Source organism: Lacrimispora sphenoides JCM 1415, from assembly GCF_900105615.1.
GTDB lineage: Bacteria > Bacillota > Clostridia > Lachnospirales > Lachnospiraceae > Lacrimispora > Lacrimispora sphenoides.
In genome coordinates, this window is the sequence record NZ_LT630003.1 from 2,133,614 (window position 1) to 2,191,284 (window position 57,671).

At 45.8% G+C, this 57,671-nt stretch carries 49 protein-coding genes and 1 other annotated feature (2 of these 50 running past the window's edge); of the genes, 10 read left to right on the forward strand and 39 right to left on the reverse strand.

Annotation, left to right across the window (positions count from 1 at the left end; translation table 11 throughout):
• Positions 1-285: the 5' end (the start) of an L-ascorbate 6-phosphate lactonase gene (ulaG, locus tag BMX69_RS09585; protein ID WP_100042219.1), read on the reverse strand. The gene continues 819 nt to the left of window position 1, outside the view; the window shows 285 of its 1,104 coding nt (coding positions 1-285); it begins with the start codon at positions 283-285; the stop codon falls past the left edge of the window.
• A gap of 513 nt (positions 286-798) precedes the next feature.
• Between ulaG and BMX69_RS09590 the strand changes: the two genes are divergently transcribed.
• From BMX69_RS09590 to sufU, 6 genes are read left to right on the forward strand one after another with little or no spacing between them, the layout of a single operon-like run.
• Entirely contained in the window at positions 799-1,293 is a 495-nt protein-coding gene (locus tag BMX69_RS09590; RefSeq protein ID WP_100042220.1) for a MarR family winged helix-turn-helix transcriptional regulator, read from the forward strand.
• 3 nt (positions 1,294-1,296) lie between these two features.
• The gene (gene sufC, locus BMX69_RS09595) at positions 1,297-2,049 is read left to right on the forward strand and encodes a Fe-S cluster assembly ATPase SufC (protein WP_054789979.1); all 753 of its coding nucleotides are present in this window, start codon (positions 1,297-1,299) and stop codon (positions 2,047-2,049) included.
• Positions 2,049-3,455 (forward strand): Fe-S cluster assembly protein SufB, encoded by a 1,407-nt coding sequence (gene sufB, locus BMX69_RS09600; RefSeq protein ID WP_174715237.1) that lies wholly within the window; start codon positions 2,049-2,051, stop codon positions 3,453-3,455. Before sufC ends, sufB begins: the two co-directional genes overlap by 1 nt.
• A 12-nt stretch (positions 3,456-3,467) precedes the next feature.
• Positions 3,468-4,553, forward strand: coding sequence for a SufD family Fe-S cluster assembly protein (locus tag BMX69_RS09605; protein WP_100042222.1), 1,086 nt, complete (start codon positions 3,468-3,470; stop codon positions 4,551-4,553).
• Positions 4,543-5,775: a cysteine desulfurase gene (locus tag BMX69_RS09610; RefSeq protein WP_100042223.1), complete on the forward strand. Its 1,233-nt coding sequence runs from the start codon at positions 4,543-4,545 to the stop codon at positions 5,773-5,775. The genes BMX69_RS09605 and BMX69_RS09610 overlap by 11 nt, the downstream gene beginning before the upstream one ends.
• Entirely contained in the window at positions 5,762-6,196 is a 435-nt protein-coding gene (gene sufU, locus BMX69_RS09615; protein WP_054789976.1) for a Fe-S cluster assembly sulfur transfer protein SufU, read from the forward strand. Before BMX69_RS09610 ends, sufU begins: the two co-directional genes overlap by 14 nt.
• 113 nt (positions 6,197-6,309) lie before the next feature.
• On the opposite strand, the gene rsiV is transcribed toward sufU, so the two are convergent.
• The 9 genes from rsiV to BMX69_RS09655 form a co-directional block, all read right to left on the reverse strand.
• Entirely contained in the window at positions 6,310-7,179 is an 870-nt protein-coding gene (gene rsiV / locus BMX69_RS09620) for an anti-sigma-V factor RsiV (protein ID WP_100042224.1), read from the reverse strand.
• 20 nt (positions 7,180-7,199) lie between these two features.
• Positions 7,200-7,679, reverse strand: a complete 480-nt coding sequence (locus BMX69_RS09625) for an RNA polymerase sigma factor (RefSeq protein ID WP_054789975.1) — start codon at positions 7,677-7,679, stop codon at positions 7,200-7,202.
• Between the two features lie 149 nt (positions 7,680-7,828).
• Positions 7,829-8,569, reverse strand: a complete 741-nt coding sequence (gene sigE, locus BMX69_RS09630) for an RNA polymerase sporulation sigma factor SigE (RefSeq protein ID WP_025233516.1) — start codon at positions 8,567-8,569, stop codon at positions 7,829-7,831.
• 27 nt (positions 8,570-8,596) lie between these two features.
• Positions 8,597-9,490, reverse strand: coding sequence for a sigma-E processing peptidase SpoIIGA (locus tag BMX69_RS09635; RefSeq protein ID WP_025233517.1), 894 nt, complete (start codon positions 9,488-9,490; stop codon positions 8,597-8,599).
• Positions 9,471-9,602, reverse strand: coding sequence for a hypothetical protein (locus BMX69_RS24910; RefSeq protein WP_278280721.1), 132 nt, complete (start codon positions 9,600-9,602; stop codon positions 9,471-9,473). Before BMX69_RS24910 ends, BMX69_RS09635 begins: the two co-directional genes overlap by 20 nt.
• A gap of 131 nt (positions 9,603-9,733) precedes the next feature.
• Positions 9,734-12,373, reverse strand: a complete 2,640-nt coding sequence (locus tag BMX69_RS09640; protein WP_100042225.1) for a valine--tRNA ligase — start codon at positions 12,371-12,373, stop codon at positions 9,734-9,736.
• Between the two features lie 151 nt (positions 12,374-12,524).
• Positions 12,525-12,749: a binding site (T-box leader), on the reverse strand.
• Positions 12,750-12,975: 226 nt separating this feature from the next.
• Entirely contained in the window at positions 12,976-13,791 is an 816-nt protein-coding gene (locus BMX69_RS09645) for a hypothetical protein (RefSeq protein WP_054789974.1), read from the reverse strand.
• The gene (locus BMX69_RS09650) at positions 13,788-15,011 is read right to left on the reverse strand and encodes a DUF5716 family protein (RefSeq protein ID WP_025233522.1); all 1,224 of its coding nucleotides are present in this window, start codon (positions 15,009-15,011) and stop codon (positions 13,788-13,790) included. The genes BMX69_RS09645 and BMX69_RS09650 overlap by 4 nt, the downstream gene beginning before the upstream one ends.
• Before the next feature lie 16 nt (positions 15,012-15,027).
• Positions 15,028-18,600: a DUF5717 family protein gene (locus tag BMX69_RS09655; RefSeq protein WP_100042226.1), complete on the reverse strand. Its 3,573-nt coding sequence runs from the start codon at positions 18,598-18,600 to the stop codon at positions 15,028-15,030.
• A 141-nt stretch (positions 18,601-18,741) separates the two neighbouring features.
• Between BMX69_RS09655 and BMX69_RS09660 the strand changes: the two genes are divergently transcribed.
• Both BMX69_RS09660 and BMX69_RS09665 read left to right on the forward strand, forming a co-directional pair.
• Entirely contained in the window at positions 18,742-19,896 is a 1,155-nt protein-coding gene (locus BMX69_RS09660; RefSeq protein WP_100042227.1) for an NAD(P)-dependent malic enzyme, read from the forward strand.
• Between the two features lie 132 nt (positions 19,897-20,028).
• A complete protein-coding gene (locus tag BMX69_RS09665; RefSeq protein ID WP_025233525.1) occupies positions 20,029-20,553 on the forward strand; it encodes a DUF4364 family protein in 525 nt (174 codons plus the stop codon).
• Positions 20,554-20,699: 146 nt separating this feature from the next.
• On the opposite strand, the gene BMX69_RS24425 is transcribed toward BMX69_RS09665, so the two are convergent.
• Positions 20,700-20,921 carry a hypothetical protein gene (locus BMX69_RS24425; RefSeq protein WP_166433186.1) on the reverse strand — a complete coding sequence of 74 codons (222 nt, stop codon included), beginning with the start codon at positions 20,919-20,921 and terminating at the stop codon, positions 20,700-20,702.
• Positions 20,922-20,946: 25 nt separating this feature from the next.
• Between BMX69_RS24425 and BMX69_RS09675 the strand changes: the two genes are divergently transcribed.
• Positions 20,947-21,909, forward strand: coding sequence for a GNAT family N-acetyltransferase (locus BMX69_RS09675; RefSeq protein ID WP_100042228.1), 963 nt, complete (start codon positions 20,947-20,949; stop codon positions 21,907-21,909).
• A gap of 43 nt (positions 21,910-21,952) precedes the next feature.
• On the opposite strand, the gene BMX69_RS09680 is transcribed toward BMX69_RS09675, so the two are convergent.
• From BMX69_RS09680 to BMX69_RS09745, 14 genes are all read right to left on the reverse strand, one after another.
• Positions 21,953-22,696: an amino acid ABC transporter ATP-binding protein gene (locus BMX69_RS09680; protein WP_100042229.1), complete on the reverse strand. Its 744-nt coding sequence runs from the start codon at positions 22,694-22,696 to the stop codon at positions 21,953-21,955.
• Positions 22,697-23,491 carry an amino acid ABC transporter permease gene (locus tag BMX69_RS09685; RefSeq protein ID WP_174715238.1) on the reverse strand — a complete coding sequence of 265 codons (795 nt, stop codon included), beginning with the start codon at positions 23,489-23,491 and terminating at the stop codon, positions 22,697-22,699.
• A 182-nt stretch (positions 23,492-23,673) separates the two neighbouring features.
• Entirely contained in the window at positions 23,674-24,555 is an 882-nt protein-coding gene (locus BMX69_RS09690) for a transporter substrate-binding domain-containing protein (RefSeq protein WP_054789971.1), read from the reverse strand.
• Positions 24,556-24,688: 133 nt separating this feature from the next.
• Positions 24,689-26,326: a transglutaminase domain-containing protein gene (locus tag BMX69_RS09695; RefSeq protein ID WP_054789970.1), complete on the reverse strand. Its 1,638-nt coding sequence runs from the start codon at positions 26,324-26,326 to the stop codon at positions 24,689-24,691.
• A gap of 18 nt (positions 26,327-26,344) precedes the next feature.
• Positions 26,345-27,211 carry a hypothetical protein gene (locus tag BMX69_RS09700; protein ID WP_100042230.1) on the reverse strand — a complete coding sequence of 289 codons (867 nt, stop codon included), beginning with the start codon at positions 27,209-27,211 and terminating at the stop codon, positions 26,345-26,347.
• 63 nt (positions 27,212-27,274) lie between these two features.
• Entirely contained in the window at positions 27,275-27,883 is a 609-nt protein-coding gene (yihA, locus tag BMX69_RS09705) for a ribosome biogenesis GTP-binding protein YihA/YsxC (protein WP_054790023.1), read from the reverse strand.
• A gap of 98 nt (positions 27,884-27,981) precedes the next feature.
• Positions 27,982-30,300, reverse strand: a complete 2,319-nt coding sequence (gene lon, locus BMX69_RS09710) for an endopeptidase La (protein WP_100042231.1) — start codon at positions 30,298-30,300, stop codon at positions 27,982-27,984.
• 78 nt (positions 30,301-30,378) lie between these two features.
• Positions 30,379-31,680, reverse strand: coding sequence for an ATP-dependent Clp protease ATP-binding subunit ClpX (gene clpX / locus BMX69_RS09715; RefSeq protein WP_100042232.1), 1,302 nt, complete (start codon positions 31,678-31,680; stop codon positions 30,379-30,381).
• Positions 31,681-31,862: 182 nt separating this feature from the next.
• Positions 31,863-32,450, reverse strand: coding sequence for an ATP-dependent Clp endopeptidase proteolytic subunit ClpP (gene clpP, locus BMX69_RS09720; RefSeq protein WP_013273024.1), 588 nt, complete (start codon positions 32,448-32,450; stop codon positions 31,863-31,865).
• A 187-nt stretch (positions 32,451-32,637) separates the two neighbouring features.
• Positions 32,638-33,924 (reverse strand): trigger factor, encoded by a 1,287-nt coding sequence (gene tig, locus BMX69_RS09725; RefSeq protein WP_100042233.1) that lies wholly within the window; start codon positions 33,922-33,924, stop codon positions 32,638-32,640.
• 113 nt (positions 33,925-34,037) lie between these two features.
• Complete coding sequence (locus BMX69_RS09730; RefSeq protein ID WP_100042234.1) at positions 34,038-37,016, reverse strand: GGDEF and EAL domain-containing protein; 2,979 nt, start codon at positions 37,014-37,016, stop codon at positions 34,038-34,040.
• A gap of 3 nt (positions 37,017-37,019) precedes the next feature.
• Positions 37,020-38,465, reverse strand: coding sequence for an extracellular solute-binding protein (locus BMX69_RS09735; RefSeq protein WP_166433187.1), 1,446 nt, complete (start codon positions 38,463-38,465; stop codon positions 37,020-37,022).
• Between the two features lie 16 nt (positions 38,466-38,481).
• A complete protein-coding gene (locus BMX69_RS09740; RefSeq protein ID WP_054789968.1) occupies positions 38,482-39,042 on the reverse strand; it encodes a DJ-1 family glyoxalase III in 561 nt (186 codons plus the stop codon).
• Between the two features lies 1 nt (position 39,043).
• On the reverse strand, positions 39,044-40,108 hold the full coding sequence (locus BMX69_RS09745) for a galactose ABC transporter substrate-binding protein (protein ID WP_100042235.1): 1,065 nt from the start codon (positions 40,106-40,108) through the stop codon (positions 39,044-39,046).
• A gap of 265 nt (positions 40,109-40,373) precedes the next feature.
• On the opposite strand from BMX69_RS09745, the gene BMX69_RS09750 reads away from it, so the two are divergent.
• The gene (locus tag BMX69_RS09750; RefSeq protein WP_054789967.1) at positions 40,374-40,826 is read left to right on the forward strand and encodes a CYTH domain-containing protein; all 453 of its coding nucleotides are present in this window, start codon (positions 40,374-40,376) and stop codon (positions 40,824-40,826) included.
• A 197-nt stretch (positions 40,827-41,023) separates the two neighbouring features.
• On the opposite strand, the gene BMX69_RS09755 is transcribed toward BMX69_RS09750, so the two are convergent.
• The 14 genes from BMX69_RS09755 to BMX69_RS09820 all read right to left on the reverse strand — a co-directional run.
• Positions 41,024-42,022, reverse strand: coding sequence for a galactose/methyl galactoside ABC transporter permease MglC (locus tag BMX69_RS09755; RefSeq protein ID WP_100043811.1), 999 nt, complete (start codon positions 42,020-42,022; stop codon positions 41,024-41,026).
• Positions 42,023-42,054: 32 nt separating this feature from the next.
• Positions 42,055-43,611: a sugar ABC transporter ATP-binding protein gene (locus BMX69_RS09760; RefSeq protein ID WP_100042236.1), complete on the reverse strand. Its 1,557-nt coding sequence runs from the start codon at positions 43,609-43,611 to the stop codon at positions 42,055-42,057.
• Between the two features lie 128 nt (positions 43,612-43,739).
• The gene (locus BMX69_RS09765; protein ID WP_100042237.1) at positions 43,740-44,858 is read right to left on the reverse strand and encodes a galactose ABC transporter substrate-binding protein; all 1,119 of its coding nucleotides are present in this window, start codon (positions 44,856-44,858) and stop codon (positions 43,740-43,742) included.
• A gap of 189 nt (positions 44,859-45,047) precedes the next feature.
• Positions 45,048-46,070, reverse strand: coding sequence for a galactose ABC transporter substrate-binding protein (locus BMX69_RS09770; RefSeq protein WP_242941390.1), 1,023 nt, complete (start codon positions 46,068-46,070; stop codon positions 45,048-45,050).
• Positions 46,071-46,085: 15 nt separating this feature from the next.
• Positions 46,086-47,057 (reverse strand): substrate-binding domain-containing protein, encoded by a 972-nt coding sequence (locus tag BMX69_RS09775; RefSeq protein WP_174715210.1) that lies wholly within the window; start codon positions 47,055-47,057, stop codon positions 46,086-46,088.
• A gap of 67 nt (positions 47,058-47,124) precedes the next feature.
• Positions 47,125-48,900 carry a sensor histidine kinase gene (locus BMX69_RS09780; protein WP_100042239.1) on the reverse strand — a complete coding sequence of 592 codons (1,776 nt, stop codon included), beginning with the start codon at positions 48,898-48,900 and terminating at the stop codon, positions 47,125-47,127.
• A gap of 93 nt (positions 48,901-48,993) precedes the next feature.
• Positions 48,994-50,610, reverse strand: coding sequence for a response regulator transcription factor (locus BMX69_RS09785; protein ID WP_100042240.1), 1,617 nt, complete (start codon positions 50,608-50,610; stop codon positions 48,994-48,996).
• 68 nt (positions 50,611-50,678) lie between these two features.
• The gene (locus tag BMX69_RS09790) at positions 50,679-51,320 is read right to left on the reverse strand and encodes a precorrin-8X methylmutase (RefSeq protein WP_054789965.1); all 642 of its coding nucleotides are present in this window, start codon (positions 51,318-51,320) and stop codon (positions 50,679-50,681) included.
• Positions 51,321-51,462: 142 nt separating this feature from the next.
• Positions 51,463-53,001, reverse strand: coding sequence for a cobyric acid synthase (locus BMX69_RS09795; protein ID WP_100042241.1), 1,539 nt, complete (start codon positions 52,999-53,001; stop codon positions 51,463-51,465).
• A 4-nt stretch (positions 53,002-53,005) separates the two neighbouring features.
• The gene (locus BMX69_RS09800; RefSeq protein WP_100042242.1) at positions 53,006-54,094 is read right to left on the reverse strand and encodes a pyridoxal phosphate-dependent aminotransferase; all 1,089 of its coding nucleotides are present in this window, start codon (positions 54,092-54,094) and stop codon (positions 53,006-53,008) included.
• Positions 54,095-54,127: 33 nt separating this feature from the next.
• A complete protein-coding gene (gene cbiB / locus BMX69_RS09805; RefSeq protein ID WP_100043813.1) occupies positions 54,128-55,123 on the reverse strand; it encodes an adenosylcobinamide-phosphate synthase CbiB in 996 nt (331 codons plus the stop codon).
• A gap of 24 nt (positions 55,124-55,147) precedes the next feature.
• Positions 55,148-55,738, reverse strand: coding sequence for a bifunctional adenosylcobinamide kinase/adenosylcobinamide-phosphate guanylyltransferase (locus BMX69_RS09810; protein WP_242941391.1), 591 nt, complete (start codon positions 55,736-55,738; stop codon positions 55,148-55,150).
• Between the two features lie 58 nt (positions 55,739-55,796).
• A complete protein-coding gene (locus tag BMX69_RS09815; protein ID WP_100042243.1) occupies positions 55,797-56,564 on the reverse strand; it encodes an adenosylcobinamide-GDP ribazoletransferase in 768 nt (255 codons plus the stop codon).
• Between the two features lie 271 nt (positions 56,565-56,835).
• A protein-coding gene (locus tag BMX69_RS09820; RefSeq protein ID WP_100042244.1) for an MATE family efflux transporter crosses the window boundary here: on the reverse strand, positions 56,836-57,671 show its 3' portion. Its footprint extends 484 nt past the window's final position; 836 of the gene's 1,320 nt are visible here — the last part of the coding sequence; the start codon falls outside the window, past its right edge; its stop codon occupies positions 56,836-56,838.

A 57,671-nucleotide genomic window follows, 5' to 3' on the forward strand; every position in this document is an offset into this window, starting at 1 on the left:
TAAATTAGGCTGCATCTTTCTTGCACCGCACATATTTGCCATCTGATGACCCTCAGCCATCTTACCGTTTCCATGAGAACGCTTTCCGTTACCGCACCACAAATCCACGGTAATGTTGCAGCCGCCCGGTGTTTTAAACCACATGCCCGTACAGCCCAGCCACCACATAGCCACTGTTCCGGGTTCCACTGTCTCATGTTCAATTTCTTCATTCAGCCAGGTTCCCCATTCAGGAAACGTGCTCATGATCCAGCTTTCCCTTGTGATTTCTTCCACTTTGCTCATCTAAACATCCTCCCTTGCTTTTTACGATCGTTTTATGATCGATTATGTTCGTATTTATCTTTACATGTAGATAATAACATTAGGATACGAGTTTTTCAAGAGCGTTAAATGACCGTTTATATATTTTATGTTCGTTTTAAATATTTTGTGTATTTTATACATTTTTATCGCACTCATTTATGCATATTTTTCATATAAATAAAACTAATTATTTTTTCAAATACACTTTTCACAATATTGCATGTTTTATAATCCACATATAATCATTTCCGTGTAACTTCACCGTTTTATATTATGATTATATAATCGTAGCTGCATTCAAGGCATTGTAATATTTGGCTTAACAATAAATAATAAAAAGATGCACATTCTCTCACCCATCAAGTAAGAAATCGTCTATATTCTTTAGTAGCTAAAGTATATTGACAGCAGATTCTTTAGGTGCTATACTAAATTCGAAATTAAAATCAACATCAGCCATTGTTTCGTAAAAATATTGGAGGGAAAAAGAACATGGAATGTAAATTAATTGGGAATTTATTTGAAGTTATAGCTATGATCACGGATGAGCAGAGAATCCCTCAAATATATAGCGACTCAAATTTGCTTTATCACGCAGAACTGAGCCTGATAGATGCGATTTATGACCATCCCGATGCAAATGCACGTATGCTATCGGAAATTATGGGCGTTACGCAAGGCGCGATTACTCAGATGACGGTAAAGCTGACAGAAAAGAAACTGATTGAAGGATATAAAATGCCCGGGAATAAGAAAGAAAAATATTACAGACTTACAGCGGAGGGGGAGCAGGTAAGGGTTAAGCATCAGGAATACCATAGCGAAGCTAACCAAAAGCTGTGTCAATATTTCTGTTCTCTCAGCGATGCCAACGCAAGGGTTATTCTGGATTTTTTCGAAAAAGTAAAGGAATGTATGCCTATCAGTGAGTTTGCCTGTCAATCAGGCGGTATCTGCGGAAACGGGATAGAAAGGAAGGAGGAATAAGACATGCTTACTATTTCTAAATTAAGAGCTTATGCAGGTGATAACGAAATCCTCAAGGGGGTAGATTTAACAATAAATCCAGGAGAGACCCATGTGATCATGGGACCGAACGGTGCGGGGAAATCTACGCTGGCGAGTGTCATCATGGGACATCCGAACTATACGGTGACGGAAGGCCGCATCGTATTTGAAGGAAAAGACATCACCTGTACCAAAACAGATGAAAGGGCAAGAAGCGGCATCTTTATGACATTTCAAAATCCTGAGGAAGTAGACGGGATCACGGTGGAAAGCTTTCTGCGCACGGCGCGGTATGCGGTTACCGGTAACAACGAGCGGGCCTGGGACTTCCACAAGGAATTAAAAGAGCTTATGGCGCGTCTGGATTTTGACGAGAGTTACGCCACAAGGTACTTAAACGTCGGGTTTTCGGGCGGGGAAAAGAAGAAGCATGAAATATTGCAGATGCTGGCGCTTCACCCAAAGCTGGCTATTTTGGATGAAACAGATTCCGGCCTGGATGTTGACGCTGTCAAAACGGTATCAGAGGGTGTACGAAGCTATAAAAATGAAGAAAACGCACTGCTGATCATCACCCATAGCACGAAAATTTTAGAAAGTATCAATGTTGATATGGTACATATATTGATTGACGGGCAGATTATCAAAACCGGAGATGCCTCGCTGATTGTTGAGGTGAACCGCAGCGGCTTCACTTCTCTCTCACCTTCCAAAGCGGCTGAGGAGGTGACATGATGGAACGTAAAAAAACACAGGTTGAGGAAATCAACCGTGACGCCTATGACATTGCAAACCCGGAAAACGCCGCGTATAAAGTAGATAAAGGACTGACTGCGGAAATCGTTACCGATATATCCACAGGAAAAAACGAACCGGGCTGGATGTTGGAACACAGGTTACAATCCCTCGCCGTTTATGAACGGCTTCCTCTGCCAAATTGGGGACCAAGCCTTCACGAATTGGATATGAACCATATAGTTACCTATGTACGCCCAAATATGGCGATGACGGATGACTGGAACCAGGTTCCCGATGAAATTAAGCAGACATTTGACCGGCTGGGCATCCCCGAAGCGGAAAAACTGGCGCTCTCAGGCGTGGGTGCACAGTATGATTCTGAGGTTGTTTATCACAGCATTAAAGAAGAGATGCGCCAGCAGGGTGTGATTTACACCGATATGGATACCGCACTCCATGAGTACGAGGATATCGTAAAAAAACATTTTATGAAACTGCTACCCGCCACGGCACATAAATTTGCTGCATTGCATGGTGCGGTCTGGTCGGGCGGGTCCTTTGTCTATGTGCCAAAGGGGGTCGAGGTTCATATGCCGCTGCAATCCTATTTCCGGCTCAACGCGCCGGGAGCCGGTCAGTTCGAGCATACACTGATTATTCTGGAGGAAGGTGCACGGCTACATTTCATTGAGGGTTGTTCCGCTCCCCGGTATAACGCGCTGAATCTGCACGCCGGCTGTGTGGAGCTTTATGTGGGGGAAGACGCAACGCTGCGGTATTCTACCATCGAAAACTGGTCGAGGAATATGATGAACCTCAATTCAAAGTGCGCGGCAGTGGAAAAAAACGGCGCAATTGAGTGGGTTTCCGGTACATTTGGCTCCCATATCACCATGCTGTATCCCAGCAGTATTTTGCGGGGAGAAGGGGCCAGAAGCGAGTTTACGGGTATCACCTTTGCCGCCGCGGGACAAGAACTGGATACTGGCACTAAGGTGATTCACGCCGCACCGAATACTTCATCCACGGTATCGTCAAAATCCATCTCCAAAAGCGGCGGGAAAGCCATCTACCGCAGCGCTGTTACTGTTTTGCCCGAGGCGAAAAACAGCAAATCCAGCGTAAGCTGTGAATCCCTCATGCTGGATAGCGAGAGCCGCTCAGACACAATCCCTGTGATGGATATACGAAATGACGAAGTGGATATCGGACACGAAGCAAAAATCGGTTGCATCAGTGAGGAAACGGTTTTTTACCTGATGACGAGGGGAATTGACGAAAATGAAGCCAAGGCGCTGATTGTCCGCGGTTTCGTGGAACCTATTACAAAGGAGCTTCCTTTGGAATACGCCGTGGAAATGAACAGGCTGGTGGCCCTTGAATTTGAGGGCGGCATCGGTTAAGAGGAGGTTGGCATGAATCATACATTAGAAAGGCTCAATAAGCTGCAGGTTTCAACATGGAACATGCTCAAAATAAACGATACGTCCGTAGCGATCGATCTTGACGGTATGCCCGCCTATACCGGGAATCCACTGCAAAAGAATTATTCCGGGTTACGGATCAGCCGTGAACCTGCATTGGAAGTAACAGAAAATCCTCCGGCCAGCCTTCGTGATATCAAAGGATACGCAGCGGCGTTCTGCAATTACCGCCTGTATATCACGATCCCGGCAGGGTTCGTGGCAAAGGAACCGATCATGCTGGACTTTCATCTCGACGGCAGCAACGCTTTCCTGTCGGATGAGTTGATTATCTGCGCGGAAGCCGGAAGCAGCGCTACCCTAGTGATCAGGTATGCGTCTGACGGCGGTGCAAACTGTTTCCACTGCGGATACACATCGCTTCATGTAAATGCAGACGCAAATATCACGCTGATAAAGGCGCAAAGATTGGCGGAGAATCATACAGGCGTTGACGCAACAGAGGTAAACGTAGATGCAGGTGCAGCCGCCCATGTAGTTCTGATTGAAGGAGGGGCAGAAAAATCCGTTTCCGGCTGCAGCGTCCAGTTAGCAGGAAATGGCGCATCCGCTGATTTAGACGGCGCTTATGCCGTAAACCGCGAAAGGGCGCTAGATTTCAATTACCGTATTGAATACAAGGCCAAAAATACGCAGGGTAATATCAACATCCGGGGCGCGCTGTTTGACAAGGCACACAAAACGGCAAAAAGCACGCTTGATTTTCTTCCTGGTGCGGCAGGAGCAAAAGGCCGGGAAGAAGAAAGCGTAATGGTACTCGGTTCTGATACGATCAATCTTTCCGCACCGTTACTCTTGTGCGGCGAAGATGACGTGGAAGGGCAGCACGCCACCACCACCGGAAAAATTGACGAGAACAAGCTATTTTACCTGATGAGCCGCGGTATAGAAAAAAGAGAGGCACGTAAGCTGATTGCAATGGCGTCATTCAATTCTGTTTTGGAAAACATAGTGCCAGACAGCTTGCGGGAAGATATTTCCTTATTCATTCAGGAGGTGCTGGACAATGCGAACTAACTACTCAGAGGATTTTCCTCTGCTTAAAAACAGCACGGTAAACGGAAAAAGACTGGTCTATCTTGACAACGCTGCTACCACTCAAAAGCCCACACAGGTGATTGAATCCTTGAGAAAATATTATGAACAGTATAACGCCAACCCCCATCGCGGGGCATATCCCTTAAGCGAGAAGGCAACGGAGCTTTACGAAACCGCACGGGATAAGGTAGCGGGCTTCATAGGCGCGGGTAGTACAGAGGAAGTCGTGTTTACGAAAGGAACCACCGAATCCCTCAATCTCGTGGCTGGCATTTATGGTATGGATGTCCTCCAGGAAAACGATGAGATTTTGATCTCCATCGCGGAACATCACAGTAATTTAATCCCGTGGCAGACTGTGGCAAAAGCAAAAGGCGCACGGCTTAGATATCTTTACACCGATGAAAACGGAAAGCTGAAACCGGAAGAAATTGCCGCGAACATCACCTCCCGGACCAGGATCGTCGCTGTCGCACAGGTTTCTAACGTATTAGGAATCGTCAATCCGATTGGGGAACTCATCAAAAGGGCCCATGAGGCCGGCGCAGTTGTCGTTTTGGACGCGGCGCAGAGCATACCCCACATGCCGGTCAACGCGCAGGCATTGGATGTAGATTTTCTGGCTTTTTCGGGTCATAAGCTGTACGCTCCCATGGGGATCGGTGTCTTATACGCAAAAAAAGAGCATTGGAGCAAAATGCAGCCGCTGCTCTTTGGCGGCGGGATGGTGGACGTTGTGAGCGAGCAGACTGCCACCTTCATGGACGGCCCCGCGAAATTTGAGGGCGGTACACAAAACGTGGAGGGTGCAGTTGGCCTGCACTCTGCAATTGATTACTTGGAAACTATCGGTTATAAGCAGATTGAAGAGGTTGAACATGAGCTGACTGGGTATGCGCTTGCACAGCTTAATACTATGCCCCATGTTACCGTTTACGGCAGGGAAAGCGGCTCTAACCGCACGGGCGTCATTTCCTTTAATATTGACGGGGCGCATCCCCATGATGTATCGACAATACTCAGTGCGGATGGCGTGGCAATACGTTCAGGGCATCATTGCGCTCATCCGCTGATGAGGCATATGGGCGTAAACGCCACTTGCCGTGCCAGCCTGTGCTTTTACAATACCAAAGAGGATATCGATGTTTTGATAGAATCCTTAAGCAAGGTCAGGGAGGTGTTGAAACTTGGAACTAAATGAGATTTATACGGAAATAATCACCGAACATAGCACATCCACAAGAAACCGCCGCCATCTGGAACAGGCCAGCGTTAGCCTGGCAGGGAAAAATCCAAGCTGCGGGGATGAAATAGAACTTGAGCTGCTGATCGACCATGGCCGGATCACGGACGCCTCCTATACCGGCACAGGCTGCGCGATTTCCCAGGCATCAGCTTCCATGATGGTTGACTTGATAAAAGGAAAGTCTCTCTCTGAGGCAAAATACCTCGCGGAATTGTTTACCGCGATGATACAGCGTAAAACTACAAATGACAAGGACTTAGAACCGCTTGAAGAAGCAGCCGCATTGAAAAGCATTTCTAATCTGCCCGCGCGGGTAAAGTGTGCAGCCATGCCATGGCACACTCTTGAAACAGCCGTAGAGGTTTCTGATACTTAATAGCTTCCCAGATGTGCAGTGCCTGAAGTACGAAATGCCGCAAACCCTAAGGGTTTGCGGCATTTCTTTCTGCATACTTGCTGTCATCAGGAACTAGGTTCCAGATCTATCATTTAAAATCCTGTCACATCTTTTGGTATGGTAAACTCAACTGCGCCCATGTATCCCGGCGCCACTTCATATTCGTCAAATACGATTACGATTTCACCATTCTCATTAAAATAAAAGCTTTCATCCCCGGTGATCAGGTTAAATTCATCCACGTAATCCTCTCCCGTATTATAAAAGTACATCTTGGAATCATCCGCAGCCATCTGCTCTTCCATCTGTTTTTTGATGTTATCGCTGATGGCAGTAATGTAGTCGGCCTTATCCTTCATCAGATCCTTTAAAGACACCACATTTCCTGTTTCTTTATCAATGGTAAAGATCTTTACATACTCCGCTCCGCTGGCCATGATAACGGTTGTATTGATCCGCAGGGAGAGGTACTTTTCGTTGTCTGTCACAACATCATAGCTGGAGGTCACGGAATAGTGGCCATCTCCAACCTGATCACCTGCCACCTGTTTTTCATATTCCGCAATCAGCTGATTGGCATAGTCTTCGATGGAACGGTTAACCTTTACATTATCCTTTTCATTGATGGAAACCTTTGGGATATCTATTTTAGCCTCATAATTATTATTGGTATCCTCAAAGGTACGGAATGTAACAACCTTTGCGATTGCGCCTAAAACCGGGATTTCTTCCATGGCATTGGCAGTAACCGGGCTGGCATTTGCCATAATTACAATAGCTGCCATCGCTGCTGCCGCTGATATACCTGTTCTTTTTGTCAATTTCATCATCTTCGTTATCCTCTTTTCTTTTTTTGCTCTCTCAATTCCTGCCGCCACGCCTGCTCGGGCAGCCTCCGGCACAGGAATATTATGGTAACTATCTTTCATTCTTAACAGTCTTTCCTCATCACTGCGTTCCATAATAACTGCTCCTTTCTATCCTAAGTAACCTCTGGTTCCAATATGATCTTCAGTTTCTTCAGCGCCCGGTAAAGCCTGGCTTTTACGGTGCTCACGTTCATCTCCAGAATTTGAGCGATTTCTTCCAGTTTCCATTCCTCCATATATTTCAAAATCACGATTATACGATCCTTTTCCTCTAAAGAACTTAAAAGCTCCAAGGGGTCATCTTCCTTATAGCTGTCTTCATGTGGAATCTCAACCTCATCAAAGCTTACGCTTTCCTTTTTCTGCTTCCTTAAAAAGTCAATGGATGCATTTATAACGATCCGGTGAATCCAGGTCGACAGATATATTTCTTCTTTCAGTTTCCTGCATTCCTTAATTACCCGGTATGCACTCTCCTGAACGATATCCAAGGCATCCTGTTCATTTTTTACATAGCTGTACGCAAGCCGGTAATAAGATTCATAATTTTTCAAAAGGATTCGTTCTGCCTCTTCTTCAATCTTTTGTTTCATTTCTTCCTCCTCTCTGGGGTTCTATCTATTAGACGTATTATAACTCAAAAAAGTTTCATTATTTACAAAAAAAGGAAAGACTTTATTTTTAATATAAACAGAGCAGGGTATATAATTTCTATATACTCTGCTCTGTTAAGTTTGCCTTCTTACTCAAACCGCACTATTTCTTTTTTTAACCTCTTCATAATTTTCTTTTCCAGCCTGGATATATAGGACTGGGAGATCCCCAGTAAATCCGCAACCTCTTTCTGGGTCATTTCCTCTCCTTCCTCATCTGTGAGTCCAAACCGCAGCTCTACGATCTTTCTCTCCCTTGGGCTTAACCGGCTGATGGCTGTATTTAAAAGGTTCCGTTCCACCTCGGTTTCTAAATCCTTATAGATGACGTCTTCCTCGGTTCCGAGAATATCTGATAAAAGGAGCTCGTTCCCATCCCAATCCACGTTCAAAGGCTCGTCAATGGAAACCTCCATCTTGGTCTTGTTATTCCGGCGCAGGTACATGAGTATTTCATTTTCAATGCAGCGGGAGGCATAGGTGGCCAATTTAATGTTTTTATTTGGATTAAACGTATTGATAGCCTTAATGAGTCCAATGGTACCTATGGAAATTAAATCCTCCACCCCAACACTGGTATTATCAAACTTCTTCGCTATGTATACCACAAGACGGAGATTATGTTCAATCAACTCTGATTTTGCTCTCTGATCATCATCACTGCCAAGGAGCGCAATAATCTGTGCTTCTTTTTCATTGTCCAGAGGCGGAGGAAGAATATCAGCTCCTCCTATGTAATGAACCTCCCCCTGTGACGGCATCATCAATGTTTTAAATGTTGGAATTGCCTTAAACTGGAAACGGTTTGGTACGGATACTTTTATAATCATTGATACTCTCTCCTTTACTTCGTTCACTCACTCTTCATGCAGCAGCATCTGATATTCTCCATTTACGGATAATGTCTTTTTGCTTACGGCCACCAGAGGCCTTTCAATCACCTTCACTTCATCCCCTTGACGTACCTCCATCTCATCCAAAAAGATTCCGGGCAGCATACCGTCACTTTTCCCAACGCTACCGTAGGGAATGTAGACAACCTCCGACACACTTTCGCAAAGCTCCCGGACAGCCTCATAAGTCACAACATGGACGGCCCGACGGCTTACCGGTTCATACAGTCTGTTTCCTGTATCAAGCAGAGCCGTTACTACCTTTTTCTTTCCTCTGTAATGCATGGTAACTTCATAAAAATTGTTCTTTCCCTTTAGCATGGCGGTAATCTGCCGCAGAAAGCAGCGGATTCCGAAGTAAGTACCCGCCGCAATAAAAATCAACCGGTAAAAGGGTATGGCTTTCTGACCATTTCCTCTAAGAATCTGTTCTATATAATAGCCGGCCTTCGTATGCTGATATAGGGCATCCATTATGCCTGCCGTTGTTACTGCAGCCAGATAAAGAGCACATACTGCTTTCCCTATTTCCTTTGGTCTTTTTACGTCGAAAGCCGTCATCACCATCAGGGTGCTCACCGCCAGATAGGTTATTACCATCTCAAGCCACAGGGGTAAAAATGGAAAAGCGGCAGCAAACACAGCCCAAGCTGCCCCCAAAATAGCCCCGAGAATCATTCTCCACCATATGAGACGATACTTCATCCCCCGTCTGACAATGGATAATACCAGGAAATCCATGGCAAAATTAGTTAAGAACAATACATCAATATACAGGTTTATTTCCGTCGCCGCTTTCACCTCCCGCCCTGTACGAACATTATAGCCAGTAAGCCATTCAGAATTTGTCAAAACCATGGGGATGATTCCAATTTTTTATCGCCTTTTTCCATCCTGCCACGGCATTTGCCGACAGATTCTTACAGACCACACGTTCCCCTTTTGTCCATTCCTCTTCTCTTCCTGACAAATGGACAAAAATCAAAAAGGACGCTTTCTCCCATGGCTGCGCAACAAAAAACAGCCGGCCACAGCATTTTCTGCCATGTTCGACTGTTTTTCACATTCTATTTAAGATTGTCGATTTTCCAAGATGGGGATTTAAGAGAGCTGAGAAAGTCTCTCCTTTACCTGATCCATCATCTGAGCATATTTCTGAAGCTTAGCCTTTTCCTCTTCAATCTTGGCTGCCGGGGCCTTGCTTACGAACTTTTCGTTGTTAAGCATGCCCTCAACACGGGCCAGCTCCTTGCTTAAGCGCTCTTCTTCCTTCTTTAAACGTTCTACTTCTTTTTCAATATCCACCAGTTCCGCAAAAGGCATGTAGATGACTGCCTGATGAATGACCGCTGATACGGCATCGTCTGATATTCCACTTTTATCCTTTTGTAAATAAACCTCACCGGCATAACCCAGAGTAGCGAAAAATACCTTGCTGTGTTCAAAGATATCAAGAATCTCCTGATTCTCAGAAACAACATAAACCTTTGCTTTTCTGCTAGGCGGAACATTCATGGAGGTACGTACATTCCGGATTCCTCTTACAGCTTCCTTAATGGTTTCAACCGCATGCTCCTCGGTTTCAAAGCTCCATGCCTCTTTGTACTCAGGCCAGCTGGAAATCATAATGGACTCCTCTTCGTCCTGAAGATTGCAGAAGATTTCCTCGGTAAGGAACGGCATATAAGGATGAAGAAGCTTTAAGGAGTTAATAAGCACGGTTTTCAGCGTCCAGATGGCCGCCGCTTTTGTCTGATCATTATCGTCCCACAGCCTTGGCTTCACCATCTCGATATACCAGTCACAGAATTCTTCCCAGATAAAGTCATAGACCTTTTGAAGGGCGATTCCTAACTCATACTTATCCAGGTTTTCCGTTACATCCTTTGCAAGGGTGTTCGCCTTGGACAGGATCCATCTGTCCGCAATGGTAAGTTCTGAAAGCTCTGCCTTTGCTTCCGGTGCTTTTTCAATATTCATCATAATGAAACGGGAAGCATTCCAAACTTTATTGGCAAAGTTTCTGCTTGCCTCTACGCGCTCCCAGTAGAAACGCATGTCATTGCCAGGTGCATTGCCGGTGATCAGGGTCATTCGCAGGGCATCGGCTCCGTACTTTTCAATAACCTCCAGAGGATCGATACCGTTTCCTAAGGATTTACTCATCTTGCGGCCTTCGGAATCCCTCACCAGGCCGTGCATCAGCACCGTATGGAATGGAAGCTTTCCGGTCTGCTCGATTCCGGAAAATACCATGCGGATTACCCAGAAGAAAATAATGTCGTAGCCTGTAACCAGTACATCAGTTGGGTAGAAGTATTCTAAGTCCTCTGTTTTTTCCGGCCAGCCTAAGGTGGAGAAAGGCCAGAGAGCAGAAGAAAACCAGGTGTCAAGGGTATCCTCATCCTGAGTCAGATGGGTTCCTCCGCATTTGGGACATACGGTTGGAACTTCTTTCGATACAATGATCTCTCCGCACTGATCACAATAATATGCCGGGATGCGATGTCCCCACCAAAGCTGTCTGGAAATACACCAGTCACGGATATTTTCAAGCCAATGAAGATATGACTTATCAAATCTATCCGGAACGAATTTCAGTTCTCCTGTTTTTAAAGCCTCAATTGCAGGCTTTGCCATCTCTTCCATCTTAACAAACCACTGCTGCTTTACCATCGGCTCTACGGTGGTCTTACAGCGGTCATGGGTTCCTACCGCATGGGAATGGGGAGCCACCTTAACCAAAAGACCCAGCTCCTCAAGATCCTTCACAATGGCTTTTCTGGCCTCATAACGCTCCATGCCATGATATTTGCTTCCCGGAAGGTTGATGGTGGCATCGTCATTCATAACGTTGATTTCGGGCAGGCTGTGTCTCTTACCTACCTCAAAGTCATTGGGGTCGTGGGCCGGGGTGATCTTCACACAGCCGGTACCGAATTCCTTATCTACATAGGAATCTGCTACCACCGGTATCTCCCTGCCTGTAAGCGGAAGCTCTAACATCTTACCGATAAGGTCCTGATAGCGCTCATCTTCCGGATTAACTGCCACCGCAGTATCTCCAAGAAGGGTTTCCGGCCTGGTGGTTGCAATCTCCACAAACCTGCCTTCTTCTCCTGCAATGGGATAATTGATATGCCAGAAGAAGCCATTCTGGTCATCATGCATCACTTCCGCATCCGAAATGGAAGTCTGGCAAACCGGGCACCAGTTTACGATACGGGAACCTTTATAAATATAACCTTTTTCATAGAGCTTGATAAAAACTTCCTGAACAGCTGCTGAACAGCCTTCATCCATGGTAAAACGCTCTCTGTCCCAGTCAGCAGAGGATCCCAGCTTATGAAGCTGGTTGATGATCCTGCTGCCATAATCTTTTTTCCAGTCCCAGCATTTTTCCAGGAAGCCATCCCTGCCCAGTTCCTCTTTGTCAATCCCCTGAATCTTTAAGCTTTCAATGACCTTTACTTCCGTTGCAATGGCCGCATGGTCTGTACCTGGCTGCCACAGGGCCTCGTAGCCTTGCATCCTCTTAAAGCGGATCAAAATATCCTGCATGGTGTTGTCAAGTGCATGCCCCATGTGAAGCTGTCCAGTAATATTAGGAGGCGGCATTACAATGGTAAAGGGCTTTTTATCCTTGTTTGGTTCTGCATGGAAATACTTCTTATCCAGCCATTTCTCATAAAGCTTGCCTTCAATCCCTGCCGGATTATAGGTCTTCTCCAATTCTTTCATCATGTTCTCCTTCCTGCTGACCGCCATATATTCCGGGCTTAATCGTATGCCCTTGGGCGGAATTGCGCTTCCAAAGCGGAGCGCTTTGTATAACAGGAAATTCCAAATAGATTTCCCAGTATACAAAAAAAGCCCTCTGCATCGTTGGGATGCAAAGGGCGAATCAACGCGGTACCACCTTTGTTCATATGACAGAGCCTGCCATATCTCATATAGCCTATAACGCAGCCACACGTGAAAGCCTACTGAATTACAAAATTTCAGCCTTCCGGTTCAGAAGCTACCTTCCGCATACACTACCTTAACCGTCTTTCAGCCGGTGAACGGTTTTCTCTTTCAGGGTTATAAGCGTACTCCTCTTCTTCTCTACCTTTTCCTTGTTCTTGCCCATGTTTTTTGAGCATATAGGTATACCCGCAGGGTATTTCCTTATACCATGTAATGATAGTGTCTTTTTATAGTTTTGTCAAGTACAATACTCTTATGAATTTCAGAAAGCTTTTTTTACCGGAGTTCTGCTAACCCCCAGTTCTGCGGAAACCTCCATATTGTTCAGACTACTCCCCGTGAGCACCGTTTAGCAATCTGAAACAGAATCCATTTTATGACATAATATTCCGGTATTCCTGTTTCCACTTCTGGATAAGCTCACCGGCTCCCTGAAGCCGCTTGATCGGGTCTTTTTGAAACAGCTGTTCAAGTTCTTTCAGGCTGTCCGCCCCGGCCGCCAGCGCCTCCGCCTTTTCTTTTTCTATTTCGCATTCCTGCCTCATTTCATCTGTAATGAGAGCCTGAAACCGTTCATTTAACACCAGGCCCTGATTCCATTGGGCCAGATGGCATATTCTTTTTAAAATCTCGGCATTTTTCACCAGATCAAAGGATTTCTGGTAGGCATGGCAGGCTTTGTCCGTCATAAACAGCCTGGCATAAGCCGCTCCCAGATTATTATATATTTTAGCCCGGAAGGCATCATCTCCCCGGTTACCCTTTGGAAGATCCAGGATCTTCCGGTATTCTGACTCCGCCTTTCCATATTGCTTTCTGGAAAATAGGTAATCCGCCTTTGCCTTTAAAAACTCATGGACAGGCATCCGTCGGTAAGTGGACAGATTCTGCCGGAACCGTCCGACCTCAGAAGCAGTATAATAATCGCATTCGTGAAGGATCATGGCAAGAAGCTCATCCGTTTCCTCGCCGCTTTGCTGCCATTTTTCCAGCTTAGCAGCCAGAAACCCCATATCCAGATCCTCTCTGATAAACTGGATCAGGTTATTATCCACAAATTGATCCATGACCAAAAGAGGATTATTATAAATCACATAGCAAAGCTCCTGGGATGAAAACAGGCGGATTCCCAGGCCTTCAAAATAAAAAGGATGTTTAACCGGCTCCTGCCGGCAAAGAATCAAACTCATAGCATAACCTCTTGCCTTATCACGGCCTCTGTGGCCGGAAATATTTCACCAAAGCCCTTGTCTTTTAGTACTACTGCCATGGTTTTCTCATCCAAGAACCCAAAGCTGATCCCTATCCGGAGGGTTTTTTCCATACGTTTTGGAAATCCTTCCAGCGGAATCTTCACCAGCCGTTTCTGCTTTGGATCCATGGGCGTTACCATGAATTCCACGTAATCCTGATGATCCACGATTAAATCCACGCTGCTCTTTGCTTCATACCAGTTGTCCCCGGCTGCAGCTACTACCAGCTGGCTTTCCCGTTCCTTATGGAGCACCTTCATGGAAATGGTGGAATGAAGACGCCCCTCACAAATGCAGGTAAAGGGATAAGAGGTCTTATCCTGAAGATAATCCATTCCCTTAAAAGCCGCACCTCTGGCAAACAGCTCCGGTTCCATATACACCTTCCGGCGGGAGCACAGTATCTTCATGGAATCTCCCGCCCAGTCATGGCGCTCAAAGCCCTTTCCCGTCAGAAAGACAGATGAAAATAATTTCTTCTGGAGAAGCCTGTCCGCGCAGGAGCTTAAGATTTTATCCGCCAGCTTTCCTCCGGAAGGCGTATCTAAAATATCCAGATTAAAACTTTCTTCCAAAGCCTCATCCTCTGCAATCACCACCATCTTCCGAAGGCCTCTCTGTACCTTAAGCTCATGATAGTGAAAAGAATCTTCCGATAAGTCAAACACACCTACCTGATTGCTCCAAACCTCTTTTTTCTGGCTGAGGGTATAGTATACAAAGCTTTCCGTATGGCTTATGATGTGCACACGATCTCTTGGTATCTCTAAGTAGTCCGCGCAGTACATAAGGGCATCCATCAGCTTTACATCCACCTTCTGCATGGTGATCACCAGCTGTTTCACCTCATCGCAGAAAAACTCTTCCATGGGAAGCTTTAATATCTTTTTTAAAAACATCTTTAAAAGGTCAAGACCTTCGTATTTGGTTCCGCCCAGAGTGGCGGTTCCTTCTTTCCTAACCATTTTTATCAGCTTGTCTATGATAATGCCCTCGCCTACAAGAGTATAGGCATAAGCCTCTTCTCCTACAAACCAGGCATCTTCATCCTTTTTCCTGCAGATCACTGTAGGAAAGCACCATGATTTTTCCCTGTCATGGCAGCATATGCGGGTATAGGCATCGCAAAGGTCAAGCCCTATTATCAGTCCGTCCATTGACAGCCCCCTTATCTTACATCAGTGGAAATAATTCTTCTGCAGCAGCATTCTTTTTTAAATACTCCTGCATCCGATTTTTGAGCCCGTTTTCATCCTTTAAGCTTAAGGACAGACTCATATCATTTAAACAGGCAAACTTGCTGTCCGAAGCCTTTCGGGAGACTCCGGTATCACAGCTTACACTGCCTTCTTTTTTTAGAACCCACGCTTCCTCAATCAGCTCTCTCACCCGGTATTCCATGATCTCGCCTTCAAACAATATTTTCTGCTTGACGAAAACTCCCTGGTACATCCGGGAAATATCCTCACTGTGAAACTCTTCTTCATCCGGAAGAATTCTGACCTGCAATTCCACCTTGGAATCCCGGTCCCCACAGTACTGGATCATGGCTTTATCCATAATATCTTCCGGCATGGGAATATAGTTTGACAGATCCTTAAAATACGGGAACACAAGACCTTCTTCTAACAGGAAGGAAACCGTAGTCTGGCACAGCTTCTGCTGCTCTTCATCAAGCGCAGAAAGTTTCGAATAATACTTAGTTATGGCCAGCAAATAAATGGTGGGAAGACGGCCTTTTACAGATGCTGCCTTAACCGTTCCTTCCAGATAAGCGAAAACCTTTTCCTCCGGCTCCTTATCCTCCATAAAGTACTCTGAACATTTTATGATAAAATAAGCCTTCACGATCATATCACCGGTTTCCTTGCGGCTCCTGTAAAGGCCAAACACCTTGTCAAGTTTAGAGCTGCATCCGGAAAACATCATCTGAGCCGTCAGGCGTTCTTCCAGATCATATGTTTCCACATGCTCGGAAACGCCCTTCATAAGCACCTGATACATATGGCTCGTCAACCCGTTAAAATGCTCGCACAGGTAGTCAAGGATCACTCCGTCACTTTTTCCTTCCTTAAAAACATCATATGCCAGATGTAAAAGCAAAGGATCCTCGTCAAATAAGTTCTTAAGTATCATTTTCGTACACAATTCGTAAAGCCGCTCCGTCCTGGTTCCTTCGCTACCGAATTCCCGGATCATTAAGAACGCCTCTTCCATGTGATTGTTATGGATGAGCGTATCACAGACGTTTATCCGCTCTTCCTTGGAAAGGACCTTTTTATCCAGCTTAACCAGATATCCGGCTCCTTCATCTCCTTCCAGACCGTCAGAGGCCTGTCTGCCGTAAAACTCGATGACTTTGGAAAGGAGAAGCTTCTGATAAAGAGGCCGCAGGTTTTTATCCTCCAGCGTGCCTTCCAGAATCTTCACCTCTTCTATATCTGAGGCCCCGTCCGCAAGAATCCGTTCACATGCCCGGAGCCGGAGCATGGAATGCTCCGGATAAAGTTCAAAGCAGCGTTCTTCCAGTTCCGGGCGGTCCATAACAGGTTCTTTCTCATAGGGAATGTTGGCATACCGGTTGCCAAAGGCATCCTGGAAAAGCAATATGCTGTGCTCTGAAAACAAGGGTACATAGGAGACACCATCATCGAGAAGGAATGCATCCTCCTCTGTCATTTCCTCATAGCACACAATGACATACTTCATCTTTTTATTGCTGCATTCCACCCGGTAGGACCGGAGTATGGAGGGCAGCACCTTTGCCATAGGAAGATCGATCACATCCTTTAATATCATCCGCTCATAAATTCCGGCCAGCTGCTTGTCAATCCGTGATTCAAACAGCTGCTCCGTAGCAAATTTCTCGATCGTCCGCTCATAGGCCTGATACAGAGGGTCAGTTGGTTCCAGATAAACCAGAACATTTTTATAAAGGATCGCCCTGCTATGGAGATCCAGTTCATTTCCTCCGTAGGAAAAATAAAGAAGCACTTCCTTTGGGAGGAGATAGCAGTAATTCCCCGGCAGAGCATACAAATAATATTCATACAGCCGCGTCAGGCTGATCCCTGCCTTTACCCCTTTTTCGTACCAGGAAAAGGCTTCCGCCATGCGGCATTCCCCTTTGATTAACAAGGCACAGATCGCCTCAAGCACCTCTTTTATAGGGTGCTCCTCATAAAGCTTAACTAACATCCGGTACTGCAGCCGGTTAAAATGCTTTGCCGTTAAGGTAAGCCTGGATACGGCTACAGCCAGCTTTTGATCTACGATTCCTTTTCCGGCGCAATGATAAAGGATCTGGAGTTCCATGGAACCCATGGCCCTTATGATCTCCGGTGAACTGTTCAGCACTTTGCAGCCCCATACGTAGAAAAACGGGCTTCTGACCCCCATTTGAAACTGCTTCTTCATCATGGCTAACAATGCAGGCAGATTCTCAAACAGCTTGTCATCCAGCTTCATAAGCAGCAAAAAAAGCCAGAAGAGCCTTCTGTCTTCTTCCAGATATTTTTTCATGAGACGGATCAGGGATTCCTTCTGGTATTCGTCCGGCTGCACCTTTAAACGCAGGTACTGGTAATAGCAGTATAGCTCCCTTTTTTCCTGACGCACCTTAAGGACATCATCCCGGCATTCGTCAAGAAGCAACGCCGCTTTGGAAGGATTTCCCTGGCCAAGGAATATCTCAGCCCGAAGCAGCTTAAGGAGGCTGGTTTCACCTTTCATCAGTTCAATCTCATCAAGAGCCTTTTCCATCTCATCATATAGATTATTTATATCCTTCTGCCCGTACTCTTCTTCCAGGCGGAGCCGTAAAAACCGGCTCAAAGCTTCTTTTGCAAATGCATTTTCTGCGGATACCCCTCCTCCAGGGTTATTGACCGCCGTAACGGGGATGGCAAAACGGTCTTCAACTCCAGTTATGAGAATCCTTCCGGAATTCTCTCCCTGGTGCATGCGTTCCGGATGGACCAAAAAGGGGACTCTGCATTCCTCTTCCTCAAAGTCCTGCTCCCCAACGCTTTTCTTTGGCAGCTCTATAAAATCACAGTCCGTTGTAACTTCCAGGTTCACATAGCCCCAGTCGCTGCGCTTTATAATCACCCAGTCCGTTACAACTTCTTCCAGTTCTCCAAATCTCCGCTCCTCGGTTTCCGTCCATAACCGGACCGGCTCTTTTACCTTTAAAGCGGTCAGAAACTCTTCCAGTTCCTTTCTTCTGTCAGGTCTCCCCTTCAAGCCATCGTAGATTGCCCTTACATGAAGGTCCTGCATAAAGGGAGCCGTGACAAAATCCCGGTACTCAAACAAACGAAGAGCCGTATCCATATCTTTTTTAGCCGTATCTGCAAAATCCTCTGCTGTCTTTAAATCACTCAGCGCTTTTCCTGACGTGCTCAGTTCCACGCAAAAAGAATAAGGGACTTCTCTCTCGCCGCCATTGGTAACCAGATAAAAAGAGCCCTTAATCACATCTCCATCTTCCAGGTAACTACTGTTTATCTCATAGACCAGATGGTTATATGTTCCGCCAAACGCTCCGCTTATGAGTCTGACACGGAAATTTGACGAATATGCAAGTCCTTTTATATGTAAATTATTCTCACTGGTAACGACAAGTTCCCGCCTGGTAGCTCCGCCGGAACGAACCACATCATCAATTTCCCACGGTGTCACCTTAATCTTTGGAATCTCTGAATCAATGATGCCCTTTGCCAGCCTGTTGATCCGTTCTCTCATAGTACCACCTGTATCTTTAATTTCCTTATCTTATTTAGCTATTTGATTTTAATTACTCTATATTCTAACATATTTTCTATTGATTTAAAACCCTAAAATTGGTATGATAAAATAAAACTGTGAAAAAAAGGACGAACGATCATGACAACCAACGAAAAAGCTTTATTACTGCATGAAGAATGGAAAGGAAAGCTGGAAATTATTTCCAAAGCAAAGGTAAAAAGCCGGGAGGATCTGGCCCTTGCTTATACTCCAGGCGTAGCAGAACCCTGCAAAGTTATTGCCGGGGATCCGGAAGCTGCCTACCTATACACAATCAAATCCAACACCATTGCTGTCGTTTCAGATGGAAGCGCTGTTCTTGGACTTGGTAACATCGGACCTCTGGCCGCCATGCCCGTTATGGAAGGAAAAGCGGTGCTCTTTAAGGAGTTTGGGGGAATCAATGCCATCCCGATCTGTCTGGATACCCAGGACACCGAAGAGATCATTAAGACCGTGGTGAATATTGCGCCCGCTTTCGGCGGAATCAATCTGGAGGATATCTCCGCCCCCCGTTGTTTTGAAATCGAAGAACGGTTAAAAGAGCTTCTTGACATCCCCGTATTCCATGATGACCAGCACGGAACAGCAATCGTCGTTCTTGCCGGCATTATAAACGCCTTAAAAGTGACAGGAAAGAAAAAAGAGGAATGCAAAATTGTTGTAAACGGTGCAGGCTCCGCCGGTATCGCCATTACAAAACTCCTTCTGTCCTACGGATTTCTTCATATCACCATGTGTGACCGTGCAGGAATCCTGGCAAAGGGCATGGAAGGCTTAAACTGGATGCAGGAAAAGATGATGGATGTGACAAATCTGGAAGGAATCCATGGTTCTTTGGCAGATGCCATGAAAGGCAGTGATATTTTCGTAGGAGTTTCTGCTCCCGGAATCGTAACGGAAGAAATGGTCGCTTCCATGAATCCTGACGCCATTCTGTTTGCCATGGCAAACCCGGTTCCTGAGATCATGCCTGATCTTGCCAAAGCAGCCGGCGCAAAAGTAGTTGGAACCGGAAGGTCTGATTTCCCCAACCAGGTCAATAATGTAGTTGTGTTCCCCGGCATCTTTAAAGGTGCATTGGAGGGAAGGGCAACTGCTATTACGGAAGATATGAAGCTTGCTGCCGCAACCGCTATTGCCGGCCTTGTAGCACCTTCAGAACTGAACGAAAACAATATCCTGCCCGAGGCCTTTGACCCTCGTGTTGCATCTGTCGTGAGCCAGGCCGTCAAAGAATATATCCGGCAGTAAAAAATATGAAGGATCTGGTTGAAAGCGGCTTTCACAATCCTAGAATTTACGGCGCAGCAAGCGCGACAATGGAGGTATCCCCTTACAGGGATACCAAAATGCCCAAAAAGCGCGGGCAGGAAAGAGGTAACTATGCTGTCAGAACCTATGACCCTGTACAAACTAATGATTTTATACATGCTTAAACAGGTTAATTTCCCCCTGACAAGCGCACAACTGTCAAACTTTTTTCTGGAGCATGAATATACCACATATTTTACGCTCAATCAGGCATTGAATGAACTGCTGGAGGCCAGACTGCTTCATGTGGAAACAAACCATAACAGCAGCCGGTACGAGATCACCAGGGAAGGGGAAGAAACCCTTTCCTTTTTCGGTAGCAAGATTTCACCGGCTATCATCAATGATATGGATGAATATTTAAAAGAGAACAAGTTCCGTCTCCGCAACGAGGTGGGGGTAACCGCTGATTTCTATAAATCCACCAGCCATGACTACATCGTCCACTGTCAGGTCCGGGAAGGAAAAAACTGCCTGATAAACCTGGAACTGTCTGTTCCGGATAAGGACCAGGCGGAAATCATGTGTGACCACTGGAAATCTAAGAGTCAGGAAATATATGCATTTGCCATGAAAGCACTGATGAGCGGCTCTTAACATTTCATCTAACAGAAACATAAGGGGGATTTATTTTGAGTAAAATTCAGACAAAGAAAACATTATTTCCGAAGATAAATGAACAATATCAGTTACATTTGAAACAATTAGAGAAAAAAAAGTTCCATTTCAAGGTAAGGTTAATTTTAACCGTCATCCTGCCCGTTTTTATTTTTGTGGTTTTTATCAAAGCAGCAAATACCTTTATCAGGATCAAGATACGAAATCTTTTTTCCAAGCCGGTTCATAAGTGTATATCCGAGAAACAGGAAGTGCCGGTCCCCATCCAGGGAGAGCCGGTTAAAAAGGAAACGATTCAACCACAGCGGGTTTCCGATGAGCCCAAGTGAAATTTGCTCATTACCCATAGACGAAAAGAGGAGCAATGAAACGATGATTATAGTTGATTTTGCCAGGGAACATATCAGCAAGGCAAATGAGCTGGCACTGGCCTGCTACAAAGAAGAACTTTGTCAGGTGCCGGCTCTGCCATATGTTGATGCCTTCCCTGATTTGACCTGCTTTGCCGATAACGGTATGGGTGTTGCAGCGTTTGAAGATGATGAAATGGTGGGATTTTTATGCGGCGTCAAGCCTTTTGACAATGCGTTTCACTCCACTGACGTTAAGGGTGTGTTTTCACCTATGTGTGCCAATGCGGCAACCCTTAAGAACAGAGCAAATATTTATGCGTCCATGTATCAGGATGCTGCCCGCAAATGGGTGCGTGCAGGCGCAGTCAGTCATGGTATTTGCTTATACGCACATGACGAAATTGTTCAAAACCAGCTTTTTAAATACGGTTTTGGTCTTCGCTGCGTTGATTCAATCCGCCCTATGGAGCCATTTGATTGCAGGACCAGTGAAGGATACGAGTTCATAGAACTTCAACCAAGCGAGTACGCTTTGGCATATCCGCTTGAACTCATGTTAAACAAACATTTTAACAATAGTCCGACTTTCATGAAACGTGAACAGGAAACATTGGATGCCTTTTGTGAAACGTGCATAAAAAATCATGAACGGTGTTTTGTGTCTCTATACCAGGGCAAAATATGCGCTTATTTAAAAATTTCAGAATCTGGCGAAACCTTTATAACGGAACATCCAAATTACCGCCATATTAACAGTGCGTTCTGTCTTAAAGAGCATCGAGGCAAAGGATTATATCAAAACCTGCTGAATGAGGTGATAAAAACCTTGAAGGCAGAGGGTTACACCCACCTGGGTGTAGACTTTGAGAGCATCAATCCAACGGCATATAGTTTCTGGTCAAAATATTTTACAGCTTATACCCATGGTGTTGTACGCCGTATCGATGAACGGATTTTGTCAGAGAATTCTCACTTAAATTAATAAAAAAGCTGATTCAGTTTTATCATCCTGAATCAGCTTTTTCTTATCCCTGCATAAACCGGTTTAAAAACTCTTTTGTTGAATTTTTCTTTGGATTCCCAAAGATATCAGCTGGAGCGCCTTCTTCTTCAATGACGCCGCCTGCCATATAAACCACACGGCTGGACACATCCCTGGCAAATGCCATTTCATGAGTTACGATGATCATGGTAAGGCCTTCCTTTGCCAAAGTTCTCATAACTGCCAGTACTTCCCCTACCATCTGGGGATCCAGTGCGGAGGTTGGCTCGTCAAACAGCAGGATCTCCGGTTCCATTGCCAAGGCTCTTGCAATGGCCACTCTCTGCTTCTGCCCGCCGGAAAGCTGCTTTGGCTTTGCATTGATGTAAGGAGCCATACCTACCTTCTCCAGATACATCATCGCCTTCTTTCTGGCTTCTTCCTTATCTTTTTTTAAGACCTTTATCTGGCCTACCAGACAGTTTTCCAAAACAGTCATGTTATTGAATAAATTAAAACTCTGGAATACCATACCTACTTTCGTACGATAGGAAGGAACGTTCATCTTCCGGTCCGTAATGTCTACATCATGGTACATGATTTCGCCGGTAGTAGGAGTTTCCAGCAGATTGATGCAGCGCAGCAGCGTTGACTTTCCGGAACCGGAGGCTCCGATAATACAGGTCACATCTCCGGCATTGACAGAGAAATCAATGTCCCGCAGCACTACATTCGTTCCAAAGGTCTTGCTCAAATGATGAATCTCTAAAACTTTTCCGCCTGCCATTTATTTATCCTCCTTCTCTTTAGGATCTGGGAATTTAACCATGCCGCTGGTATAAGCCAGGGTATCCGTGGTCGCCAGATCGTAGCTGTCTGGACCATCCATCTTCTTCTCCCAGTGACGAAGGATTCTTGAACAGGTAAAGGTCAGGATAAAATAAATGATCATAGTGATGCCAAATGCTTCAAAATAGGTATAATATGCGCCTGCAACGCCCTTTGTGGCATAAAACAGCTCCACAACGCCGATCACAGAAAGCACGCAGGTATCCTTAATGTTGATGATTAAGTTATTGCCGATCTGAGGCATGATATTGCGCAGTGCCTGGGGCATGATAACATTGACCATCGTCTGAAAATGGGTCATGCCGATGGCCTTGGCTCCCTCAGTCTGTCCCTGGTCAATGGAAAGGATTCCTCCTCTCACGGTCTCAGCCATATAAGCCCCCGTATTAATGGACACGATGAAATAAGCAGCAAAAGCGGTGGACATGTTAATGCCAAACAATACGGAAGAACCGTAAAATATAAACATGGCCTGAACCATCATTGGCGTTCCGCGGAATACCTCTACATAAACATTTAAAATGAATTTTACTAACTTTAACAAAAACCTTTTTATAGGATTGTCACTTTTTATAACCGGAATCGTCTGGATAATTCCTACGGCAAAACCAATGATGCAGCCGATGAATGTGCCGACAATGGCGATTGCCATAGTCTTTCCCGCCCCGTTTAAAAAGGACGGGCCATAATGCTGCAGTATAAATACTATTCTTCCAAAAAAATCTGATGGCAAAGACATATACTACCTTCTCCTTCTCGTACTTCGTCGAAACAGAACAAGCGGCACGAAATTAGAACACTCTTCTCCCGTGCCTGCAAGCCCTGATTCTATTTTTATTCCTGCAAGCAATGAGCCAGGTGCAGGAATGTTTACATTCCTGAACCCGAACTATGCCTTAAGGTATTTTACCTGGATTACTTTGATAATGGCTGAACGGAAATTGCTTCTTCCATCATCTTGTTAAAATCGTCCTTGCTCATTTTGGCAAGTACTCCGTTTATGGCATCCTTTAATTCCGTATTGCCCTTCTTCAAAGAAATACCGATGTTCACGTCTTCATCAGAAACCTTAAACTCACCCTCTGTTCCGGTGAAATCAAGGAGCTTGAAGTCAGGATAAGCAACCAGCGCTGCCTGTCCGGTAGGCTTGTCTGTCACTACCAGGTCACATCTTCCGGAGCTTAAAGATACCAGCATGGCTGGTGCGGATTCCTGGGCAGGCTGAATGTCTGCACTTGGAATCTGAGGCAGGCAGTTGTCATACCAGATTGTATTTAGCTGGGAAGTGCAGGTTGCTCCGGAAAAATCGGAAACACTCTTTGCATTCTCATACTTGCCTCCGGCTTTCACCAGGGTCACAATGGTCGCATAATAGTAAGGATCTGTAAAATCAACAGACTGCATACGCTCTGCTGTAACGGACTGACCGGCGATAACACAGTCAACCTTTCCGGACTGAACGGCAGGAACAAGGGAATCCCAGTCCAGCTTAACGATCTCCAGTCCATAGCCCAGTTCCTCTGCTATCTTTTTTGCCATCATGACGTCATAGCCATAAGCAAAATCAGAGCTTCCGGATATAGGAACGGCTCCGCCTGCATCTGTCGGCTGGGTCCAGTTATATGGTGCGTAGCTGCACTCCATGGCAACCTTTAATACCTTATTGTCTCCCGTCTCCTTGCCGGCTGCCGCGGACGTGCCTGTACCGGCATTACCGCTTCCGCAGGCAGTCAGAAAGGACGCTGCCAAGGTCGCTGCCATAAGAGTTGATACGATTTTTCTCATTATCTTTTTCATAACTTTTTTCTCCTCTTCCAACCAAATTAATTTCTATACAATAAATAGATTCATTATAAAAAGATTTTCACTCCTTGTCAAGACTATTCGCGGGTTCTGAGATTATACGTTGTTTTATAAAGCACCGGGCATACTACCGACTGCGCTCCTGCGGACCGGATGCCGGAACCGGCACAAATGCGCAGCCTCCATACGAAGCAGGTCGATGAGTAATCTCCATCTGGCCATCATCAGCCAGAAAATACGTCTCGTCAACCACTCCGCCCTTATTCATCCACACCGTATCGACATGATACCAGTTGCCGTCGATTCGCACCATATTCCATACATGAGCGCCATCAACAGTTTCCCCGACAATACAAATACAGTCCACGCCCGCTTCTCTGGAAAGCAGCGCAAAGGCGGCGGAAAGTCCCTCGTAATTGGCCCTGCCCTCCACTAGCGCACCATATGCGGTGGCCCATTCCGGATCAGGAACCGCGACCCTGATAGTAACGCCGTTGCTGTCCTGAAATTCTGTCTGCGGCATTTCACCGTTGTATGGCGTCACATGTTCCACCAGGTACTGCGCAAGGTAATAACATTTTTCCCGATCGGTGAGGTCTGGCGGCATACCCGAGACAAGTTCAGCAGCTGCGTCCCAGGCCTCAAAATATTGGGGATTTGTATCGCTGATGATCCTGCCTGCATATACGTTACGGACTGGACCAGCATCGTCGGTGGCATAACGCCAGGGCTGCCTGTTTTTCTGATAATAAGTTACGGCCCCGTACAGTGAGAGCACTCGCTGGTATCCCTCTGCTGTGAGCGGTTCGGGGAGATAAAAGCTATGGGTGCTTTCCTCGCCTCGCGCCACAGCCACGCTATAATATTCACCATACAACAGATCGAAAGCCTTCTGCTCATCGGTCGTCAGCAGATCATAACCGTAAATCTCAGTACACCTTCTGACAATCAGATCTCCATACAGCCATGAACCGTCAGGCAAACTGGCAGAGGATAAACCGGACGGACCGGTCAATGTGGTTCCGGCTGCATTGGTGACAGACACCACCGTATGGGTACCGGGCAGATACTCCACACAGTATTCGGTCTGCATCAGAGTATCAGACTGAAGGTTACTCTTTACACAACGGAGTGTCCCCACATCAGAAGAGAAATAGTAGTATTCCTTATCCGGAACAATCACATAATCATTTGTGTTGTCGAGCGGACGGTCCGTGGGAAGGAATTTCCCCTTGTATATAAGGGGTTTGCCTGTACGCAACAGAGAGAGATCGCTGTAGAGTGAAATTGTCTCACGCGGCGCAGAACTGAAAAAGAGACATTGTACTACAAACGTGATTTCTATTGCCAGCAGTACATAGAAAAATACACGAATCTTCCAACCCGTGGATTTATGCTCTATGTACCGCTCATATTGCATGAGGTATGTCTTGCGGCGTTCTTCTGCAGCCAGCAAGTCTGAAACGCGCAGCAGCTCCCTTTTTTCCCGTATGGGTCCTATAATCGAAGCGATTATGTATAGCAGTAGACAGATTACCGGGGGCAGAAGCAGAAATATAATAGAAGCGGAATTGCCATAAAACTCTGCACGCAGCTGTGCTGAAACAGGTTCATCGCCAAAAGAAAACAAAAGCCTGCAGACAGGTTTGGCGAGCAGTATCAGCGCATAGCACACTGCACTGGACAGAAGCGGCAGCAACCAGAACTTCTTCCCTTTTTTTGATTCTGAACCGGCGGCTTTGGACCGGGTGTATCGAATCTCCATATATATCCATCCTTAAAATCATTCGTTTACTATTTGTAGTATTACTTTGCTGCCCGGCAAGTATTTGATCACGAAAGGGTAGATTCCGTCATCATACACCGTCGCCTTATATTGCAAACGGCTCATGACATAATATTCTTCTTCGGCGTCAAGATAGATAAGAACCGTGTCACGGCCTAAGAAGTCTTTTCCATTTTTATAATAATAGACCGGGTAATCGTCAGCGTAATAATCCCAACCGTATTCGTCATGGAGCACCCGCCGCAATTCAGACGCCACATCCTCCTGGTCTGTTTCATGGATGATCTGTCCGTATGCCATTGCTATCACATCCTCCTCGGTAACCGTTCGGGTAAGGTATTCACCATCCCTTACCCTTGGAAGGTCTTTTGCCAAGGAAATAAATTGTACAGCCACAAATGCAGAAACAAGAGTGATTGTTATGAAAAAGACAATGCGGTAAGCCGGTTCGACTCTCCGTTCGAACAGCTTACACGGCAGGGCTGCCCAGGTATGCCATTGGAATATCAGTCCAAGAATGAAGAGAGCGTTGATAACATTCGGCAGAAGCACTGCAAAATAGTTGTAATACAAAAAGCGTTGCGACAGAAACGCAAAAAGGTCGAGAAGCTTCAGCGGAAACACAGGCTGAATCAAAAAGTTGAAAGCCAGCATGATCACAGTTGATCGGACGATACGGCGGTAGGACTTATGGCCCACGAGTCCGTCCAGGATGCAGCTTAAGTAGAATCGGCGGCGCAATGGTGTTATCTGCGCCCTGTTTTCAATAAAAAATTGCATTGCGTCTTCAAATTCTCCGCGGGACATAAGCCATGAGAGCCTATCCTGTGCATCGTCAAGCATACCATGCGATTCATAATTCATGCGTAATGTCCTCCGGTAATCTTGATATGGATCGCCTCAATACCCGAAGCATGAATCCATAGGTTATTTATGCGGATCAACTGCTCCCTCATTTACGGATTCTGAAATGATGTCCCATATTTCTTCCCTGCCCTGCTTGGTCTCGGCGGAAAAGGGAATCACCGTTACTTCGCTTCCGATCCCAAGCCCCGTGCGAAGGACTTTTAACGATTTCTGCACCTGGCTTCTCTTTATTTTGTCCAGCTTGGTGGCGATGATGATCGGATGATAGCCATTGTGCACGACCCAATTATACATGGTCTTATCATTCTCCGATGGCTCGTGGCGGATATCGATGAGCAAAAACACACATCGGAGCATGGAGGACTTATGAAGATAGTTTTCTATCATCTTCCCCCACTTCGCCTTCACTTCCAGAGATACCTTAGCATAGCCGTAGCCTGGAAGATCCACATAGTACAAAGCATCATTGATGTTATAAAAATTAATGGTCTGGGTCTTCCCCGGCTGGGACGAAGTTCTGGCAAAGGATTTGCGGTTCATCAGGGCATTTATGAGAGAAGATTTTCCCACATTGGATTTGCCCGCAAAGGCAAACTCCGGCTTTGTATTCTCCGGAAGCGTACTGGTTATCCCGCACACAGTCTCCAGCTCTACTGATTTAATGATCATATGGTTTCCTCTTTCCTGCCCATGTTCTTTGGGCATAAAGGTATACCCGAAGGGTATTTCCTCTTTCCTGCCCATGTTTTCTGGGCATACCTGTGCTTCTATTCCTTGATGAAAGCTTCTTTTAAAACCTCCGGCATGTTCTTCACATATATGATGTCCAGATCTCCGATGATTTCCTCTGACAGCTCTGCAATATCCGGACGGTTCCTGTCAGGAACCAGAACCTTCTCCACATGGGCCATACGTGCAGCCAGGATTTTTTCCTTAAGGCCACCGATCGGCAGAACACGGCCGCGAAGAGTAATCTCTCCTGTCATGGCCACCTTGGCGTTTACCTTCCGTTTTGTGACCGCAGACAGCATAGCCGTCGCCATGGTGATTCCAGCCGATGGGCCATCCTTTGGCACGGCTCCTTCCGGAATGTGAAGGTGGATATCGTGCTTTTCAAAATAATCATCCTTTACCTTATATTCCGGGCATACCGATCTGACATAGCTTAAAGCAGTCTGGGCGGATTCCTTCATGACATCGCCCATTTGTCCGGTCATCTGAAGGCTTCCCTTCCCTGGCATGACATTGACTTCGATTTGAAGGGTGTTGCCGCCGACGCTGGTCCATGCAAGACCTCTTACAATTCCCACCTGGTCTTCCTCGTTTACATCCTCAAAGAGTACCTTTTCCTTGCCTAAATACTTCTCCAGGTCGTCTGAATTTATCTCAATGGCCTTTTTCCCATCTTCCAGGAATTCTCTTGCAGCTTTTCTGAAAACAGCTCCGATCCGCCTTTCTAAATTCCTGACTCCGGCCTCTCTGGTGTAGTGGTGAATGATCTTTTCAAGAGCCTCGTCCGATATGGTTACCTGACCTGGCTTAAGCCCATTCTTTTCCCGCTGCTTTCTTACTAAGTAATTCTTTGCAATATGGAATTTTTCATTCTCCGTATAGCTATTTACTTCAATTACTTCCATACGGTCAAGAAGCGGCCCCGGTATGGTGGTTGTGGTATTGGCCGTTGCCAGAAACAGCACATTGGATAAATCAATGGGAATCTCTACATAATGATCCCGGAATTTTATATTCTGTTCGCTGTCGAGCACCTCTAAAAGAGCGGAAGAAGTATCACCCTTATAATCCCTGCTGACCTTGTCGATCTCGTCAAGAAGCATTAAGGGATTGCTGACTCCGGATTGCCTTAAGGCCTCTACAATCCTTCCGGGCATGGCGCCTACGTAGGTTTTCCGGTGTCCGCGGATCTCCGCTTCATCCCGGATTCCTCCCAGGCTGATCCTTACATACTCCTTATTCAACGCCTTTGCTACTGATCTGGCAATGGAAGTCTTTCCTGTTCCAGGAGGTCCTACCAGGCAGATGATAGGGCTGGATCCCTTTTTTGTAAGGACGCGGACTGCTAAATATTCCAGAATCCGTTCCTTTACCTTCTCAAGGCCATAATGATCCTCATTTAAGATCTCCTCTGCATGGGCGATGCTGTTATCATCCTTTGACAGCTTCTTCCACGGAAGCTCTAAGACCGTCTCAAGGTACATACGGACCACATTGGCTTCCTGACTTCCTCCAGGCATCGCCTTAAAGCGTTCAATCTCCTTTTGAATCTTATCCTTGGTCTCCTTATCAGCTTTTAAAGCCTTCAGCTTCTTTAAGTATTCGTCGGAATCGGACAAAGGGTTGTCCTCGCCAAGCTCCTCACGGATCACCTTAAGCTGCTCCCTTAAGATATAATCCTTCTGGTTCTTGTCGATCCGTTCCTTAACGTGGGACTGTAATTCCCGTTTTACTTTTGTGACCTCGATCTCTGTCATCAGCTGATTTATAACCAGCGCATACCGGTCCTCCAAAAGAGCGCTTTCAAGCACCTGCTGGCGCACCCGGTAATCCCAGGAAAGCTGTACGGCAATCTGGTCCAAAAGCTCGCCAAGGTCATTAAGCACCATAAGACCCGGAAGTACCTCCTTAGCGACCCTGGGATTCTCCCTGCCGTATTCCTCCAGCTTTTCCTGAATGATCTGAATCATAGCCTCTCTTGTAATATAATCAATGGAATCATCTGCTTCCAGAGCCTTTTCAATTTCACCTATGAGCATGGGCTCCTCGCTGTCAAGAGTCAAAAGCTCTGCCCGCTCCATACCTTCCACCATAACACGGATCACATTATTCGGCAGCTTTACCAGCTGCTTGATGAGAGCCACTGTACCGATCTGATACAAATCTTCGATTCCAGGGTCAGCTTCCTCAGAATTCTTCTGGGTAACCAGACATACTTTCTGATCTCCCACCATTGCCTTCTCCACAGCTGCAATGGATTTTGTCCGGCTGATATCAAAATGCAGCATCATTTTGGGAAGAACAGTCATGCCTCGCAGGGCGATAACTGGCATTGTGATTGTCTTATCCACCATTGTGTTCTCTCCTTTGCATTCAAAAAGGTGTTCCAGCAGATTTTCTCGCTGTAACACCTTCCTGACTCATGCAGGGACCTATGCGATCTCGCCTGTCTTATCTTTTCTTAACTTCTGAGCCAGTGATTTTCTTGGGACTGCCGTGTCCCTGTAAATCAGCTCCGGCTCACCCTTTTTATCTACAACATCCCTGGTAATCGTGCAGATTCCGATGCTGCTGTCAGATGGAATCTCGTACATCATCTCCATCATTACGCTTTCCATAATGGAACGCAAGCCTCTGGCCCCTGTTTTTCTCTCCACTGCCAGTTCCGCAATCCGTTCAACTGCTTCTCCGGTCAGCTCAAGCTTCACATCATCCAGTTCAAACAACTTTTGATACTGCTTGACCAGGGCGTTCTTCGGCTCTGTTAATATCTTCACAAGTGCATCCCGATCCAGAAGTTCCAGGGATACGTTAACCGGCACTCGGCCGATAAACTCCGGTATCAAACCGAACTTCACCAGATCCTGAGGAAGGGTCTTCTTTAAAAGATCATCAATATCTGTCTTGTTCTTATCTACGATTTCCGCATTAAAGCCGATGGAACCGGCACTTAACCGACGTTCAATGATTTTTTCCAATCCATCAAAAGCGCCTCCGCAGATGAACAGAATATTGGTGGTATTGATCTGTAAAAGCTCCTGATGGGGATGCTTTCTTCCTCCCTGAGGCGGAACACTTGCAACCGTACCTTCCAGAATCTTTAAAAGAGCCTGCTGTACGCCTTCGCCGGAAACATCTCTGGTAATAGACACATTTTCCGACTTCTTTGTTATTTTATCAATCTCATCGATATAGATAATTCCATATTCTGCCCTGCTGATGTCATAATCAGCCGCCTGGATGAGCTTTAAAAGGATGTTCTCAACATCCTCGCCAACATAACCAGCTTCTGTAAGGGCGGTGGCATCTGCAATAGCAAACGGAACATTTAAAACCTTTGCCAGCGTCTGCGCAAGATAGGTTTTACCAGAGCCGGTAGGACCTAACATCAGAATATTGCTCTTTTGCACTTCTACATCCATTTTTTTCCTGGAAGTGATTCTTTTGTAGTGGTTATAGACTGCTACAGACAATACCTTTTTTGCGTTGTTCTGACCAATGACATAATCGTCTAAAAAAGCCTTGATTTCCTTTGGCTTCATCAGGTTGATATCACCAAAATCAGGCACTTCTTCCTCATGGCTGTCAAATTCTTCCTCTAATATCTCTGCGCACAAATCAATACATTCGTCACAGATGTAGACATTATTGGAACCGGCAATGAGCTTCTTTACCTGGTCCTGGGTCTTCCCGCAAAAAGAGCATCGGATCTTGTCGTCTGTTCTGACCGGCATATACACACCTCATTCTTTCCTAATACAATTGCCCTGCTTTTTGGGCATAAAGAAATACCCGCAGGGTGTTTCCTAATACATTGCCCTGCTTCCTGGCAGTGCCCGACCCATTTTACCGGGTGTAAAGGGGATACCTGCAGGGTGTTTCCTATAAATCGCCCCGGCTGCTTAAGCGCAGAGGCTTATCGGTCATGGCTGTAGATGATATCATCGATCAAGCCATATGCTTTCGCCTCTTCCGCGTTCATGTAATTGTCGCGCTCTGTATCGCGTTCAATCACTTCATAAGGCTGGCCAGTGTTTGCTGACAGGATTTCATTTAAACGCTTCTTTATCTTCAGTATATTCTCAGCTACGATTCGGATCTCAGTGGCCTGGCCCTTTGCTCCGCCGGATGGCTGATGAATCATAACCTCCGCATTTGGAAGAGCGAACCGTTTTCCCTTTGCTCCGCCGGCCAGTAAAAATGCTCCCATGCTGGCTGCCATGCCCATACAAACAGTAGATACATCACATTTAATATAGTTCATGGTATCATAAATTGCCATTCCTGCGGTAACGGAACCGCCAGGGCTGTTGATATAGAGGTTGATGTCCTTATTCGGATCCTCTGCCTCTAAAAATAACAGCTGGGCCACAACAAGGCTTGCTGATACATCGGATACCTCTTCCCCAAGAAAAATGATCCTCTCCTTAAGAAGTCTGGAATAAATATCGTAAGAGCGCTCGCCCTTACTGGTTGATTCAATGACATAAGGTACTAAACTCATCTGTCTTCCTCCTGTCTGTTCTTTCCTATATTTCGCCCATGTTTTCTGGGCATAAAGGGATACCCGTAGGGTGTTTCCTATATTTTGCCCATGCTTTCTGGGCATAAAGGGATACCCGTAAGATATCTCTTATCAAAGTCGAATAGACTCCGGACAAAATGCCAGGAATCTATTCAAAGGATACTTCTTAAACTAATTTTGCTTCTGCAACAAGAAAATCTACTGCTTCCTGAACTGCCAGATCTTCCTTCATCTGCTGGATGCCGACTTCTCCAAGAGATTCTTTTACCAGAGAGACTTCCATCTTGTAAGCTTCTGCCATGCTGGCAATTTCTTTCTCAACTGCTTCATCAGATGCAGTGATGTTCTCTGCCTTCACAACTGCTTCCAGTACCAGTCTTGTCTGGATTCTCTTAAGAGCCTGTGGCTTCATCTGCTCCTTTAAGGACTGAAGAGTCATGCCTGTAAATTTCATATACTGGTCAAGAGACAGGCCCTGGCTCTGCATTCTTCTGGCATAATCATTAACCATGTTGTTCACCTGGCTGTCGATCATCGGCTCAGGAATCTCCATGGCAGCATTCTCAACAACCTTCTCTACCACATGATCTTCATTCTCTGTTGCTGCTTCTTTCTCTTTTCTGGAAGCAACCTTTTCCCTGATGTCGTTCTTGTATTCTTCCAATGTCTCGAATTCAGAAACTTCGCTTGCAAACTCGTCGTTTAATTCAGGAAGTTCTTTTTTCTTGATTTCCTTAACAGTCACCTTAAATAATGCAGGCTTTCCTGCCAATTCTGTTGCATGATACTCATTTGGGAAGGTTACGTTGACTTCACACTCTTCGCCGATGTTCTTGCCGATCAGCTGCTCTTCAAAGGTATCAATGAAGGAGTGGGAACCAATGGTAAGAGGATAATCCTCACCCTTTCCGCCGTCAAATGTCTTTCCGTCTACAAAGCCTTCAAAGTTGATAACCGTCTGGTCACCGTCCTCTACAGATCTGTCCTCTACGGAGATAAGTCTGGAATTCTGTTCCTGAACTTTCTTTAACTCGGAATCAATATCTTCATCGGTTACTTCGGCAGATGCCTTGGTCACTTCAATTCCCTTATATTCGCCAAGTGTTACGTCCGGTTTAACGGCTACTGTAGCCGTATAGATCAGGGTCTTACCCTTTTCTACCTGTACGATGTCAATCTCAGGTCTGGAAACGATGTCCAGTCCGCTTTCTTCCGCTGCATCACCATAAGTTGCGTCAAGAGCCTCGTTTACTGCATCTTCATATAAAATGCCTGCTCCATACATCTTCTCAACCATGGCCTGAGGAGCTTTCCCTTTCCTGAAACCAGGGATGTTGAATCTGCCCTTATTCTTATTGTAAGCCGCAGTAAGAGCCTTATCAAACTCTTCCGCTGACACTTCTACCGTCAATTTTGCCATGTTCTTTTCTAATTTTTCTACTTGTAAACTCATTAAAGGGTTCCTCCTTGAAATATATGTGAACCGCCAAATCAACAGGGCGTTACACTTCAATTTAACATTATAGCATACTCGTCCCGTAAATTCCAGTATTATTTACGATTAAATCAGGTTTTTCCTGTAAACTCCTGCATGCGCTTTACGATGTAGGGATCCAGGGGCCGGATCTCCATCTGCGGCCTTGAAATATAATATCCCTGGAACAGAGAAACTCCGCATTTCATAAGAAATTCCAGCTCTTCCGGAGTTTCTACCCCCTCGGCAAGAACTGTTATGTTGTTTTGCTTTGCAAAATCCAAAAGATTCCTTAAAATGATCTGACGGTTCTGGTCTTCGTGGATCCGTTTTACCAGGTTGATATCCACCTTAATGATATCCGGCCTCATACGCAGAAGAATGGATTCGCTGTTATATCCCGTCCCGAAATCATCAACAGCGACCTGCCCCTTCCACCGCCTCGCCATGTCAACCTTGCGATGCATGAAATCTTGGCTTACCGGTTCGCCTTCTGTCATTTCAATGACAATCCGGTGAAGCAGATTTCCATAGGTTTCTTCCAGCTCCGTCTGCTCTGCTTCCGTTAAGCACACGCTGGCAATGGAGTTGATGAACAGCTTCTCGTCAGTTCCCAGCTGCCCGGCCATAGCCTCCGCCACAACCGCCTTAAGTCCTGCAAACCAGGTGAGAGCCTCTATCTGGGAAAGCTTTGCCTGCGCTCTTGCCAGATTTAACACTTCACTGATTCCCTTCATGTTTGCAAATTTTGGACGCATCAGCAATTCATATCCGTAAATCCTTCCTTCCCTTGTTGCAATTGGCTGAAATGCAAAACGAACCTCTTTTTTATCTAGCATCCGGTTAAGCTCTTCGCTGCCTGCTAACATATAGGAATTATGAGTATATTCATTTAAATCAAACTCCTTTACCACCCCTTTTACGCTGTGCTTTACCATATACATGGCAAAATCAGCATAACTAAACAGGGACTCAAAGTCTGCCGCATCATCCGGGTACCAGGAAAGCCCTCCCGACACGCGGATAGGAAACTGGTATCCCCCGCCCGTATTCAGTGAGAATTTTTGAATATGTTTCATGAATTCCCGGATTTTTTCTCTGATTTCTTCCTTTTCATCTGCTTCCATAAAGGTAACAAATTCATCTCCGGAATATCTGGCTACAATCCCTCCCTTTTCCGAGAATATCTTTAAGCAGTTGGCAAAGAGGACAATGTACCGGTCTCCTTCGTCATGTCCGTATGTATCGTTAATATATTTTAAATTATCCAGATCCCACATGATCAGTGCGGAAACCTTCCCTTTCTGCCTCTTCATAGCAGCCGCGACCTGTTCCCGGAATGCTCTCCGGTTGTAAATCTCCGTCAGCAGGTCAAAATTCCTCTCCCGCTCCAGCTTCTCCTTTTCCTCTACATCCGCAGTCACATCCGAGCACACCCCAAGGATTGTCCCTTTCTTTGATCCGTCCAGAATAAATTCCACCCAGCGCGTCCCTTCCGGGTCCTCCAGGCACTGCAAAACACGGTCCCCTTTTATCTTAATACCGGTAAAGGTATTCTCCATGTATTTCTTGAATTCTTCTGACTTTATATAACAGTATGGCTCTTCCATGCTGCCCCAGTCCAGCATCTGAAACAAAGAGCGGCTGCAGAATACACGGTCAGACTCCTCCTCATATTCAAATACGCCGATCAGGACATTGGCATGTTCCAGGATACTTGAAATCTTAGACGACGCCCTTTCCACATCCTGATTTAATTGTTCAATGGTTTCTGTCAGTTCATCGATTTCTCTGATATGTACTCTTTTAAGGGAAAGTTCCCTGCTTCCTGACTTTCCTCTTAATTCTACGATCAATCTGCGGATAGGTTCCGTCATGATCTTGCCTATAACAAACGCCCCTAACAGGCTGAATATTAGCGGTACTGCCATGGAGCCAAGAAGCATGCACCGGATTGCATTATAAAAAGACAGCAGATCCTTCTGGCGAGCGATACCGGCTAATACCCACTCTTCTTCCTCAAAAGGTCCGTTGTTTCCATAAACATCTAAGCTTCTTATACTGGCATACCATTTGGTTCCCTCAGAAGATGTCAGCTCACTGATGGTTTCTTCCTCATTATCCTCATAATCAATTCTTTGGCTCTCGTTAAAATACTGATTATACAGATATCCGGAATAGGCGACAGGGATAATGGTTTTTGTTCCCTTGTTCCGAATGCCTAAAAGCCAGCATTCTTCAAAATTGCCGCTTGTCTGGTCTTCTCCCAGAATCTGCTCAAGCTGGTTTAAGGTAATTTCCAGCCCGCATGCCCCCACAACGGTGCCGTCATTAAGTATGATTGGGATGGAATAGGTTATTACCTGCATATCCCTGGGGCTTAAGCGGAAAGGGGGGCTTAAGTAGGCAAATTCCATGGCATCATCCTTGGCTGCCAGATTCTGAACCGCCATAAGATACGGCTTCTTATAAAAAGAGGCGGCGGCTTTATTCTCCTCATCTTCCTGAAAGCCAAGTTCCCAGAAGGAATCCAGAGGAATGTCGTATTTTTCCGCTATGGATGGCAGCCCTCTTTCCATAAGAAGGGACGAATTATCCTTTAAATATCCTCCTGAATTGGAATTGCGCATATAAAAGCCTGCTTTCATTTCAACCGGACTGTTCTTGGCCGCCGGGCCGTTTAAGACCATAAAAACTCCCGTCGCATGGCTTAAGTGAAGCATTTCTATGGATTTTTCCATAACCTTATCAACGATTTTCCGATTCAGTTCATAATCCGTAAGGATATCTCTTGACCTGCGTCCCTCACTGTCAAGCACTTGCTGGATCCCGGCGGTTATGAATTCAGAATTACTAAACATAACGATCCAATGGTGAAAGGTCTCTTTCTCAAGGCTCAGCTTTGTGCTCTCTGTATTTTCACTTAATATGTGGATTTCATTATTCTTTAATTTGATGGAAACTCCGCCAAACAGTACCAGACCTGCAATGACCGCAGCCTGCAGAACCAGCAGGATCAGCAATGGTCCCAGAAGCTGGGTGCGAATGGATTCACTTCTCTTGTTCTTCATAAATCACTCTCCAATAATCGCTTCCAACTGCTCCATTGTGTCTCTGTACCAGTTATCAAAATTTTCTTCTGTCACAAAATCTGCAACTGCACTTTCCCGTTTCACTCCCTGCCCCATAAGGGTGCAAATCTCTTCGTAATCTTCTTTTGCCTTTATAGCCATTGCGGAATTCAGCACGCTTCTGGCCCGGTCGCCGCCGTTAAAAGGCTTTGAAGTGTAAAGCCGGTACTGATTCGCCGTGTCAAGGCCTATCAGAAGGTTCTGTGATACCCCGCTGTCCTCGCCGGCTTCCTCCAGGAAGGGTCTTAGCAGTTCTTCATTACCGGCAGCCTTCTTAACCGGAAGATAACCGGAACCAATTGCAAACTTCATATTCTGTTCCACACATGTAAACCATTTTAGGAATAGTGTTGCTGCATACTCTCTTTTTTCCTCAGATTTAAACACCATCATACCGGCTCCCTGCTGTACTGCGCAGGGAGCGGTACCCTGGAAATTGGGAAGAGGGTAAAGCTTGCTTTCTATGGCATAATTGGTCCCATCCTCAAGGGTCACTGAGGTTGGAAAGTAAGAGATTCCGCTGGTCGCCCCAACAAAGGCTGCCAGCTGGCCTGTCTTTACATCATCACTTCTAAACTTCCCGTAGGAACCAAAATATCCATTTACATAGGGAACGTAATAATTGTCCCATAGCCTCCTCATGGTCTGCTTATCAAGATCAAGAACGGTTTTCCCATCCTTTTCTTTAAAGATTTCATGGCCCAGCTGAAGGCTGCCGATGATCATATAATTAGCAAACGCATCCCTTCCAAAAAAAGCCTTTCCATCATCCGGTTCGTCCGTTAAGCTGTCCGTCCATTTATAATAGGACTCTGCCACACGGGTGATCCCTTCCCAGGTGGAAAGAGCCTCCTCTGTCTCTCCTGTTGCCTCTGCAAACTTGTCCCAGTCCGTCTTATTCACAGTAAGGATCTCGGTAGACTTGGCGATAGGGAATACCTTAATCGCCCCTGTGCTGTCAAATTTGCCTTCTTCCATATAGGCATCCACATATTCCGATATTTCGTCCTCAGTCAGATAGCTGCTTAAATCTGCTGCCAATCCCATCTGATCCACTTCATACACCTTATCCACATAAGCAGAAAAAACATCAGGCAGAGGATCCGATCCAATCTTCTTTTCAATGCTTTCATTAATCAGATTGCTCAATTCGTCAATGCTTCCCTTGTTAAACGCCTTGACGATGATCCCTTTTTCTCTTCCTTTGTTTTCATTAAACTCCTGCACCAGACGGTCGAATTCTTCCTTCTGGACGCCATTGTAATAATGCCAGATGGTAATGGTGACTGGATCTTTTTCCGATAATCCGTAAGGATCTTTCTTTTCACATCCGGTAAGCAGCCCGATGAAAACAGCAGCCAGAACCGGCAATACCCATCCTTTTTTCATACGCTCACCTACCCCATCACATGGAACTATGGTCGTATTGGATGGCCTCCTTTACCTGGCGGGCATGTTCTTTATCCGTCAGAAGGCCCAGAAGTTCAATTCCCATATCCAGCGCATAGCCTAACCCCCTGGCGGTCGTTATATTCCCATCCGTAACAACTCCCTGTTTTGTATACAAGGCACCTTTAAGCTCCGGTTCAAAGCCGGGAAAGCAGGTTGCTCTTTTCCCTTCCAGCATACCAAGCTTTCCTAATATACTTGGAGCAGCGCAGATCGCCGCGATTCTCCGGTTCTCTTTATGAGCTTCCTTTAAAGAATTTAACAGTCCCTCGTGGGCACCTAAATTCCTGGTTCCCGGCATTCCGCCGGGAAGAAACAGAACATCAGCATCTTTACAGTCTACTTCGGAAAATTCATAATCCGCCTGGATTTTTATCTGATGGGCACTTACCACATCTCTTTTCCCCGTAACGGAAACAAGGGTCACCTCCTGGCCACCCCTCTTTAAAATATCCACAACTGCCAATAACTCCACTTCCTCTGATCCATCAGCGAAAAACGCAAATACTTTACTCATCTTAATCCTCTCCTTTTAACGTATGAAAGGTACTGATTGCAGTGACCTTGATATAATCCACCTGATACCTTGTGTCCACATCTTCCCCGTCAATCATCTTTATCAAAGTATCGGCAGCTGTTTGGGATTGTCCCTCTAAATCGTTTAAAACAGTCCCGGCTATCTTTCCCTCTTTTATATATTTTACCGTATCCTGAAGGGCATCTACCCCTACCAGGTAAATATCCTTTCCAGGGACGCGGCCCGCCTCTTCTACAGCTTCCAATGCACCGTTTGCCATGGAATCATTGTTGCAGAAGATCACCTCTATCCTGCTTCCGTAGGTGTTTAACACCTCCTGCGCAAGCTTCTTCCCTTTATCCTTGTTCCAGTCTCCATTGCCGGAAAACAGTTTATCTGTCTTCATTCCCCCTTCTTCCAGGGCTTTTATGGAATATTCCGTCCGGTAACGGCTGTCCTCATTGCCATCCTCTCCCATGAGCATGGCATAAGATACCACCCCATCGCCGTTTATATCTCCTTTATCAGGCATTTCCCGGATGATTTCTCCCTGATAGGTACCTGCCTGTCTGGAATCCGTTCCAACGCAGGACACTGCCATGTGGTTGTCCTGCCACCGCTTCTGTTCCTCCTCGTTTGGCTCTCTGTTAATAAAAACCAAAGGGATCCCTGCTCGGCTGCAGTCATCGGAAAGCCCAGGCGCAGCCGACACCTCCACTGGATTTACTATGATCCCGTCACACCCGTCCGAAATAAACTGGCTGATCTGCCGGTTCTGTTCTTCCTGATCTCCTCCGGCATTGCGCATGATCACATCCGCATGGCAGGTTTCCTCCAGATATTGTTTTAATTCCGAACGATACAGCTTCATGAATGTATCGTCATAGCGGTATATACTTATCCCAATCTTAGGGCCTGTCTCCTCACGAACCCCTTCCGTGCCTGCTTCTGATGCTGAACGTTCTTCGGTATTCTTCTCCTGCTCCCGAGGAGCGCATCCATGAAGAAGAAAAGCAGCCAATACAATCAGAAAAACTACAAAAATCCGTTTACTTAAACGTTTCATGTCCTAAATCTCCTGAATTCCACTGTTTTCCCCATATTACCACGTTTTTTCTTTTTTTGCCACCACCTTCTACTTTTTGTTCCCATGTGGTATAATGACGCAGGCGTCTGTTATCATGCTGCATTTTCCATATACCGCTTTACGGCACCTGGCTCATTGCTTTTATGGTATAACAGAAAAACTTGTCAGGTACTAACAAACTTAGTGCCCATGATATACTGGCCGCATATGGCAGTACAAAACATTGTAGCAGGAGGACTTTCCCATGGAAATAGAACGAAAATATCTCATACCCCACCCGCCGGCGGATTACACCGCCTACCCTTGTCACTTCATAGAACAGGGATATCTCTCAACAGAACCGGTAGTCCGGATCCGCAGAGAGGATGACTCCTTTTACCTTACCTACAAATCAAAGGGACTTTTGGAACGGGAGGAATACAATCTACCTTTGACACCAGAGTCCTATGAACACTTAATCAAAAAAGCGGATGGCCATATTCTTACAAAAAAACGGTATCTGATCCCCATGGAAGGTTCCGATCATCTGACCATAGAACTGGATGTCTTTGATGGACGTTTTAAAGGGCTGATATTGGCTGAAGTGGAATTTCCGGAAAGAGAAGAAGCCGAAAACTTCATTCCTCCCTCCTGGTTTGGAGAAGACGTAACGTTTTCAGGAGAATATCAGAACAGCAGGTTAAGCCAGCTTCCATAAATTTTTATGAATAAAGCGAGCCGCAGGAGTCCAAAGGATACCTCTTTTCCAGACTCTTACGGCTCGCCATTCATTATAACACCATGCAGAAAAGGAACCGGAACAAAGGCGGAATTACACTTAAGAGCCCGCTGCCCCTGCTCCGATTCCTTTTTCCAAAAACCCCGGCAAAAGCTGCAGGGTGCTCCTTAAAGGAATTACTTCTTTGCAATATACTTTCTGATGTCCAGAGCAATCGCAACTACAATTACAATTCCCTGTGCAATATACTGGAAGTTGGTATCAACACCCAGATACTGCAGGCAGGTCTTCAAGATTTCAAATACCAGTACTCCGATCAGAACACCGGATACCTTACCAATACCGCCGTTTACAGATACACCTCCGATGGTACATGCCGCAATGGCTTCCAGCTCCCAGCCCATTCCCATATTAACAGAGGAACCGCCGGACTTTGCGCCTACAAGGAAACCTCCCAATGCATAAAGGGCTGCTGCTGTTACATAAATGATGATTTTCGTTTTCTTTGTATTAACGCCGGAAACTTCTGCTGCCTGTTCATTTCCGCCGATGGCGTACATATATTTGCCGTGAGGTGTTTTATTATAAACAAACCAGATCACAAACCCGACTGCAAGGGCAATTAAGAACAGATAAGGAATGAATCCAAAAAGCCTGCCCTTTGCTACCTCTGTATAAGCAGGGCGGTAACCGCCGATTGGAGTCGCATTGGTATAAACAAGGCAGACACCGTAAACAATCAGCTGCATGCCCAAAGTTCCGATAAAAGCCGGAACCTGAAGTAAAGAAACAACCATACCATTGATCAGGCCGAAAATCGCACAAACAGCGATACAGATTAACAGCACAACGAACACCCACCAGATTCCGAAATCAGGAAGATTGGGAAAAAACTTTCCGCTGTATCCTGGTTTCTGAAGCAAGGTACCTGCAAGGCAGGCGGAGAGCCCTACCATACGTCCGGCGGAAAGGTCCGTACCTCTGGTGATCAGACATCCGGATACGCCGCAGGCAATGATAAATCGGGGCGCTACGTTTAAAGCGATGTTTTTTAAGTTATCAGGGGTACCAAAGGATGGCTGCTTAATTGCAGTAAAAATCGCCAGCATGATGAGAACGACGATGATTCCATTATTAATAAGAAAATCCTTTATATTAACTTTTTTTGTTTGCATAGGTAAATCTTTCGAGTTAACCTTCTTCGATGTCATGATTTAACCTCCTGTGTGAAATTTTCTGTTTCTTTATCGTTTAAATCGAATTTAGTGGCTAATGCCATTATTTTCTCCTGAGTTGCCTCATCATCTTCCAGCTCTCCGGTAATATGGCCATTGCACATAACGATAATCCGGTTTGACATGCCGATCAGTTCCGGCATTTCGGAAGAAATCATGATAATCGATTTTCCCTGCTTTACCAGATCTATCATGATCTGATAAATCTCATATTTTGCACCGACGTCAATTCCTCTGGTGGGTTCATCCATGATCAGAATATCCGGGTTATTCGCCAGCCATCTGGCGATGATCACCTTTTGCTGGTTCCCTCCTGACAGAGACTGTATCAGGGTCCTGTCATTGGGCGTCTTGATGCTCAGCTTTGCGATGCTCTCTTTTACAACCTGCCCCACCTTTTTGCTGTTAATGGTTCCGGCTTTGGTATAATTCCGGTAAGAAGCAATAGCCGTATTATCTGCAATGCTTAAGCAGCCAATAATGCCGGTTCCACGTCTGTCCTCTGTGATCATTCCCACAGAATCGTTAATGGCATCCTGGGGACGCTTGATCGTTACCTTTTTACCAAGGATCTCGATCTCACCGCTTGCAATATGGCGCATTCCAAAAATTGCTTCCATCAATTCTGTTCTCTGAGCACCTACCAGGCCTCCAAATCCCAGAATCTCTCCTTTCTTTAATTCAAAGGAACAATCCCGGAAGGAGCGTGCGTGGATGCTGCTTACATGGCTTACTTTTAAAACAGTTTCATCTGTCCGGTAATCTTCCTTAGGAGGATAGACGTTGCTTAATTCCCGGCCCACCATCTGCTTTACGATTTCATCATCCGAAATGTCCTTGACCTCCCAGGAGCCTACGTACGTTCCATCTCGCATGATTGTAATGTCATCGGCGATCTGCCGGATCTCTGCCATCTTATGGCTGATATATATCATAGAAACACCGCGGGATTTTAAATCCCTGACGATCCGAAACAGCGCTTCCACTTCATTATCAGTCAGTGATGAGGTCGGTTCATCCAAAATTACCAGCTTTGCATTCTGGCTCACTGCCTTTGCAATTTCCACTGACTGCATTTGTCCGATTGATAGTGTCCCAAGTTTTGCCCTGGGATTAAAACTCATTTTTACATCTTTTAACCACTTTTCCGCTTCCTGGTTCATGGTCTTATGGTCAATCATCTTTAGCGGACCTACTTTTATTAAGGGATACCTTCCAAGGTACATATTTTCCGCAATAGAACGCGCCGGAACCGGCTGCAGTTCCTGATGCACCATGGCAAGCCCTTTGCGAAGGGCATCATCGGGATTTGCGATGCTCACATCCTTCCCGTCAATCAGAACCTTTCCTTCATCCATATTATAAATGCCGAAAAGGCATTTCATAAGGGTCGACTTACCTGCTCCGTTCTCACCCATTAGGGCATGAACGGTACCGGGACGTACTTTTAAGTTGATTTTATCAAGCGCTTTAACACCAGGGAAGGATTTGCTGACCCCTATCATTTCCAGTCTGTATTCCTCTGCCATCCCGTTTCTCCTTTCCTCTTTATTGCCCATGTTCTCTGGGCATTAAGGTATACCTGTAACTCCGGGAAACCTTTAAAAATCGGGTGTGCCTTACCGACACACCCGTTTCTTTTACCGGCTGCTGGAAATTATTTTAATTTATTAAGAATTTCCTGAGCATTATCCTTGGTAACCTTGATATAGTCTACCATGTTTACATTATCAACGGATTCACCCTTGATAAACTTAACAGCCATATCGCCTGCTGTACGAGCCTGTGAGAAGTGGTCATTGAATACAGTACCTGTCTGCTTGCCATCGATAACGTTCTGAACAGCTTCTGTCAGAGCATCAACACCTACTAAATAGATGTCTTTGTTTACGGTACGTCCTGCTGCTTCGATTGCCTGAAGGGCACCAAGTGCCATAGCATCGTTGTTGCATAAGATAACTTCAATCTGATCACCATACTGTGTTAAAGCATCCTGAGCGATCTGCTGAGCTTTTGCCTGATCCCAGTCACCACGCATCTTTAACAGTTCTTTTACCTGCATGCCTGAATCTGTAAGAGCTTTAACAGAGAATTCTGTTCTGTACTGAGCATCTACGTTCTCCGGGTCACCCTGGATCATAATATAAGAAACAACGCCGTCGCCGTTAATATCGCCTTTGTTGGAAGTTTCAAAAATTTCTTCTCCCTGATAGGTACCGGACTGTCTAGCGTCACAACCTACATAAGTAGCGTTAATCTTGTCATCGCTCCATCTCTGCTCTTCCTGAGTATCTGGCTCACGGTTAATGTAAACAACCGGGATTCCTGCTGCCTTACACATATCTGTGATTTCCGGAGCAGAAGAAGCCTGCACAAGGTTTAAAATCAATACATCATATTTCTGGGTAATGAAGTTCTGGATCTGGTTGGTCTGTTCAGCCTGATCACCCTTACCATCCTGGATTACAACATTTTCTTTCTTAAAGCCTAAGTCCTCTGTCAGATAGCGCTGAAGCTCTGTACGGTAAAGAGTCATAAAGTTATCATCAAATTTGTAAATTGAGATACCGACTTTCTTGTCCGCTACATCTCCGCCAACAGCTTCTTTAACTGCTTCTGCGGTGGTTTCTGCGCTTGTGTCCTCTTTCTTGGTCTCCGCTGCTGTAGTCGCCTCTGGTGCAGCCGTTGTTCCCTTGGAACCTGCTCCGCAGCCTGCCATGGAAAATACCATTGCTGACGCAAGGCCTACTGCTAATGCTTTTTTGAGTAATCTCATGATAAATCCTCCCTTATCATTATATTGTTATCGATTGGTGTTTTTACCTTACCGACATGCACATTATAGCTTTCTTTTGTGCAGTTTACCATATAATATTTTTTGGATATGTATCGATTTTTTTAGATTCTTCCTTTTTCTATCAAAAAAATTCGATATTTTTACTCACTATGCACAACTGACCGCCCATTACTGGGCGGTCAGTGCCTTCTGCCTGCATTCATAATACTTATCCCGGTCCAATTTTACAATTTCCTGTACATTTTGACCAAGAGATTCCGCAGCAGCGATTTTGAAAATAACTTTTGCATATTCCTGGCTGTCACATTGAACTGTTCCAAACAGTTTTCCCGTGCGCAGCCCTTCAAGCCCCTGAGGCGTGCCGTCTATCCCTACAATTTTAACCGGCCTCATGTCCCCTTTCCGATCCAGAGCGTCGGCAGCTCCCAAAGCCATGTCATCATTGTTGCATATCACCACTTCCACCTCATCCGGATACTCCAAAAGCCACTGCTCCATCCAGGCAGATGCCTGGCTTCTGTCCCAATTGGCAATTCCTCCGGTGATCTTTTCTAACGGAACTCCGCCATCCTTTAAGGTCTGAATGGACCATTCCGTACGGATTAAGGAGTCCTGATGGCTGTTTTCTCCTTCCAAAAGAACATAACTGACTTTACCATCCCCATTTAAGTCAAGGGAAGAAGGATCTTTCTTATAAGCATCCACCAGGATGTTGCCTTGTAGGGTTGCAGACTCTTTCGCATTTTCTCCCACATAGTAAAGCTTTTCCCAGCGCCGCATATCCTCCTCCACCGGCTCCCGGTTAAAGAACACGACCGGAAGGCTGGCATCCATGGCTTTGCTGATGATATTGGAGGCCACGGAGCGGTCCACAATATTTACGCAGATGGCATCATATCCAAGGGAAATGAAACGGTCCACCTGACTGTTCTGGGTATTCTGATTCCCCTTGGCATCCACAATATCCATGACTACCTTAATACCTGTTTCCTTTTCATATTCCTTGGCTTGTTCCTCAATATTTCCCCTGAGCGTATTGATAAATGAATCATCTCCACGGTATAGGGTCACCCCGATACGTATGGACTTTTTTTCTTCCTTTCCACCCTCCTTCCCGCTCTGATAAAACACTCCCCAAAGTGTCAGCAGCAGGATAACCACCACCGCCAGGATACCATATCGTTTCTTCATATTCCATCCCCCATCTTAATCAATTGGATACAAAATCCTTTCAAATTTGCTTTCCCGTAGATTGGCCTTTTGAATATAGTAAGAATCCAAAACAATTTGTGTTCTTTGAAGCCCCCCATGAACCGCTTCCACAGCCTTTTCGATGCTCATATAGCCCGCATCAAACTGGTCACTTACCACCAGTCCCTTAATAATTCCATTGTCCAGCTCCTTTAAAAGTTTGGTCGTGCTGCCGATTCCGTAAAGTCCATCAATGACATTGCCGTATACCGGGCTCCCTGAAATGATATCCGCAGACTCATCAAGGCTCCTGACATCAATCGCTGCAATGACTGCTTTTCCGCTTCCGGGGTAAACCATGCCCTCTATGGCCTCCCTGAAGATTCCCTCCTCCTTTTTCTCAAAAAGCTTCATGGAAAATCCGGATTTTGATAGAGCGGATACCAGTCCGTCATATACCTCCCTGTTATACCCGTACTCAAGCCCTTCCGTAAAAATCCATACAGGGACATCCGGAGAATTCTCCGCTGCAATAGCCTGTCCCAGCAATCCTCCTTCCTCCTCATAATCCGGAGATATGCCGCTTTTAACCTGATCATTGGGAGGTAAGTTTCCCAACATAACGGCAGGACTGTTTAAAACCATATCATCCATCTTTTTTACACATTCCACCGGCTTTACGGGAATCAGGACCACAGCTGATGCGCCGTCGTTTATTTCCCTCTGAACCAGTTCTATCTGCTGATTGGCATCCCCTTTCTCATAGAGTGTAATAAAGCTGATATCTACGTTGTACTCCTCTGCCGCCTTATCAGCACCCTTTCTGAAATTTACGTAATAGTCATCGGAAGTATCGCCGATGATGACGGAAACCGGATATATTTCTGTTTTCTTCTCCTTGATGATCAAATCCGTGGAGGATAAAAGAAACAGGAATACAAGCACTCCCGCCAGCAGAGTCCACAATATTTTTTCCTGTTTTGTCATAATCTACTTTCCTTTTCATCGCCCATGCTTTTTGGGCATAGAGGTATACCCGAAGGGTGATTCCTTTTCATCGCCCATTCTCTTCGGGCATAGAGGCAGAACTATAGGGAACCGCGGGAAGGCAGATGGTGATCACCGTTCCTTCATCAGGCTCTGACTCAATGATCAGGCCGTACTTTTCCCCAAAATACAGCTTGATCCTCTCATTGACGTTTTTCACGCCAATCCCTGAACCCTTTTTTGAAGTGACATGGACCTGATCGGAAAATAAGCCCGCCACCTGGTCTTCTGTCATTCCAAGGCCATTGTCCTTCACCATAAAGAATAAGTCATTTCCTTCTTTCCAGACCTTTAAAATAATTTCTCCGTCTCCATCCATGAACTCCATTCCGTGATAGATGGCATTTTCCACAAGCGGCTGCAAAACCAGCTTTAAACAGGAAAGCTCCATACATTCCTCGGATGCATCAATCTCGTAGGAGAATTTATTCTTAAAACGCATGTGCTGGATCATCAAATAATTCCGCACGTGCTCCAATTCATCCCTGACCGTAATAATGCTCTTTCCCTTGCTTAAACTGATCCGGAAGAACCGGGCCAGGGCCGTCACTGCTTTGACCGCCTCCGCCTTTTGCTCGTTTTCAATCATCCACACGATGATGTCAAGGGTATTATAAAGGAAATGGGGATTGATCTGCGACTGTAAGGTATCAAATTCCTGTTTTCTTTTGGCCTCATGCTCTGCTACGATGTCGTCCATCAGGACCCGGATCTGTTTTGCCATATTTTTAATGGAATTTCCCAGATGCTGGATTTCATAGGACCCTCCGATGGAAATTGCCGCCTGCAAATTCCCCTCTTCCAGAATTCCCACGGATTTTTCCAGATCCTTGATGGGATTGGTGATACGGGATGAAATATAGGAGTTAATCAGGGCGAGTATAAACAGGATCAGGGTTATGAGGAACACGATAAAAAGCCTGGTTTTAATGGAATTTAAAGAAACCACATTTTTAGGCGTCACTCCAATGATCTTCCAGCCCGTATAGCCAATGGATTTTACCGTAATGTTCCGGGTCTCCCCCTGAAAATCCTCCCGGTGGTTTCCATCTTTATAGCCGGCAGCCACCAGATTGTTCTCCTGCATCCGGCCGGAATCGATGAGCTGGATCTTGGGATGGTACAGGATCTGCCCGTCATTGCTGATCAGATACACATAGCCGCCCTTTCCTGTGGTCACTCCGTCAAAAAGATGTTCCAGGCTGGAATAACTTAAATCTACCAAAAGCACGCCCTGGGTGGTAGAGGTACCTTCCGTCAGCTCCACGGCCCTTGATAAAGATATCACCCACCGGTACTGGTTTTCATTGCTGTCAAATACATACTGGACATGGGGATAAGAGAAGTGTTGGTTTTCCGTCTTCTCCAAAGCATTCAAAAACCAATTTTCCCCGGTCACATCAAGACCGCTTTTAAGCCTTGCGGCAGGAACCGCTTCCACCATGGTGCCTGATTGGGAAAAGAGAGCGATATTGTCCACATTATCCTTGTTGTTATCATACAGGAGGGTGATCTCGTTATTAATGGATTCCGAAGAAAGATCGGCATTTTTTACGGCGCCATAATACAGGGAGTCCGACAGCTTCATGACCGTAAGCAGATAAGACTCCACAGACCTGGCTACCTGATGTATCAGGCTCTGGTTTTCCTCCTGCACCATTTCTCCCACCTGGGTGGAAAGGCGCTGGTATAAGGAAAAGGTTATTAAAAGACTGGCTGCCAAAGCAGTCACGGTAAAATATACAAAAATAGTATAACGAATGCTTATATTCTTTCTTTCCATATTATCGTCTATCCTTTTGGACAAGGCCCACACCGCTTTAAAGCCTGCCCCGCTTTATCGGGCACCGGGTGTTATACCCGGAGGGTGCTTCCATTACCTGGCTCCGCGGAATTTAGTCGGTGATACTCCGAATTTTTTCTTAAATACATAGCTGAAATAATTTTGTTCCTGATATCCCACCTTCGCTGCCACCACATAGGTCTTATCGTCGGTTTTGTTAAGCAGTTCTACCGCCTTATTCAGACGGATATCTGTCAGATAGGCGATGTAAGCCTGTCCGGTTTCTTTTTTAAACATGGTAGAAAAATATGCCGGGCTCATATGAAGGTGGCGGCATATCATTTCCACAGACAAATCAGGATTCTGGTAGTGGTCCATAATATACTGCTTTGCTTCCTGAATTACCTGGCGTGTGGTGAAATCACGCTCCTGGTTAATGAACTGGTTCATTTTTCCTGCAATCTTAAAAAGCCACTGGCCAAATTCCTCTTTCTTTTTTATCCTATCAAAGATTTCCATGCCCTTTAGCTCTCCGCCCATAATATCCTCAAGGGCCAGGTCATACTGCTGCATCATCTGAAGGACACTGTTTAATACGCCGAACATGTAAACCTGCTGCTGGCGGTAATGGACTTTTGCGGATTCCATCTTTTCAATGATCCTGGAAACCGCTGCTTCGATCTTTTCGTCGGGGCCGAATTTTATGGCTGAGATTAAATCCGCTTCTGTTACACTGTCAAATTCCAGCTTTCCTACTCCCACCGGCTCCATATCATTGATGTAAATGGTGGTCCCTCTTCCTGCTATGGCTTTATAGCCCAGAGCGTCAATGGAAGACTGATATGCTTCTCTAAATCCGGTCAGTTCCCGGAAGCTTTTGCCAATGCCCATGGAGACCGGCACCTCCAGAATCCGCTTTGTTTCCTTGCAGATATCCCCCAGTACATCGATCAGCCCTGTGGTAGAGTTGTCATCATCAAGAGCAACGATCACCACCATTTCCGCCTCTGAAACGGACTGGAAAAGTGCGAACCGGCAATAACCCTCTAATTTTTCTCTTACGATCTGCATGACGGATATGGGGATGAGTTCCTCCTCATTGTGAAGGGACAGAGTTTCCCTGACCTCCCCCTTTTCCACATCAATGGCAACGATGATCCATTTCCTTGCACCCATGACAGGCACGCCATACTCCCTAAGCTTTTGCTCCACCAGCTCTTCCGGAAGATTTTTGTGTACCAGATCATTAAAAAACTGCTCCCTGATGATGGGAAGGCTTTTCCGGTAATTCTCCCGAAGACGGCTTAGATTCCTTTTTTCTTCTATTTCCTGATCCAGATTCCCTTTGATCCTTTTTAATATGGAGGTCAGTTCTTCCACATTGACCGGCTTTAAGATGTACTCCGTCACATTCAGCTTGATTGCCCTCTGGGCATATTCAAAATCATCATAGCCGGAAAAGATCACCACCTTCATGGAAGGGTACCGCTGCCGTACCTTTTCTGCAAGTGCCAGGCCATCCATGTATGGCATCCGGATATCCGTCAAAACTACGTCAGGTTCCAAAATCTCGATCTTTTCCATGGCATCTTCCCCATTTTCCGCATCTCCCACCACCCGGAATCCAGCTGCCTGCCATTCGATCTTTTTTATAATGCTTTTACGTACTTCTTCTTCGTCATCTACTAAAATTATGCTGTATAAGTCCATGCTGTTCTTCCCCTCTAATAATCCTGTCGGGTATACTTAAAACCCAAAACCATGGGCAATAAACCAGGTTACTGCTGCTGTATCTGATAAAGCAGGGCATTAACGATTGCCGCTGCCACATTGCTTCCTCCCTTTCTTCCCCTGGCCACAATAAAGGGGATATCAGAAAGGGACATGATCATTTCCTTTGACTGGACCACATTGACAAAGCCCACCGGAACGCCGATGATCAGCCTGGGATGGATTTTCCCTTCCTTTATTAATTCATAAAGGCGCACTAAGGCTGTGGGGGCGTTTCCTACTGCAAAAATACAATTCTCCGAAAGCTCTGACGCCTTATCCATGTTGGCACAGGCGCGGGTGGTATGGTGAAGCTTTGCGTATTCTGCAACATCCTCATCGGCCATAAAGCAGCTGACGCTGCATCCATTGCGTTTTAAGGCACCCTTATTAATGCCGGCCATTCCCATATTCGTATCCGTAATGATCCGCACGCCTTCCTTTAATGCCCGGATCCCTTCCTGTACGGCGTGGGGCGAAAATACCAGATTATCCGCATATTCAAAATCGGCGGTGGTATGAATCACCCGTTTGATCACCAATTCACATTCCGGATCAAGGACTTTTTCTCCAAGCTCCATGGTGATCAGTTCAAAACTTCTCTTTTCTATTTCCTCGGGAAGTACCCGCTCAAGCTCTTTAAGCTCCATCTGTTTCTCCTTGTTTCTCCTTATAAGTCCGCAGTGCCGCTCGCAAAACCTGCGGTTTTGCGAGCTCACGGGCATTCGCCCTTTGAAATAGGCCATGAGAAGATTTTCTTATGTGCAAGCACAACGAAAATCTTCTCCTGTCCTATTTCACACTGCTCATTGCTTTCGTGAACATTATCCCATAGATCTGTTCCATGTCAAGGCTGTCCCTTAACAGGGCGGCCAGCCGTTCATATTGCTCTTCCTTGTATTCCTGGTAGTTAAAACTGCCATCCAGATCCAGGGTAATACCCTTCTTCTTTGCAAGAGCTTCTACAATGGTCATTGCAATCCCTTCTTTATCAAAGAAGCCATGGATATAAGTACCGTATACATTTCCCCTCTGGCAGCCGTCCATTTTCGCCTGGTGGGAACCGGACTGGCATTCCATGACATAGGCAAGAGGCGGTACGGATCTGGTGGTTTCTCCCATGTGGATTTCATACCCTTCCACCTCGATACCTGACAGTTCCTCAAATATCCCTCCTACGCTGGTACAGGAGCCTGCCACTCTTGTTCTTGTCTTTTCCTTTCCAAACACAGTACGGACCGGCAGAAGCCCCATTCCCCGGACCGGCAGGACAGCCCCATCTGTTTCCATTTGGAAGGGATCGGATATGCTTTCTCCCAGCATCTGAAATCCACCGCAGATGCCAAATACCGGAACCTCTCTGGCCTGAAGCTTAAGGATTGCAGCCTCTAAGCCGCTCTCCCGCATCCAGAGCAGATCCTGGACGGTATTTTTACTGCCAGGCAGAATGACCAGATCTGGATTTCCAAGATCAGAAACTCGGTCTACATATCGCAGGCTTACCCATGGTATCGTAGAAAAAACCTGAAAATCCGTGAAATTGGAGATTCTTGGCAAACGGATCACGGCGATTTCCACTGCGGTCCGGTCCGTTCTAACGGTTCCTGCCAGATGGTCTCCAAGGCTGTCCTCCTCTTCCAGGTCCACATCCATATATGGAACCACACCGGCAACCGGGATGGAAAGCTGTTTTTCAATCATTTCTAACCCTGGGTCCAGTATTGTCTTGTCTCCCCTGAATTTATTGACAATCAGGCCTTTGATCCTGGCTCTTTCATCTGGCTCCAAAAGCATTACGGTTCCGTAAAGCTGTGCAAATACTCCTCCCCGGTCGATATCTCCTACTAAAAGCACCGGCGCATCCGCCATTTTTGCCATACCCATATTTACGATGTCATCCTGCCTTAAATTAATCTCCGCCGGACTTCCGGCTCCTTCTATGACAATGATATCGTACTCCTCTGAAAGCTTTTGGAATGCCCGTTCTATCTCTGGCACCAGCTCTTTTTTGTATGCAAAATACTCTCTGGCTGGCATATTGCCAATAGATATGCCATTTACAATTACCTGGGACCCAATATCATTGGTCGGCTTTAACAGGATGGGATTCATGGCTGCCTCTGGCTTTACTCCTGCCGCTTCCGCCTGAACCGCCTGGGCCCTGCCCATCTCAAGCCCTTCCTCCGTAATATAGGAATTTAGGGCCATGTTCTGGGATTTAAAAGGGGCCACCCGGTAGCCATCCTGTTTAAAGATCCGGCATAAACCGGCCGCAATCAGACTTTTCCCTGCATTGGACATGGTTCCCTGTATCATGATCGTCTTTGCCATACGGTTATTTCCCTTCTGTCACTATGGATTTTAATATGGAAAGAAACTCTTCATTTTCTTTCCTCTGCTTTACACAGATGCGGTAATAGGTATCATCAAGTCCTCTGTAATTGGAACAGGAACGTATCAGAACTTTCCTGTCCAGAAGCTGTTTATAAAGAAGCTTCTCTTTTGCAAGAGCCTCTGGTCTTAAATCCCGGAAAAAAATATAATTGGCCATGGAATCAAAAACCAGAAAACCAAGGGAAGAAAGGGCTGATTTTAAGTATTCCCTTTCACAGGTGATCTCCTGTCTTGTCCTTTTCACGTATTCTGTCTCCAATAGGGCCGCCTCTCCTGCCGCCTGGGCGAGACTGGAAACGCTCCAGGGCTGACGTATGAGATTCATCTGGTCCAGGACCTCTTTTCCAGTGCATATCCCATAGCCCAGACGCAGACCGGCCATAGCATACAGCTTTGTAAATGCCTTTAAAAGGAAGACGTTCTCATAACCACCGTCTCCTATGAGATCAAGGACCGAATATCTCTCAGGCTCCTGTAAAAATTCATTAAAACATTCATCTATCACGCAAAAGATCCCGTGGTCTCTGGAGTATTTAAGAATCCCTTCCATCGCTTCCTTCTCTACGGCATATCCGGTGGGATTATTGGGATTGCATAAAAACAGCATTTGAACATCAATCCTGTTTTTTTCCAGCCAGTCGATCAATTCTTTTTCAGTTAGCCGGAACCCGTTTTCTTCTTTTAAGCAATAGAGCACGATGCTGCAGGAAGATGCCTTAAGGGCCTGTTCATATTCCAGAAAAGAAGGGGCGATCAGCAGGGCATTTTTCGGTTTTAATGCCTGTACGATCTGAAAGATTAAATCTGCTGCTCCGTTTCCGCAGATAATGTTCTCTGCCGAAACGCTGTGGAACCCTGCCAGTTCCTTCCGAAGCCTCATGGATTGGCTGTCAGGATAGAAGGAACAACTGTCTGCCGCTTTATAAAGAGCCTCTTTTACCCCACGGGGAAGACCCAGGGGATTTATGTTGGCTGAATAGTCCATTGTTACGTTGTTGGTGTATATATCACCGCCATGCTGGTATTCCATATTATTATTCTCCTGGTCAAACGATTGATTGTTCTAAAAAACTATAAGGAACAGCAGGAATACAGGGATCAGCGCTAACACATAGGTAACTGTCATGAGGCAATTGGCTCTGGGGATATCCTCGTATTCCACCGGTCTTACCGCATCTCCAATGGTAGGCTTTTCATAAAGCTTTCCAAAATAACAGGCATTTCCCGCCAGCTGGATCTGCAGCGCTCCTGCACAGACCGCCTCTGTCTGGGCTGAATTAGGACTTTTGTGATTGAAGCGGTCCCTCTTAAATATTACCAGGCCATTCCTGCCTCTGTATGGGTTCCTCTTATTCCTGATTCCATAAAAAAGCTGGCACATATATCCTGCCCCTATCATTAGGGCTGCGGATAGCCGGGCCGGTATGAAATTACAGGCATCATCAAGCTTTGCTGCTGCGCGCCCGAACCAGAGATACCGTTCGTTTTTATAGCCCACCATGGAATCCATGGTGTTTACTGCTTTGTATAAATACACTCCCACTCCTCCAAAAAAAGCCATGAAGAGCAAAGGGGCAATGATTCCATCCGAAGTGTTTTCCGCTACGGTTTCCACCGCTGCTTTTGTGATCCCTTCTTCCGACAATATTTTCGTATCGCGGCCTACAATCATGGATACGGCCTGCCTGGCTCCTTCCACATCTCCATTGGAAAAAGCCTTATAGACCTTCATGCTTTCTTCCCGCAGGGAACGCCAAGCCATCATCTGGCCGCACATGATACTTTCTATAAGAAACCCTGCATAGGGAGAAAAGAAATAGGAAGTCCAGAGAATTGCCCCGGATACGGTACCAGTGATTAATAGCACAAGGATCACCAGCCATAAACCGGCTCTTCTTTCCCCCACTTCTCCTTTAGGAAACATTTCCCTTAGCTTTTTCTCCAGCCAGCTTATGAGAGAGCCTATGCCGCAGACCGGATGCCAAAGCCAGCGGGGATCTCCAAAGCACAGGTCGAGAAAGCATCCTGTCAGCACTGCTGCTAAATGTAGTCTCATCATCATTTTTGTTCCCTGACCTTCTGTTTATTTAATCTTGGCCGCAATTCCGCATACCATGAGGTAGACTTCCCTGGAAATCCGGGCTAATCTTACGGATGCCCTTCCTGACACTTCTCTCCATTCCCTGTCTGCCGGATCAAAGGGCACAATGCCGCAGCCCAGTTCATCAGAGGTAATAATGACATCGGGATTTTGCCGCTGAACCGCCTCGAGAAAAGCATCAACGCTTTTCCCTTCTTTTAAAAGCCTTCTTATGTACTCATGAAGACCGTGGATGATTGGGCATGTCAAGGCGGCTTCAAAGCTATCCCTGCTGCCTTCTGCGATCTCATGTTCTTCCTCTTTCTCACTTTTTCTTATTGACGAATCAAGCGGATATCCCTGCGTATCCAATTGATGCCCGGTGCTGCGGGGCACGCTGTTCAAATTCAGGGGATCGAAAAGCTTATTTCCTTCGAGTTCCGTCTTTTTGCCGGCGCTCTTTGCCAGCTCCATGGCAAAGGTAAGCTTTCCCTGCCATGCTCCGCCTATAATCAATATCATATTTCCTCTTTCCTGCCCACGCTTTCTGGGCATAAAGGTATACTCGCAGGGTGTTTCCTCTTTCCTGCCCACGCTTTTTGGGCATAAAGGTATACCCGTAGGGTGTTTCCTCTTGTATCTCTCCATTCTTTTAAAATGGCGCTAAATGGGAAACAACAGCCAGTCCTGCTACAAGGGCCAACTCGCATATCTGCAGAAAATATCCTGCAAGATCGCCGGTAATGCCTCCGAATTCCCGCTTTGCCATGGTATAATAATACCAATAAATAAGAATGGATACGATAAGGGTAGCAGAAGCAGATACTGCTCCTCCCAGATACCAGATTCCCCCTACCGCCGCTGCCAGATACAAAACCATAACAACTGCTACTGCCCTTTTTTGGGCTGCCCCGGAAAAAGAGGCCGCCAGACCGCTTTCCTTTGCCATGGGAAATGTAACCACAGACAGGCCGCTTAAGGCCCTGGTAACCACAAATGTCAGGCAATAGACAGGTATCATGGCCGGACGCATTTCCAAAAAGACGGCCAGATATAGAACCAGGTAAACACCGCATCCGATGATAGCAAAAGCACCAGTATGAGGGTCCTTTAGGATCTCAAGCTTTTTCTTCCTGTCTCCGTTTGACGATCTTGCATCGACCACATCCAGAAATCCATCCATATGAATGCCTCCTGTAACCAGGATGGGAATTACTACCGGGAGTATTTGCCCTAGATGATGGAAACCAAGAGCATTAGAGCCAAGAAAGGCTGTAAATTCCAGCAGACCGATGACTGCTCCTATGAGAGGAAAAAAGCACATAACATATTTCATCCGCTCCCTTGTCCATTCCAATTGGGGCATTGGGATACGGGAATACATGGAAAACGCTATCACTAAGCTGCCAAAAAGATTCATATTCCTCCTCCTCATGATACCTAAACCAGGCGGTATACCCAGTCATAAAATATCATATCACAGAATAATAAAAATGTCATTTGTGAACTTACTGCAAAGAACTGATTCTGACTTTTAAATCCCCGGTGGCTCCAGTTATTGGATCAATGCCGTGGTGTAATTCTCCTTACCATGTACTCAAAACATAAAGAGAAACGGTGTACAATAATACACCGTTTCTCTTTATATTAATATTTATACTTATTTAATAAGGACCCATCATATTTCTGCATTACGAACAGAGAACATCCGTCCTCTTTTTCCAAAATACTAATACCATACCAAGAACACTCACCAATCCTTCTGTCATAACAAATGCCAGCCATACCCCTGTCATTCCCCAAATCCGGCTCAGCATAAGTACCATGGGAACAAGAACCACACACCCCCGCGCCACAGAAATAATAAAAGCATTCAGCCCACGTTCGGCAGCACTTAAATACATGCATACAATAATATTGATTCCTGCAAAGAAAAAACCGGCGAAGTAGATCCTGAGTCCCTCCCTGGCAAGAAGAACAATTGCTGCATTCTGCTCACTGTTAAACACATTGATCATTTGATCCGAACAGAAAAATACCAGTGAATAAATTGCTGACGCTATTGCCAGGGAGGTGATAACCGCATATTGAAGCAGTTTTTTTATAATAATACCATTCCCTGAGCCGTAAGCCTTGCTGATTAGCGGCTGTATTCCCTGTGCGATTCCCGTAAATACAGAGATCCCTACCAGAGCTATATTGGCCACAATCCCATAGGATGCAACCCCTAAGTTTCCCTCCAGCCCCAGGATGACCAGATTAAAGGTGATCAAAACAATCGCCGAAGACACCTCCGTAATAAATGCGGCCATACCCAGACCAAAAATATCGCGGATTGCCTTCCACTGAATTTTGCTTTGCAGCCACCGGAGACTGCTCTTCCCCTGTATAAAGTGGGCAGATAAAACCACAAGACTGATGACAGGTGCCAGACCGGTGGCAAAGGCCGCACCAAACATCCCCATACCCAGCGGAAACATAAATACATAGTCCAAAATTATATTGGATAGGCTTCCTGTCAGCATTG

Coding starts and splice junctions, on each gene's coding strand:
- BMX69_RS09750 (WP_054789967.1), top strand. CDS start 40,374: ATGGAAATAGAACGAAAATATCTCATACCCCACCCGCCGGCGGATTAC.
- BMX69_RS09655 (WP_100042226.1), bottom strand. CDS start 18,600: ATGAGAGAACGGATCAACAGGCTGGCAAAGGGCATCATTGATTCAGAG.
- BMX69_RS09735 (WP_166433187.1), bottom strand. CDS start 38,465: ATGAAAAAAGGATGGGTATTGCCGGTTCTGGCTGCTGTTTTCATCGGG.
- clpX (WP_100042232.1), bottom strand. CDS start 31,680: ATGCCGGTCAGAACAGACGACAAGATCCGATGCTCTTTTTGCGGGAAG.
- BMX69_RS24425 (WP_166433186.1), bottom strand. CDS start 20,921: ATGGGTAATGAGCAAATTTCACTTGGGCTCATCGGAAACCCGCTGTGG.
- BMX69_RS09610 (WP_100042223.1), top strand. CDS start 4,543: ATGCGAACTAACTACTCAGAGGATTTTCCTCTGCTTAAAAACAGCACG.
- clpP (WP_013273024.1), bottom strand. CDS start 32,450: ATGAGTTTAGTACCTTATGTCATTGAATCAACCAGTAAGGGCGAGCGC.
- BMX69_RS09700 (WP_100042230.1), bottom strand. CDS start 27,211: ATGAATTATGAATCGCATGGTATGCTTGACGATGCACAGGATAGGCTC.
- rsiV (WP_100042224.1), bottom strand. CDS start 7,179: ATGGAACGCAGTGATGAGGAAAGACTGTTAAGAATGAAAGATAGTTAC.
- BMX69_RS09650 (WP_025233522.1), bottom strand. CDS start 15,011: ATGGACGGACTGATAATAGGGCTTGACCTTTGCGATGCCTATACCCGC.
- cbiB (WP_100043813.1), bottom strand. CDS start 55,123: ATGATGAGACTACATTTAGCAGCAGTGCTGACAGGATGCTTTCTCGAC.
- BMX69_RS09800 (WP_100042242.1), bottom strand. CDS start 54,094: ATGGAATACCAGCATGGCGGTGATATATACACCAACAACGTAACAATG.
- BMX69_RS09730 (WP_100042234.1), bottom strand. CDS start 37,016: ATGAAGAACAAGAGAAGTGAATCCATTCGCACCCAGCTTCTGGGACCA.
- BMX69_RS09740 (WP_054789968.1), bottom strand. CDS start 39,042: ATGAGTAAAGTATTTGCGTTTTTCGCTGATGGATCAGAGGAAGTGGAG.
- sufB (WP_174715237.1), top strand. CDS start 2,049: ATGGAACGTAAAAAAACACAGGTTGAGGAAATCAACCGTGACGCCTAT.
- BMX69_RS09760 (WP_100042236.1), bottom strand. CDS start 43,611: ATGGCAGAGGAATACAGACTGGAAATGATAGGGGTCAGCAAATCCTTC.
- BMX69_RS09690 (WP_054789971.1), bottom strand. CDS start 24,555: ATGAAAAAGATAATGAGAAAAATCGTATCAACTCTTATGGCAGCGACC.
- BMX69_RS09770 (WP_242941390.1), bottom strand. CDS start 46,070: ATGAAGAAACGATATGGTATCCTGGCGGTGGTGGTTATCCTGCTGCTG.
- BMX69_RS09645 (WP_054789974.1), bottom strand. CDS start 13,791: ATGAGTTTGATTCTTTGCCGGCAGGAGCCGGTTAAACATCCTTTTTAT.
- BMX69_RS09790 (WP_054789965.1), bottom strand. CDS start 51,320: ATGGAGCTTAAAGAGCTTGAGCGGGTACTTCCCGAGGAAATAGAAAAG.
- tig (WP_100042233.1), bottom strand. CDS start 33,924: ATGAGTTTACAAGTAGAAAAATTAGAAAAGAACATGGCAAAATTGACG.
- BMX69_RS09640 (WP_100042225.1), bottom strand. CDS start 12,373: ATGAAAGAATTGGAGAAGACCTATAATCCGGCAGGGATTGAAGGCAAG.
- BMX69_RS09635 (WP_025233517.1), bottom strand. CDS start 9,490: ATGGTTTTGACAAATTCTGAATGGCTTACTGGCTATAATGTTCGTACA.
- BMX69_RS09605 (WP_100042222.1), top strand. CDS start 3,468: ATGAATCATACATTAGAAAGGCTCAATAAGCTGCAGGTTTCAACATGG.
- BMX69_RS09680 (WP_100042229.1), bottom strand. CDS start 22,696: ATGGCAGGCGGAAAAGTTTTAGAGATTCATCATTTGAGCAAGACCTTT.
- BMX69_RS09625 (WP_054789975.1), bottom strand. CDS start 7,679: ATGAAACAAAAGATTGAAGAAGAGGCAGAACGAATCCTTTTGAAAAAT.
- BMX69_RS09780 (WP_100042239.1), bottom strand. CDS start 48,900: ATGGAAAGAAAGAATATAAGCATTCGTTATACTATTTTTGTATATTTT.
- yihA (WP_054790023.1), bottom strand. CDS start 27,883: ATGATCATTAAATCAGTAGAGCTGGAGACTGTGTGCGGGATAACCAGT.
- BMX69_RS09795 (WP_100042241.1), bottom strand. CDS start 53,001: ATGGCAAAGACGATCATGATACAGGGAACCATGTCCAATGCAGGGAAA.
- BMX69_RS09765 (WP_100042237.1), bottom strand. CDS start 44,858: ATGAGATTACTCAAAAAAGCATTAGCAGTAGGCCTTGCGTCAGCAATG.
- BMX69_RS09590 (WP_100042220.1), top strand. CDS start 799: ATGGAATGTAAATTAATTGGGAATTTATTTGAAGTTATAGCTATGATC.
- BMX69_RS09815 (WP_100042243.1), bottom strand. CDS start 56,564: ATGAATCTTTTTGGCAGCTTAGTGATAGCGTTTTCCATGTATTCCCGT.
- BMX69_RS09785 (WP_100042240.1), bottom strand. CDS start 50,610: ATGGACTTATACAGCATAATTTTAGTAGATGACGAAGAAGAAGTACGT.
- BMX69_RS09695 (WP_054789970.1), bottom strand. CDS start 26,326: ATGGAGATTCGATACACCCGGTCCAAAGCCGCCGGTTCAGAATCAAAA.
- BMX69_RS09675 (WP_100042228.1), top strand. CDS start 20,947: ATGATTATAGTTGATTTTGCCAGGGAACATATCAGCAAGGCAAATGAG.
- BMX69_RS09665 (WP_025233525.1), top strand. CDS start 20,029: ATGCTGTCAGAACCTATGACCCTGTACAAACTAATGATTTTATACATG.
- sufC (WP_054789979.1), top strand. CDS start 1,297: ATGCTTACTATTTCTAAATTAAGAGCTTATGCAGGTGATAACGAAATC.
- sigE (WP_025233516.1), bottom strand. CDS start 8,569: ATGATTATAAAAGTATCCGTACCAAACCGTTTCCAGTTTAAGGCAATT.
- BMX69_RS09755 (WP_100043811.1), bottom strand. CDS start 42,022: ATGCAAACAAAAAAAGTTAATATAAAGGATTTTCTTATTAATAATGGA.
- lon (WP_100042231.1), bottom strand. CDS start 30,300: ATGGTGGATAAGACAATCACAATGCCAGTTATCGCCCTGCGAGGCATG.
- BMX69_RS09775 (WP_174715210.1), bottom strand. CDS start 47,057: ATGACAAAACAGGAAAAAATATTGTGGACTCTGCTGGCGGGAGTGCTT.
- BMX69_RS09660 (WP_100042227.1), top strand. CDS start 18,742: ATGACAACCAACGAAAAAGCTTTATTACTGCATGAAGAATGGAAAGGA.
- BMX69_RS09745 (WP_100042235.1), bottom strand. CDS start 40,108: ATGAAACGTTTAAGTAAACGGATTTTTGTAGTTTTTCTGATTGTATTG.